55 protein-coding genes, 1 tRNA gene and 1 pseudogene (1 of these 57 running past the window's edge) are annotated in these 56,555 nt (G+C 69.9%); 24 read left to right on the forward strand and 33 right to left on the reverse strand.

Going from position 1 to position 56,555, the window contains the following annotated elements:
* The 5 genes from AB0L65_RS55855 to AB0L65_RS55875 form a co-directional block, all read left to right on the forward strand.
* Window positions 1-183: hypothetical protein (locus AB0L65_RS55855; protein WP_364264654.1), on the forward strand; the 183-nt coding region annotated here is incomplete at its 5' end.
* Between the two features lie 330 nt (window positions 184-513).
* A complete protein-coding gene (locus tag AB0L65_RS55860) occupies window positions 514-2,031 on the forward strand; it encodes an RtcB family protein (RefSeq protein ID WP_364264656.1) in 1,518 nt (505 codons plus the stop codon).
* A gap of 68 nt (window positions 2,032-2,099) precedes the next feature.
* Window positions 2,100-4,775 (forward strand): AAA family ATPase, encoded by a 2,676-nt coding sequence (locus AB0L65_RS55865; RefSeq protein ID WP_364264658.1) that lies wholly within the window; start codon window positions 2,100-2,102, stop codon window positions 4,773-4,775.
* Between the two features lie 72 nt (window positions 4,776-4,847).
* Entirely contained in the window at window positions 4,848-5,660 is an 813-nt protein-coding gene (locus AB0L65_RS55870) for an alpha/beta fold hydrolase (protein WP_364264660.1), read from the forward strand.
* Between the two features lie 44 nt (window positions 5,661-5,704).
* A complete protein-coding gene (locus tag AB0L65_RS55875; RefSeq protein ID WP_364264662.1) occupies window positions 5,705-7,972 on the forward strand; it encodes an AAA family ATPase in 2,268 nt (755 codons plus the stop codon).
* Here the strand turns inward: AB0L65_RS55875 and AB0L65_RS55880 are convergent.
* Both AB0L65_RS55880 and AB0L65_RS55885 read right to left on the reverse strand, forming a co-directional pair.
* Window positions 7,930-8,523 (reverse strand): methyltransferase domain-containing protein, encoded by a 594-nt coding sequence (locus tag AB0L65_RS55880; RefSeq protein ID WP_364264664.1) that lies wholly within the window; start codon window positions 8,521-8,523, stop codon window positions 7,930-7,932. The two genes, AB0L65_RS55875 and AB0L65_RS55880, sit on opposite strands and share 43 nt — an antisense overlap.
* Before the next feature lie 4 nt (window positions 8,524-8,527).
* Window positions 8,528-8,758, reverse strand: coding sequence for a 2TM domain-containing protein (locus AB0L65_RS55885; RefSeq protein ID WP_364264666.1), 231 nt, complete (start codon window positions 8,756-8,758; stop codon window positions 8,528-8,530).
* 210 nt (window positions 8,759-8,968) lie between these two features.
* Between AB0L65_RS55885 and AB0L65_RS55890 the strand changes: the two genes are divergently transcribed.
* Together AB0L65_RS55890 and AB0L65_RS55895 are read left to right on the forward strand one after the other, a co-directional pair.
* Window positions 8,969-10,591: an FAD-dependent oxidoreductase gene (locus tag AB0L65_RS55890; protein WP_364264668.1), complete on the forward strand. Its 1,623-nt coding sequence runs from the start codon at window positions 8,969-8,971 to the stop codon at window positions 10,589-10,591.
* A 64-nt stretch (window positions 10,592-10,655) separates the two neighbouring features.
* The gene (locus AB0L65_RS55895; protein ID WP_364264670.1) at window positions 10,656-11,663 is read left to right on the forward strand and encodes an NAD-dependent epimerase/dehydratase family protein; all 1,008 of its coding nucleotides are present in this window, start codon (window positions 10,656-10,658) and stop codon (window positions 11,661-11,663) included.
* A gap of 6 nt (window positions 11,664-11,669) precedes the next feature.
* On the opposite strand, the gene AB0L65_RS55900 is transcribed toward AB0L65_RS55895, so the two are convergent.
* Entirely contained in the window at window positions 11,670-12,878 is a 1,209-nt protein-coding gene (locus AB0L65_RS55900) for a cytochrome P450 (protein WP_364264672.1), read from the reverse strand.
* A 305-nt stretch (window positions 12,879-13,183) separates the two neighbouring features.
* The gene (locus AB0L65_RS55905; RefSeq protein WP_364264674.1) at window positions 13,184-16,543 is read right to left on the reverse strand and encodes a BTAD domain-containing putative transcriptional regulator; all 3,360 of its coding nucleotides are present in this window, start codon (window positions 16,541-16,543) and stop codon (window positions 13,184-13,186) included.
* Between the two features lie 133 nt (window positions 16,544-16,676).
* On the opposite strand from AB0L65_RS55905, the gene AB0L65_RS55910 reads away from it, so the two are divergent.
* Window positions 16,677-17,873, forward strand: a complete 1,197-nt coding sequence (locus tag AB0L65_RS55910; protein ID WP_364264676.1) for an SGNH/GDSL hydrolase family protein — start codon at window positions 16,677-16,679, stop codon at window positions 17,871-17,873.
* Between the two features lie 116 nt (window positions 17,874-17,989).
* On the opposite strand, the gene AB0L65_RS55915 is transcribed toward AB0L65_RS55910, so the two are convergent.
* The gene (locus AB0L65_RS55915; protein WP_364264678.1) at window positions 17,990-18,826 is read right to left on the reverse strand and encodes an alpha/beta hydrolase; all 837 of its coding nucleotides are present in this window, start codon (window positions 18,824-18,826) and stop codon (window positions 17,990-17,992) included.
* Window positions 18,827-18,984: 158 nt separating this feature from the next.
* A complete protein-coding gene (locus AB0L65_RS55920) occupies window positions 18,985-22,110 on the reverse strand; it encodes an amidohydrolase family protein (RefSeq protein ID WP_364264680.1) in 3,126 nt (1,041 codons plus the stop codon).
* A gap of 639 nt (window positions 22,111-22,749) precedes the next feature.
* Here AB0L65_RS55920 and AB0L65_RS55925 point away from each other — a divergent pair.
* Window positions 22,750-22,860 (forward strand): annotated as a pseudogene (locus AB0L65_RS55925) (IS481 family transposase); the annotation flags it as partial.
* A 111-nt stretch (window positions 22,861-22,971) separates the two neighbouring features.
* Entirely contained in the window at window positions 22,972-23,130 is a 159-nt protein-coding gene (locus tag AB0L65_RS55930) for a hypothetical protein (RefSeq protein ID WP_364264802.1), read from the forward strand.
* 396 nt (window positions 23,131-23,526) lie between these two features.
* On the opposite strand, the gene AB0L65_RS55935 is transcribed toward AB0L65_RS55930, so the two are convergent.
* Together AB0L65_RS55935 and AB0L65_RS55940 are read right to left on the reverse strand one after the other, a co-directional pair.
* Window positions 23,527-24,453, reverse strand: coding sequence for a phosphotransferase (locus AB0L65_RS55935; RefSeq protein ID WP_364264682.1), 927 nt, complete (start codon window positions 24,451-24,453; stop codon window positions 23,527-23,529).
* Between the two features lie 185 nt (window positions 24,454-24,638).
* Window positions 24,639-26,744 carry a prolyl oligopeptidase family serine peptidase gene (locus AB0L65_RS55940; protein WP_364264684.1) on the reverse strand — a complete coding sequence of 702 codons (2,106 nt, stop codon included), beginning with the start codon at window positions 26,742-26,744 and terminating at the stop codon, window positions 24,639-24,641.
* Window positions 26,745-27,273: 529 nt separating this feature from the next.
* Between AB0L65_RS55940 and AB0L65_RS55945 the strand changes: the two genes are divergently transcribed.
* The 3 genes from AB0L65_RS55945 (at window position 27,274) to AB0L65_RS55955 (ending at window position 30,615) form a co-directional block, all read left to right on the forward strand.
* Window positions 27,274-28,287, forward strand: coding sequence for a zinc-binding dehydrogenase (locus tag AB0L65_RS55945; protein WP_364264686.1), 1,014 nt, complete (start codon window positions 27,274-27,276; stop codon window positions 28,285-28,287).
* A 198-nt stretch (window positions 28,288-28,485) separates the two neighbouring features.
* Window positions 28,486-29,334 carry an NAD-dependent epimerase/dehydratase family protein gene (locus AB0L65_RS55950; protein ID WP_364264688.1) on the forward strand — a complete coding sequence of 283 codons (849 nt, stop codon included), beginning with the start codon at window positions 28,486-28,488 and terminating at the stop codon, window positions 29,332-29,334.
* A 66-nt stretch (window positions 29,335-29,400) separates the two neighbouring features.
* Entirely contained in the window at window positions 29,401-30,615 is a 1,215-nt protein-coding gene (locus AB0L65_RS55955; RefSeq protein WP_364264690.1) for a tyrosine-type recombinase/integrase, read from the forward strand.
* Window positions 30,616-30,921: 306 nt separating this feature from the next.
* Here the strand turns inward: AB0L65_RS55955 and AB0L65_RS55960 are convergent, their stop codons facing one another.
* Window positions 30,922-31,248, reverse strand: a complete 327-nt coding sequence (locus AB0L65_RS55960) for a dihydrofolate reductase family protein (RefSeq protein ID WP_364264692.1) — start codon at window positions 31,246-31,248, stop codon at window positions 30,922-30,924.
* An 83-nt stretch (window positions 31,249-31,331) separates the two neighbouring features.
* Here AB0L65_RS55960 and AB0L65_RS55965 point away from each other — a divergent pair, with 83 nt between their 5' ends.
* Window positions 31,332-31,547: a hypothetical protein gene (locus AB0L65_RS55965; protein WP_364264694.1), complete on the forward strand. Its 216-nt coding sequence runs from the start codon at window positions 31,332-31,334 to the stop codon at window positions 31,545-31,547.
* A gap of 123 nt (window positions 31,548-31,670) precedes the next feature.
* Entirely contained in the window at window positions 31,671-32,540 is an 870-nt protein-coding gene (locus AB0L65_RS55970) for a LysR family transcriptional regulator (protein WP_364264696.1), read from the forward strand.
* Window positions 32,541-32,636: 96 nt separating this feature from the next.
* Here AB0L65_RS55970 and AB0L65_RS55975 read toward each other — a convergent pair whose 3' ends face one another.
* Entirely contained in the window at window positions 32,637-32,870 is a 234-nt protein-coding gene (locus AB0L65_RS55975; RefSeq protein WP_364264698.1) for a hypothetical protein, read from the reverse strand.
* Window positions 32,871-32,923: 53 nt separating this feature from the next.
* Between AB0L65_RS55975 and AB0L65_RS55980 the strand changes: the two genes are divergently transcribed.
* The gene (locus AB0L65_RS55980) at window positions 32,924-33,115 is read left to right on the forward strand and encodes a helix-turn-helix domain-containing protein (protein ID WP_364264700.1); all 192 of its coding nucleotides are present in this window, start codon (window positions 32,924-32,926) and stop codon (window positions 33,113-33,115) included.
* A 707-nt stretch (window positions 33,116-33,822) separates the two neighbouring features.
* On the opposite strand, the gene AB0L65_RS55985 is transcribed toward AB0L65_RS55980, so the two are convergent.
* Window positions 33,823-34,029: a hypothetical protein gene (locus tag AB0L65_RS55985; protein ID WP_363973284.1), complete on the reverse strand. Its 207-nt coding sequence runs from the start codon at window positions 34,027-34,029 to the stop codon at window positions 33,823-33,825.
* A 279-nt stretch (window positions 34,030-34,308) separates the two neighbouring features.
* Here AB0L65_RS55985 and AB0L65_RS55990 point away from each other — a divergent pair, with 279 nt between their 5' ends.
* The gene (locus tag AB0L65_RS55990) at window positions 34,309-34,440 is read left to right on the forward strand and encodes a hypothetical protein (protein WP_364264702.1); all 132 of its coding nucleotides are present in this window, start codon (window positions 34,309-34,311) and stop codon (window positions 34,438-34,440) included.
* A 70-nt stretch (window positions 34,441-34,510) separates the two neighbouring features.
* Here the strand turns inward: AB0L65_RS55990 and AB0L65_RS55995 are convergent, their stop codons facing one another.
* Window positions 34,511-35,200 carry a helix-turn-helix transcriptional regulator gene (locus AB0L65_RS55995; RefSeq protein ID WP_364264704.1) on the reverse strand — a complete coding sequence of 230 codons (690 nt, stop codon included), beginning with the start codon at window positions 35,198-35,200 and terminating at the stop codon, window positions 34,511-34,513.
* 180 nt (window positions 35,201-35,380) lie between these two features.
* Between AB0L65_RS55995 and AB0L65_RS56000 the strand changes: the two genes are divergently transcribed.
* The gene (locus AB0L65_RS56000) at window positions 35,381-35,797 is read left to right on the forward strand and encodes a nuclear transport factor 2 family protein (protein ID WP_364264706.1); all 417 of its coding nucleotides are present in this window, start codon (window positions 35,381-35,383) and stop codon (window positions 35,795-35,797) included.
* 220 nt (window positions 35,798-36,017) lie between these two features.
* On the forward strand, window positions 36,018-36,572 hold the full coding sequence (locus tag AB0L65_RS56005; protein WP_364264708.1) for a class I SAM-dependent methyltransferase: 555 nt from the start codon (window positions 36,018-36,020) through the stop codon (window positions 36,570-36,572).
* A 127-nt stretch (window positions 36,573-36,699) separates the two neighbouring features.
* Here the strand turns inward: AB0L65_RS56005 and AB0L65_RS56010 are convergent, their stop codons facing one another.
* From AB0L65_RS56010 to AB0L65_RS56035, 6 genes are all read right to left on the reverse strand, one after another.
* Window positions 36,700-37,146, reverse strand: coding sequence for a hypothetical protein (locus AB0L65_RS56010; protein WP_364264710.1), 447 nt, complete (start codon window positions 37,144-37,146; stop codon window positions 36,700-36,702).
* 192 nt (window positions 37,147-37,338) lie between these two features.
* Window positions 37,339-38,040 (reverse strand): integrase core domain-containing protein, encoded by a 702-nt coding sequence (locus tag AB0L65_RS56015; protein ID WP_364264712.1) that lies wholly within the window; start codon window positions 38,038-38,040, stop codon window positions 37,339-37,341.
* A 244-nt stretch (window positions 38,041-38,284) separates the two neighbouring features.
* Window positions 38,285-38,437 carry a hypothetical protein gene (locus AB0L65_RS56020; protein WP_364264714.1) on the reverse strand — a complete coding sequence of 51 codons (153 nt, stop codon included), beginning with the start codon at window positions 38,435-38,437 and terminating at the stop codon, window positions 38,285-38,287.
* A gap of 88 nt (window positions 38,438-38,525) precedes the next feature.
* Complete coding sequence (locus AB0L65_RS56025; protein ID WP_364264716.1) at window positions 38,526-39,029, reverse strand: hypothetical protein; 504 nt, start codon at window positions 39,027-39,029, stop codon at window positions 38,526-38,528.
* A gap of 9 nt (window positions 39,030-39,038) precedes the next feature.
* A complete protein-coding gene (locus AB0L65_RS56030) occupies window positions 39,039-39,236 on the reverse strand; it encodes a hypothetical protein (protein WP_364264718.1) in 198 nt (65 codons plus the stop codon).
* Between the two features lie 180 nt (window positions 39,237-39,416).
* On the reverse strand, window positions 39,417-39,719 hold the full coding sequence (locus tag AB0L65_RS56035) for a hypothetical protein (RefSeq protein ID WP_364264720.1): 303 nt from the start codon (window positions 39,717-39,719) through the stop codon (window positions 39,417-39,419).
* 579 nt (window positions 39,720-40,298) lie between these two features.
* Between AB0L65_RS56035 and AB0L65_RS56040 the strand changes: the two genes are divergently transcribed.
* Window positions 40,299-40,466: a hypothetical protein gene (locus tag AB0L65_RS56040; RefSeq protein WP_364264722.1), complete on the forward strand. Its 168-nt coding sequence runs from the start codon at window positions 40,299-40,301 to the stop codon at window positions 40,464-40,466.
* A 532-nt stretch (window positions 40,467-40,998) separates the two neighbouring features.
* Here AB0L65_RS56040 and AB0L65_RS56045 read toward each other — a convergent pair.
* The 4 genes from AB0L65_RS56045 to AB0L65_RS56060 form a co-directional block, all read right to left on the reverse strand.
* Window positions 40,999-41,652, reverse strand: coding sequence for a TetR/AcrR family transcriptional regulator (locus tag AB0L65_RS56045; RefSeq protein ID WP_364264724.1), 654 nt, complete (start codon window positions 41,650-41,652; stop codon window positions 40,999-41,001).
* Window positions 41,653-41,838: 186 nt separating this feature from the next.
* Complete coding sequence (locus AB0L65_RS56050; protein WP_364264726.1) at window positions 41,839-42,912, reverse strand: integrase core domain-containing protein; 1,074 nt, start codon at window positions 42,910-42,912, stop codon at window positions 41,839-41,841.
* A gap of 51 nt (window positions 42,913-42,963) precedes the next feature.
* Window positions 42,964-43,653, reverse strand: coding sequence for a recombinase family protein (locus AB0L65_RS56055; protein WP_364264728.1), 690 nt, complete (start codon window positions 43,651-43,653; stop codon window positions 42,964-42,966).
* A 10-nt stretch (window positions 43,654-43,663) separates the two neighbouring features.
* Window positions 43,664-44,305 (reverse strand): TetR/AcrR family transcriptional regulator, encoded by a 642-nt coding sequence (locus AB0L65_RS56060; protein WP_364264730.1) that lies wholly within the window; start codon window positions 44,303-44,305, stop codon window positions 43,664-43,666.
* 199 nt (window positions 44,306-44,504) lie between these two features.
* Here AB0L65_RS56060 and AB0L65_RS56065 point away from each other — a divergent pair, with 199 nt between their 5' ends.
* Both AB0L65_RS56065 and AB0L65_RS56070 read left to right on the forward strand, forming a co-directional pair.
* Window positions 44,505-44,879 carry a nitroreductase family deazaflavin-dependent oxidoreductase gene (locus AB0L65_RS56065; protein ID WP_364264732.1) on the forward strand — a complete coding sequence of 125 codons (375 nt, stop codon included), beginning with the start codon at window positions 44,505-44,507 and terminating at the stop codon, window positions 44,877-44,879.
* A 111-nt stretch (window positions 44,880-44,990) separates the two neighbouring features.
* Window positions 44,991-45,695, forward strand: a complete 705-nt coding sequence (locus AB0L65_RS56070; RefSeq protein ID WP_364264734.1) for a DUF4386 domain-containing protein — start codon at window positions 44,991-44,993, stop codon at window positions 45,693-45,695.
* A 558-nt stretch (window positions 45,696-46,253) separates the two neighbouring features.
* On the opposite strand, the gene AB0L65_RS56075 is transcribed toward AB0L65_RS56070, so the two are convergent.
* Window positions 46,254-47,333 carry a tyrosine-type recombinase/integrase gene (locus AB0L65_RS56075; RefSeq protein ID WP_364264736.1) on the reverse strand — a complete coding sequence of 360 codons (1,080 nt, stop codon included), beginning with the start codon at window positions 47,331-47,333 and terminating at the stop codon, window positions 46,254-46,256.
* 752 nt (window positions 47,334-48,085) lie between these two features.
* On the opposite strand from AB0L65_RS56075, the gene AB0L65_RS56080 reads away from it, so the two are divergent.
* A complete protein-coding gene (locus tag AB0L65_RS56080; protein WP_364264738.1) occupies window positions 48,086-48,859 on the forward strand; it encodes an ADP-dependent glucokinase/phosphofructokinase in 774 nt (257 codons plus the stop codon).
* A gap of 22 nt (window positions 48,860-48,881) precedes the next feature.
* Here the strand turns inward: AB0L65_RS56080 and AB0L65_RS56085 are convergent, their stop codons facing one another.
* From AB0L65_RS56085 to AB0L65_RS56130, 10 genes are all read right to left on the reverse strand, one after another.
* Window positions 48,882-49,340, reverse strand: coding sequence for a rhodanese-like domain-containing protein (locus AB0L65_RS56085; RefSeq protein ID WP_319713232.1), 459 nt, complete (start codon window positions 49,338-49,340; stop codon window positions 48,882-48,884).
* A 117-nt stretch (window positions 49,341-49,457) separates the two neighbouring features.
* On the reverse strand, window positions 49,458-49,946 hold the full coding sequence (locus tag AB0L65_RS56090; RefSeq protein WP_364264740.1) for a hypothetical protein: 489 nt from the start codon (window positions 49,944-49,946) through the stop codon (window positions 49,458-49,460).
* Entirely contained in the window at window positions 49,940-50,530 is a 591-nt protein-coding gene (locus tag AB0L65_RS56095) for a hypothetical protein (RefSeq protein ID WP_350738643.1), read from the reverse strand. Before AB0L65_RS56095 ends, AB0L65_RS56090 begins: the two co-directional genes overlap by 7 nt.
* Before the next feature lie 91 nt (window positions 50,531-50,621).
* Window positions 50,622-50,969, reverse strand: coding sequence for a hypothetical protein (locus AB0L65_RS56100; protein WP_319713235.1), 348 nt, complete (start codon window positions 50,967-50,969; stop codon window positions 50,622-50,624).
* Complete coding sequence (locus AB0L65_RS56105; RefSeq protein ID WP_364264742.1) at window positions 50,966-51,517, reverse strand: hypothetical protein; 552 nt, start codon at window positions 51,515-51,517, stop codon at window positions 50,966-50,968. Before AB0L65_RS56105 ends, AB0L65_RS56100 begins: the two co-directional genes overlap by 4 nt.
* The gene (locus tag AB0L65_RS56110) at window positions 51,514-52,044 is read right to left on the reverse strand and encodes a MauE/DoxX family redox-associated membrane protein (protein WP_364264744.1); all 531 of its coding nucleotides are present in this window, start codon (window positions 52,042-52,044) and stop codon (window positions 51,514-51,516) included. The genes AB0L65_RS56105 and AB0L65_RS56110 overlap by 4 nt, the downstream gene beginning before the upstream one ends.
* Window positions 52,044-52,478 (reverse strand): hypothetical protein, encoded by a 435-nt coding sequence (locus tag AB0L65_RS56115; protein WP_355208305.1) that lies wholly within the window; start codon window positions 52,476-52,478, stop codon window positions 52,044-52,046. The genes AB0L65_RS56110 and AB0L65_RS56115 overlap by 1 nt, the downstream gene beginning before the upstream one ends.
* Before the next feature lie 222 nt (window positions 52,479-52,700).
* Window positions 52,701-54,476, reverse strand: a complete 1,776-nt coding sequence (selB, locus tag AB0L65_RS56120; protein ID WP_364264746.1) for a selenocysteine-specific translation elongation factor — start codon at window positions 54,474-54,476, stop codon at window positions 52,701-52,703.
* Entirely contained in the window at window positions 54,467-55,729 is a 1,263-nt protein-coding gene (gene selA / locus AB0L65_RS56125) for an L-seryl-tRNA(Sec) selenium transferase (protein ID WP_364264748.1), read from the reverse strand. The genes selB and selA overlap by 10 nt, the downstream gene beginning before the upstream one ends.
* A 44-nt stretch (window positions 55,730-55,773) precedes the next feature.
* Window positions 55,774-55,867 (reverse strand) — tRNA-Sec (locus AB0L65_RS56130).
* Window positions 55,868-55,885: 18 nt separating this feature from the next.
* On the opposite strand from AB0L65_RS56130, the gene selD reads away from it, so the two are divergent.
* On the forward strand, window positions 55,886-56,555 hold the 5' portion of the coding sequence (gene selD, locus AB0L65_RS56135) for a selenide, water dikinase SelD (RefSeq protein WP_364264750.1). The gene runs 332 nt beyond the window's last position; 670 of the gene's 1,002 nt are visible here — the first part of the coding sequence; its start codon is at window positions 55,886-55,888; its stop codon lies beyond the right edge, outside the window.

A 56,555-nucleotide genomic window follows, 5' to 3' on the forward strand; every position in this document is an offset into this window, starting at 1 on the left:
TGGGACGGTGACGGTAAGGACAACGTCGGGGTCCGCATGAACGGCACCTTCTACATGCGTACCAGCCCTGTCACCAGCGGCACCGAGACCACCAGCTCCATCGGCTACGGCGACGTCTCCGACCTGCCCATCATCGGCGACTGGGACGGCAACCACATCGACTCCCAGGGCATCGTCCGCTAACGGGTAGCCGGTGATCCGGATCGCGCGCGGGGCGTGCCGCCGACAGGCGGCACGCCCCACCGCCGTGACATTGGCCATCACTGTCTCCCTGGTGGGCGGGCGAAACGCGCTGCTCGTATCCGATCGGGCTGAGGCAGGGGAGGGCGGACAGGAGGCGTAAATCCGTGGTGTGGGCGGCGCGTGCCGTACTACAGTCGGACACGCCTTCACCTCGCGGCTGCTGAACCACGAGGCCCACGGCGGCGGCCCCGGTCCGTCGCCCTCTCCGGCGCGCTTTCGACCGCGCCCGCCCTTGCATCGCTTCTCAGCAGCCCGAAGGACTTCACCATCATGCGCACCCGTCAGGACCGCCGTCTCATGCGCCGAGACGAGCAGTGGCTCACCCTCCCGAACCCTTGGGACGTCCCCGTCGACATCTGCGCCGACGAACGCGTGCCCCTCGAACCGGCCGCCGTCGACGAAGTGCTGTCCGTCCTGGAGACCGCCGACACCCTCGCCGGCCTCGCCGAGGCCGTACGCGGCCACGACGGCCCGCCGCCCCGCCTGATCCGCCTCGTCCTCACCCCCGACTTCCACAAGGGCGCGGGCATCCCGATCGGCACGGTCATCGAGACCGAGGGCGCGCTGCTCCCGCAGGCGGTCGGCAACGACGTCAACTGCGGCATGCGGCTGGAGGTCACCTCACTCACCGTGGAGCAGGTACGGCCGCGCCTGGACGCCCTGGAACGGCGGCTGCGGCACCTGTTCTTCGAGGGCGGCCGCCGCATCGCCCTCACCCCCGCCCAGCGGGAGGCCCTCCTGCGCGACGGGCTCCCTGGGCTCCTGCTCACCGGCGACGCCCCCTGGCAGGGCCACCAGCCGACCGATGCCGAGGACTGCCTGGACCGCATGCACGCTCCGGCGTACCCGACCGGCACCGCCGAGGCGTTCGCCGACTGGATCACCAGTGCGGGCGGCACCGAGGCCGCCAGCCACGACAGCCTCATCGGCAGCATCGGCGGCGGCAACCACTTCGCCGAACTGCAGTACGTGGCACAAGTCCACGATCCCGCCGCCGCGTACGCGTGGGGCCTGACAGCGGGCGCGGTCGTGCTGATGGTGCACAGCGGCTCACTGGCGCTGGGGCACCAGGCCAACGCCACAGCGCTGGACCGGCTGCGTCAGACCTGGCCGCCGGGGTTGTCGCGGCCCCGCAACCAGATCCTGCCGTTCCTGCTGAACGAGCGCACGGCCGCCGCCCGGCGCCGCTACCTGGACGCGTTCGGCAACGCCGCCAACTTCGCCTCAGGCAACCGGTTCTTCCTCGCCCTCACCATGCGGGCCGGGCTCGCCGCCGAATGCGGCCGGATGACGGCGCGGCTGGTCTACGACGCGCCGCACAACCTGTTCTGGCAGGAGGGGGACCGCGTCATCCACCGCAAAGGCGCGACGCCGGCGGGTGGTCACGAGCAGATGACCGGCGGCCCGTACGCGATGTGGGGCGAGCCCGTGATCGTGCCCGGGTCCATGGGAGCGTCCAGTTACCTGCTGCGGGGCCACGGCAACGCCCGCACGCTGGCCAGCGCCTGCCACGGCGCCGGACGGCGCGTCCCGCGCGGCGCCACCGCACGGGCCGGCGACCATGACCTCGACGCGTTCCTGCGGGAGTTCCGCGTGGTCACGCCGCTGGACCACCGCGATCCGACCGTGGCGCGCCGCGCGGACGTGATGGCGGCCTGGCGGCGCGACCTCAAGCAGGAAGCTCCGTGGGCGTACAAGGACATCGGACCCGTGGTGTCGAGCCTGCACGCGGGAGGCGTGGCGGACCCGGTGGCCGAGCTGCGCCCGCTCCTCACCGTCAAGGGCTGACCGCCTTCCCCGCGCACGGTACAGGCACCTCGACGACCCGGTCGCCGACGTCCGGATAGGGTTCGTGCGTGCGCCAGGGTGAGCTCGTCGGACGGGACGCGGAACGATCGCGGCTCGTGGCGCTGCTCGGCGACGAGGCCGGCCCGGTTCTGGTGCTCTGGGGTGAGGCCGGCCTCGGCAAGACGGCGTTGCTGGACGGGCTGGCAGCGGCGGCCGCCGGGTTCCGAGTGGTGCGCGGCGCCGGGGCGGAGGCGGAGCGGGACCTGGCGTATGCCGGGCTGCATCAGCTGATCTCCCCGCTGCTGCCGGACTCGGCCGGTTTGGATCCCGGGCACCGGGCGGCGATCGACGCGGCCTTCACCGGCACCACCGGTGCCGCGCCGCAGGTGATGGCGCTCGGCATCGCCGTACTGGACCTGCTCACGCTCGTGTCGGCGGCCACGCCGCTGCTGCTGGTCGTCGATGACGGGCAATGGCTGGACGCGCCGAGCGCGCAGGTGCTCGCGTTCACCGCGCGGCGTCTCGCGGGTACCGCGGTGCGCGTGGCGATCGCGGTGCGCGCGGAGGTGCCGTCGCCGTTCGACGGGGCCGGGCTGCCGGAGCTGGTCCTGGAGCCGCTGGCCGAGCACGCCGCCGCCGAGTTGCTCGACCTGCGGCAAGCCGGGCTCGACCCGTACCGCCGGAATCTGATCTTGCGGACCGCGGCCGGGAATCCGCTGGCGCTGCTCGAGCTGCCCCGATCCACGTTGCTGGACTCCGGCACGATGACGCTGTCGCGGCGGCTGGAGCAGGTCTACGGCGGGCGGCTGCGCGAGCTGCCCAAGCAGGAACGCGGCGAGCTGCTGCGGGCGGCGCTGGACGGCGCGGGTGCCGGATCGGCCCGCAGAGTCGGTGCGGTCCGGTACCGGATGCGCGGCGTCGGCCGGGCGGTCGAGGCGGGCCTGCTGGCCCCGGACCCGGCCGGCGGGGAGCCGGTGTTCCGGCATCCTCTCGTGCGGTCGGCCGTCGTCCAGGCCGCGACGCCGAACGAGCGCCGCGCCGCCCACGCCGACCTTGCCCGGCTGCACCGCGACAGCCCCGAACGGCGGGCCGTGCACCTGGCCGCCGCCACCGTCGACCCGGACGACGACGTCGCGGCGGCCCTCGAAGTGGCGGCTGTCTCGGCGACCAGGCGCGGCGGCGCCGCGATCGCGATCACCTGGCTGACCCGTGCCGCGGAACTGAGCCGCCGCTCCGCCGACCGGTCCCGGCGGCTGGCCGACGCGGCGTTCGTCGCCGGGCAGGCCGGCCTGCTCGACACGGCGCAGGGCCTCGCCGAGGACGCCGCGGTGGACGGCCCGGCGGCGGTGATCACCGCCGGATTCGTGGCGCTGTACCGCGACGGCGATGTCGCCGCGAATCACCGGCGGATCTCGGCACTGCTCGAATCCGGGATCGACGACGCCCGGCTGACCGAACGCGCGCTGAGCCTGCTGCTGGCGATCAGCCAGTTCGCCGTCGACCCGGTCCGCTGGGCGCGCACCGAGGCGCTGTTCGACCGGTTCGGTGACGGGGTCAGCCCGTCGACGGCGATCGTGCGGGACACGTGGGGTGACGTGGTGAACCGCGGCCACGGTGTGCCGGAGCGGATCGCCGAGGTGCTCGCCGGGCCGGCCGCCGTCGCGCCGTGGCATGCGATGCGACTGATGGTCTCCGCGTTCTACCTGGGAGTGCTGGGCGATCATCGGGCGATGCTGCGGCGCATGGTCGACCGGGAGGCGGAGTCCGGCGCGGTCACCAGCGTGATGACCCTGCTCCAGGTGGTGATGCTCGATCAGATCGCCACCGGTGCGTGGGCGGAGGCCGAGCAGACCGGCCGCCGCGGCCTGGACCTCACCACCGAGCACGGGTACGGGCTGTTCACCCAGGCGTTCCGGGCATTCCTCGGGCTGCTGGCGGCCTACCGTGGCGACCTGGCCCGGGCCCGCGAGCTGCAGGCGGCCGTGGACGCCTGGGGGCGGCCGCGCGGGGTGGGGTTCCTGACCGAGTACGCGGAGGCGATCGGCGCCGCCGCCGCGCTCAGCGAGGGCGAGTACGAGACCGCGTACGCCTACGCTGCCGGGATCACCGCCCCGGGCGGGTTCACCCGGTACTCGCAGCAGGCCACCCGTACCCTGCTCGACCTGGTCGAGGCCGCCACGCACACGGGCCGGCACGCCGCCGCCCGCGCGCACGCCGAAGCCGCCCGGGACGCGGGCCTGTCGGCACTCTCCCCACGCCTGGCGCTGCTCACCGCAGGGGCGCTGGCGATCACCGCGCCGCAGGAGGAGGCCGGTGCGTTGTTCGCCGCCGCGGTCGCACACCCCGCGGGCGCGGCGTTCCCGTTCGAGCTGGCCCGCATCCGGCTGGCGTACGGCGTGTGGCTGCGGCGCGCCCGCGAGCTGGTCCTGGCCCGCCAGACGCTGACCGAGGCGCTCGGCGCGTTCGACCGGCTCGGCGCCGTGACCTGGGCCGAGCGGGCCCGCACCGAACTGCGCGCGGCCGGCAAACCGACCCGCGCCCACCGCGACGCGGTGGCCACGCTGACCCCGCACGAACGGCAGGTCGCCGAGCTGGCCGCCACCGGGCTGAGCAACCGGGAGATCGGGGCGCGGCTGTTCCTGTCTCCCCGCACGGTCGGCGCGCACCTGTACAAGATCTTCCCGAAGCTCGGCATCACCTCCCGCGCGTCTCTGCGCGACGCGCTGCGGATGGACACGACTTAGGTCATCTGACAGATCAGCGGGCACCGCCTGTCCGGCGATATTTGCCGTATCGCCCCCATGAAGGAGCCCGCGATGACCATTACCGCAATCCCTGTCGTCTTCCTCCACGGCCTCTGGCTGCACGCCAGTTCGTGGCAGCCATGGGCCGACCGGTTCGCCGCCCGCGGCTACGCGCCGGTCGTGCCCGGCTGGCCCGGCGAACCCGGCACCGTCGCGGCGGCCCGCCGTGACCCGCTCGCCGTCGCCGGGCTCGGCATCGACGACGTCACCGGCCACTACGCGGCCGTCATCCGTGGCCTGCCGGAGGCGCCGGTGCTCGTCGGCCACTCGTTCGGCGGGCTGTTCGCGCAGAAGCTGCTCGGTCTCGGCCTCGGGCGCGCCGCCGTGGCCATCGACCCGGCGCCGGTCAAGGGGGTCAAGCCACTGCCGTTCGCCCAGCTACGCTCTGCCTTCCCGGTGCTCGGCAACCCGGCCAACCGGCGCCGCTCGGTGTCGCTGACCCCGGCCCAGTTCCGCTACGGCTTCGGGAACGCGATCAGCCGGAACGAGTCCGACGAACTGTTCGGCAGGTGGACCATCCCTTCACCGGGCCGCCCTCTCTTCGAGGCCGCGCTGGCGAACTTCACCCGCACGTCGCCGGCCGCGGTCGAGACCAGCAACGCCGCCCGAGGGCCGCTGCTGTTCATCTCCGGTCAGGAGGATCACACGGTGCCGGACGTGGTCACGCGTGCAGCGTACAAGCTGTATGGCGACTCACCCGCCATCACCGACCTCAAGCAGTTCCCCGGGCGCGGGCACTCGCTCGTCGTGGACAGCGGGTGGCGGCAGGTCGCGGATTACGCCCTGGAATGGCTGACCCGCCACCCGATGGAGGTCGGCCGTTGATCGCGGTCGGCAATCTGATCGACAGTTCGGGGGCGGGAACAGGCATGGCCACGTCGTCGCCTCCTGACGCCGGTGGCGAAGGACGGTCGTCCGCCTCCGGCGGAAACCTGCGGTTGCAGATTCTCGGTCCGTTGCGGCTGTGGCGGGACGGCGTCGAGCTGGCCACCGGGCCTCGGCAGCAGGCCTACCTGCTCGCGCTCCTCCTCGCACGCGCGGGCAAGCCGATCAGCACGAGCGAGTTGATCGATCTGATCTGGGGCGATGACGTCCCGGCCTCGGCGGTCAACATTCTCCAGAAGTACGTGGGCTCGCTCCGGCGGTTGCTCGAACCGGCGTTGCCGGCTCGCACGAACGGCACGTACCTGCAGCGCCGCGCCAACGGTTACCTGTTCGCGGGCGGCGCCGGCATGCTGGATCTCCTCGCCTTCCGGGAGTTCGTCGAGGCGGCCAGGGCCGGCCTCGCGGAGCGGCGCCCCGATGCGGCGCTCGACTCCTACGTACGGGCGCTGGGGCGCTGGCACGGCCCCGCGGGTGACGGGCTCTTCCACGGATCGACCGCGATGTCGATCTTCGCGGCACTGGACGGTGAGTTCTTCGACGCGTGTGCGGCGGCGGCCGAGCTCGCGGTGTCGCGGGGCCGGCCCGCGCGTGTGCTCCAGCCCTTGTACCTGGCCGCCGGGATGGCTCCGTTGCACGAAACCGTGCAGGCCGGGCTCGTCGCCGTCCTGGGCGCCGCCGGTCACCAGTCGGAGGCGCTGAAGGTCTTCCGGACGGTTCGCGCCCGGCTCGCCGAAGAGCTCGGCATCGGTCCCGGTCCGGCGTTGCTGGAGGCGTACCAGCGGGTACTGCGTCAGCCCCTGACCTCGGTCGGTGGGTACGACGCGCACGCGAGGACGGCGAGCATCACACTGCCGGCTACCGCGCCGAAGGATCAGCCCACGCTCGCCGGCCGCGCCGAGGAGACGCACACCGGGCGGCGGCCGGCCTCCACCCTCGGGGAGCCGCCCACCGGCGGTCTGGTCGGCCGGGTCGAGGAGCTCGCGGTGCTGCGGCAGGCGGTGGAATCGGCACGTGCCGGAGGCACGGCGCTCGTCCTCGTCGAGGGCGAGCCGGGAGTGGGCAAGACCCGCCTGCTGGAAGAGATCAGCGCCGAGGCGGACCGGCGCGGCGCGCTGGTCGTGTGGGGGCGCTGTCTCGAGGGAGACGGCGCGCCGTCGATGTGGCTGTGGGTGCAGGCTGTCGGCGCGCTCCTTGAGGAACTGCCCGCCGCGGCGCGGGAGGAGTGGCGGTCAGGCGAGCTCGGCCGGCTCGTGGAGCCGCGCGGCGGCGTGCCGCCGGACAGCGGCGCCCGGTTCCGCCTGTTCGAGCAGGCTATCGCCCTCGTCGGCCAGGTATCGGCGCTGCGGCCGGTGGTGCTTGTCGTCGATGACCTCCAGTGGGCCGACGTCGCCTCGCTGCAGCTGTTCGGGCACCTGGCGGCTCGGCTACCAGGCGGCACGGCGGTCATCGGCGCGCTCCGCGACCGCGCGCCGATGCCGGGGTCGGAGCTGGCGCGGATGCTCGCCGCGGCGAGCCGGCTGCCTCGTCATCGCCGGGTCCGGCTCGGCCCACTCGGCCCGGCCGAGGTGGCGGAGCTCGTCCGCCATGAGACCGGCCGGACGCCCGGGGCCGGGGTCGCCCGCGGCATCCACGCCCGTACCGCCGGCAATCCGTTCTTCGTACGGGAGCTGTCCCGGTTCCTTGCCGACAGCGGTGAACTCACCGAGGATGCCGCGGCGCGGGCCGGAATGCCGTTCACCGTGCGGGATGTCGTGAAAGACCGGATGGCCGGCCTTGACGACGCTGCCCGAGAGGTGCTGCGGATCGCCGCTCTCATCGGCCGGGACGTCGACCTCGCTCTGCTCGCGCGCGCCGCCGGCTTTGACGTGCAGACCTGTCTCGACCGTCTCGAGCCGTTGGAGGACCTCGGCCTGCTCGAGCCCTTTCCCGGCGACCCGTTCTCGTTCCGCTTCCCGCACGACCTGGTCCGCGAGTCGGTCGTCAGGACCATGCCACAGCGGCACGCGCCTCGGCTGCATCTGCGCGTCGCGGACGCACTGGAGCCCACCGCCCAGGACGACGTGCATGTCGCCGAGCGCCTCAGCCATCACCTGTGGGCTGCCGGCCCGCTGGTGGAGCCGGGCCGGACCGCGGGTGCGCGAGGAGGAAACGTGGCCGGCAGAAGGGACGCCCGGCCGCTGATCGGGCTCAGCGGCGGGGTGATGTCAGGTCAACCTCGGCCGCCGGCCTCGCGTAAAGGGCGACGGCAGTAGTAGACCAGAGCAGGCGGGAGATTGGCCCACACCGTCCGGCTGATGACCACCTCCTCGAACCGCGACTGCATGGAGCGCAGCAGGCGCCGGGCCGGTGGCGCCCAGCGCGCATGCACGTAGGCGAACGTGGTGAACGCGCCGTGCGGCGACAGGCTTTCCACCACCGCGGACAACACGTCGCCTTGATGGTCCTCGCTGAATGCCGCCCAAGGAAGGCCGCTGACCACGACATCGGCCTGGTGCAGCCCACGCTGCGCCAGCTCCGTGACGAGGTCGGTCGCGTCCGCACGCACGACGTCGACCGCCGGATAGAGGGAGGCCAGCTGCTGCGCGAATCGTGGATTCACCTCGACGGCTATGTGCCGGCCGCGTCCGGCGAGGCGCCGCTGGATGGCCTCGGTGAACGAGCCGGTACCCGGGCCGAGCTCCACGACGACCGGGGCGCCGGTTCCGGGCACGGCCGCGGTGGCCACCCTGGCCAGTGCCGGGCTGCTCGGCGCGACCGCGCCGACCGTCAGAGGATCGCGTACGAACTCAAGGAAGAACGACATCGCGTCAATCCCGCTGGGACGGGCTGTGCGGGATCCGGCGCGACGGCGAGCAGACCGCCCGGATGTGCCACGCCAGTCCGATGCCCCAGACACCCAGCGAGTACAGCGGCCAGAAGAAGTGTTTCGGGGTGAAGAGCCTCCACACCACGACCTGGGCCAGATTGACCACGACATAGGAAATGACGTGGGCCGCCAAACCCCGCTTCCTTTGCTGTGGACTTCTTCTCGTACTCATTCCGACCAGCTGCCCCGTTTCCCTGCCCGACCTTACGACGGTGCCAGGCTAGATCGGCAAACTTGACGACTACGGAACTGTTCGTGGATCTGTCGTGCAGTACTCGTGAAGTGCCCGGCCCTACGCTGACCCGCGATCGCACCTGCCGAGAGAGGAGGCCGCCGGAATGAGATCCCTGTCCACAAGGGCGCGACCACACGGAGGAACCACGTGAGCGACGGTGCGGCGCAGCACGGGCCGGTCCTGGACGAGGAGCAGTCCCGCCGGCTCGCCGAGTACGGCGAGGTGGAGCACGTCAAGGCCGGCCAGGTTCTGTACGCGTCCGGCGACGACTCCTACGACTTCTTCCTGCTCCTGACGGCGAGCGTGGACATCGTCCGGAACGCGACGGCGATCGAGCCGGAACGCCTGATCTACCACGGTGGCCCCGGCGACCACCTCGGCGAGCTCAACCTGCTGACCGGCCAGTACGTCTACCTGACCGCTCGAGTGGTGACCGCCGGGACACTCGTCCGGATCGGTGCGGCGATGTTGCGCCGGGTCCTCGCCGAGCAGGTCGACATCGCCGACCTGTTGCTCGAGGCGTTCCGGGAACGGCGCGAGTTCATCCGCTCGGTGGCCGGCAATGCCCTGGAGATCGTCGGCCGGCCGGACGCCGCCGAGACACTCGAACTGCGCACCTATGTGACGCAGCTGCTCCTGCCGCATTCCTGGCTCGATGCGACCTCGGACTCCGGGCACTCACTGATGACCTCGGCCGAGCTCGCGGAGGACGAACTTCCGGCGGCGATCGCCGGCGGTTCGGTGCTGCGACGCGCGACACCGGGAACGCTCGCGGAGGTGCTCGGCCTCACCTACCGGGCCGACGGACGTCCCGTTGATCTCGTCGTGGTGGGCGCCGGCCCGGCGGGGCTGGCCGCCGCCGTGTACGGGGCGTCCGAGGGCCTTGTCACCGTACTGCTGGACCGCGACGGGCTCGGCGGACAGGCGGCCAAGAGCGCCAGGATCGAGAACTACCTGGGCTTCCCGCACGGGGTCGGCGGCGCGGATCTCACCCGGCTGGCGATGGTCCAGGCGCTCAAGTTCGGCGTGCGGATCTACTCGCCCTGTGCGGTGGCGGGCCTCGATCTCTCCGACGATCGACGCCCGGCCGTCCTGCTGGAGGACGGCTCGCGCATCGAGTGCCGTGCGGTGATCGCCGCCACCGGGGCGCGCTACCGGCGCCTCGACATCCCGCAATGGGCGACGTTCGAGAAGTCGGGCTGCATCCGGTACGCGGCGACCGAACTGGACGTCCGAGAGTACGAGAATCAGCCGGTGACGGTCGTCGGGGGCGCCAACTCGGCCGGACAGGCAGCCCTGTCCCTTGCCGCCCGCGGCGCGACGGTGGATCTGATCATCCGTGGCGCCGAACTCGGGGCTCGGATGTCGTCCTACCTGGCCGACCGAATCCGGGCGCATTCCCGGATCAAGGTCCACGCCGGCAGCACGGTCCGCGAACTGGCGGGCGACGACGCTCTCGCGTCGATCGTCGTCGAGCGGTCCGGCGGACGCGGAGAGCGGCTGGCCTGCCGCGGGCTGTTCTGCTTCATCGGCGCTGACCCGGTGTCGGGCTGGCTGACCGGCGTGGCCAAGGACGACGACGGCTTCATCCTCACGGACAGCCGGCTGCCTGCCGGATCGTCCGGTACGCCCCTGCCGTTCCAGACGAGCGCACCCCGGGTCTTCGCGGTCGGCGACCTCCGCTCAGGCTCGACGAAACGAGTGGCCACCGCCGTGGGCGACGGTGCGAGCGCGGTCTCATCCGTCCACGCGGCGCTCGCGAGCGACTGACGGTCCAGTTGCGGCGGTCAGCGCCAGCCGGGCGCTTTCCTTTGAGGCCGGTTAATATCGGCTGGTGACGGTTCAAGATCGAAGCGCCTTCATCATCGGAGGCACGGGGCAGATCGGCCGGGCCACGGCCGCCCGGCTCACCGCGGCCGGGTATGCGGTGACCCTTGGGCACCGCCGACTCCGTCCGGACGACGCGGAGCTGGACGGGGTGGTGTCGGTCCAGGTCGACCGGGCCGACACCGAGGCGCTGCTCAAAGCCCTCGACGGCCACGATCTGGTCCTGGACACGGTCGCGTTCACTCCATACCACGGTGCGCAGCTCGCCCAGTTGGCCGGCCGCGTCGGCTCGCTGGTGGTCATCTCGTCGGGAGCGGTCTACGAGGCTCCCGGCCTGCCGGTGCCGATCCCGGAGACGTGGCCGACGGTCGAGCGCGACACCCACGACTATCCGGCGGGGAAGGCGGCGCTGGAGCGCTGCCTGCTGGCGACGCCCGGCCTGCCGGTCAGCATTCTGCGGACAGGCGTGCTGCACGGCCCGTACGGCAAATCGCTGGATCACTGGTCGTTCATCAAGCGGGCGCTGGACAAGCGGCCGCACGTCGTGCTCGCCCAGGACGGGCGGAGCCGCTTCCCCACCACGGCGGTCGCGAACGCCGCCGAGCTGATCTATCTGTGCGCGCAGCACCCGGCGGCCCGGGTCCTCAACATCGCCGATGACCCGCTGACCGTCGCCGAGATCGGCGCCAGGATCTTGGCGGTCATGGGCCACGAGGCGGAGATCGTCACCTTCGCGGGCCCGTCGCGTGCGGACGGCCTGGGTTTCCATCCGTGGAATGTGCCGGAGCCGATCGTGTTCAGTATGGACAGAGCCCGTGCCGAGCTCGGCTACCGCCCTGCCGTCTCCTACGACGACGCGCTGCGCCAGGACATCGAATGGGCCGCCCTCGCCGTGGCCGAGGCCGAGGCGGGCGGCGGAGGCTGGCAGGACGTCTTCCCTGATCTCGTCGATCGCCACGGCCCCGACGTCTGGTTCCCCTATGCGGCCGAGGACGCGTACGTCGCCGGCGCATAGGCGGCACTACCAGGCGACAGGCATCGCGTGCAGCCCGAAGAACGGGGCGTCGTCGGCGAAGGACAACTCCTCGAACCCGGTCGCCAGGTGCAGCGCCGGTATCCGGGTCAGCAGCGTGCCGAAGGCGATCCGCAGCTCGGCGCGGGCGAGGTTGCGGCCGATGCACTGGTGTACCCCGTAGCCGAAGGCAACGTGGTGGTGGGCGGACCGGCGGATGTCGAACGCGTCGGGGTCCTCGAACGCCCGCTCGTCACGATTGGCGGATGCGGCCAGCACCGTCAGGCGATCACCGGCGCGGATCCGCGCTGAGCCGATATCCATGTCGTCGGTCGCGATCCGGTCGAAGCTCACCCAGTCCTGCACCGAGTGGAAGCGCAGCAGCTCCTCGATCGCACCCGGCAGCAGGCTCGGGTCGTCGCGCAGGGCGGCCAGCTGCGCCGGGTGCCGCAGCAGCGTGAGTACGCCTAGCGAGATCGTGTTCGCAGGCGAGTCGTAACCCGCGAGCAGCAGGAGAAAACCGATGTTGATCAGCTCGTCCGTGGTCAGCTCACCGGTGGGCAGGTGTCTGGCGGCCAGCCGCCGGATCATTCCGTTGTGCGGTTCACGCTCTGCGCTGCGGATGAGTTCTCGCAAATAGCCGCGAACGTCCCGGGACGCCTGGGCCGCCACACTCGGATCCATACTCGTCACCGACAGCATCCGCAGCCGTGACTCGAAGAACTCGTGGTCGCCGCCCGGGACGCCGAACAACTCGCAGAGGGCTCGGGACGGAACCCGGCGCGCGTACAAACCGACGAGGTCGGCGGGCGCCCCGGCCTCCAGTAACTCGTCGATCGCCGTATCGGCGATCCGCTGGAGGGCCGGCCGCATGGCGTCCATCGGACGGGCACCGAGCTCCGAGATCAGCAACCGCCGGAACCGGCTGTGTTCCGGCGGATCCATGTCGACGAAGAAGCCGTCGTCGGGGCGATCGTCGTCGGGTCCGCGAGGCCGTTCAGGGCGTCCGGTGTTCGAGCTGATCCTCGGGTCACTGAGGATCTGCCGCGCCTCGGCGTGGCGGGTGACCGCCCAGACCGGTGCGCCGTTGGGCAGGGCGGCGCGGACGACCGGCGCGGTGGCACGCATCCGCTGATACTCGTCCGGCGGTGCGAACGGGCAGGTCCGCTCCATGGGGAAGGTCGGCGTCTCGGTCATTTCCTGCTCGGATGTACTCATTGCGCTTCCCCGTTCGAGCCGGACGCCACCCTGGCGATGTGATCGGAAACGACGAGCCGACACCTCGGCCCGGCTCCGCGGTACCGGCGCTCACCGGGCACCACCACCTCGCACGCGAGCATGAGCCCAACCGGTCCACCACCGACTACCGCGACCTGTGCCATACCTACCTTTGCTGGGAGAATCATCGGCTTGCCGACCACAGTGGCCGGAGCGCGGTCCTGCTTCTCGTGTGTTGGCAGATGCGTCTGTTCAGGTAGTGCCGATGCTAAATCGGGCTGTTCAAAATTGCTAGACATGCGCGCTCATACTGGAAGGTCCCGAAGATTCCCATGCGCCGCCTCGCCGTCAGGGTCGGCCGCGGTCACGGCCGTCTTCGCGTCCAGCTCCCAGCCTTTCGCGTACGCCGCGGCGAACTCTTCTCCGCCCAGCGCGGCCCGACCTCGGCGGGTGAGCTCGCGGACCTGCGGATCGGTGTGGTCGTGCGCGCCCCGCAGCCGGGCGGCGACCCCGAGCAGCACGGCCGACTCGTGCTGCCGCCCGCGCGTCCCGGCGAGCGCGGCCGTGTTCACCGTCACCTGCGACAGGATCGGCAGCTCCCGGGTTGCCAGCGCGGCCGCGTACGCCTCCCGCAGCGCCTTGTCCGCGCCGGGCAGGTCGCCCAGCGCCAGGCAGAGCGCGGCCCGTGCGGTGCCGACCAGCGTCCGGGCGTGGTGCGCGGGGAACGCGGTGCCGCCGAGCAGACCCCGTTCGGCGTCGTCGAGCAGGTCGCCCGCCCTGTCCAGGTCGCCGAGCCGCACCCGCAAGCCGGCCTCCCGCGCGTCGACCAGGACCAGCATCTCCGCCGAGGACGCGTGCAGCGCACGCTCCCGGGCGGAGTCGATCATCGCCATCGCCCGGTCGGTGTCGCCGCGCCGCAGGTGCACGTCGATCCAGCGCAGGTCGCTGTAGAGCTGGTCGCCGAGGCTGAGCGAGCCGAACTCGCCCGCCAGCGTCCGGGCCTCGCGCAGGTCGGCCAGCGCGCCGTCGAGGTCGTCGTACCGTCGCAGCTGGGCGCGCATCGGCAGCGTGGCGGCCTGGCCCCAGCGGTCGCCGGCCTGCCGGAAACAGGTCAGGGCCGCCTTCACGTGGACACGCTTCCGGTCGAGCGCGCCCGCGTTCTCGGCGATCTCGGCCTGGAACATGTGGGCCAGCCCGGACAGCCACACGTCGTCGCCGTCGGCCAGGCGCTGGAAGATCGCGAGCGCGGCCTGCTCGTCCTGCAGGAAGAGCAGGATCGGGCCGAACACGCGGTGGTGGCTCGGCAGCTCCGGATGCGCGAGCAGCCGGTCGGCCAGCTCGCGCATCTCCGCCCGGTCGTCCGCGGCTTCCCCGGCGGTGATCCCCGACAGGATGTCCGCCCGGTTGAGCAGGTAGACGGCTCGGGCGCAGTCGCGCTCGGGCGTCGGCCCGCCGCCGGGCACCGCCAGGGCCTCGCCCAGCCAGTAGGCGGCGTCGAGGTGGCGGCCGGACATCTGCCAGTACCAGGTCAGGGTCAGGGCGAGGGCGGTCGCGCCGGGGGAGTCGTGGGTGGCGCACAGGTGACGCAGGGCGGCGAGCGTGTTGTCGTACTCGGCGCCGATGACCTTCATGGCTGTCAGCTGGCCGGGCCCGCGCAGCTGAGGGTCGTGGCGGGCCATCAGCTCGGTGAAGTGGGCGGCGGCCAGGTCACGGGCCGGCCCGAGATCGCCGGTGTCGGTCAAGCGGTCGGCGCCGTACTCGCGGATGGTTTCGAGCATGCGGTAGCGGCCGGTGCCGGGCGCGAGGTGCAGCAGCGACCGGTCGACGAGGGCGGCGAGCAGTTCGGGGATTTCGGCGGCGGGTACGGCGCTGCCGGCGCAGACGGCGGTGGCCGAGGCGGGTGTGACGCCGCCGGCCAGGATGGAGATCCGTTCCGCGACGGTGCGTTCGTGCTCGTTGAGCAGCTCCCAGCTCCAGGCGATGACCGCGCGCAGGGTGCGATGCCGGGGCGGTGCGGTGCGGCTGCCGGTGGTGAGCAGCCGGAACCGGTCGGAGAGCCCGTCGGCCAGGTCGGGCAGGGACAGCGTCCGCAACCGGGCGGCGGCCAGCTCGAGGGCCAGCGGCATGCCGTCCAGGCCGTGCACCACGCGCATGATGTCGGGCAGCGTGGTCTCGTCGATGTCGAAGCCGGGTCGCACGGCGGCGGCCCGCTCGGTGAACAGGCGCACCGAGGCCGCCCTTCGGGCCTGTTCGACGCTGTCGTCCGGGTCGGGGAGCGCGAGCGGGGCCAGCGGCACGAGCGCCTCGCCGTCGACCGCGAGGGGTTCGCGGCTGGTGGCGAGCACGCGCAGCCCGGGGCAGCGGGGGAGTAGCGCCGCGACCAGGTGAGCCACGGCGTCGATCAGGTGCTCGCAGTTGTCGACCAGCAGCAGGCTCTCCCGGCCGCCGAGCTCGCCGACGAGGACGTCCAGCTCGTTGCCCTCGACTCGCTTGCGGGCGTCGAGCATCGCGCCGCCGCGCAGCCCGGTCCCGGCGAGCACGGCCGTGGCGATCTTCGCTGGTTCGGTGACGGACGCGAGGTCGATGAGCCAGGCGCCGTCGCGGTATTCGTGGCGGTGGCGGCGGGCGGCCTCCAGCGCGAGCCGGGTCTTCCCGGCGCCGCCGGGGCCGAGGACGGTGACCAGGCGTCCGGTGGTGAGCAGGGCGGCGATGCGGGCGAGGTCGTCGTCGCGGCCGATGAAGCTGGTCAGCGGCGCGGGCAGGTTGGCCGGCCGGATCGGGTCGGGTTCGACGGCCGCCTGCGGCCCGGTTACAACTGCGGGGCTCCCGCCTTCGGCGTTCGCGCCCGCGGGGCTCCTGGCCGGAGCGCCTCCAGCCGAGGCTTCTGGCGCCAGGATGGGCCGGTCGGGGCGCAGCAGGCGCAGATGGCGTTCCCGCAGAGCGGTGCCCGGGTCGGCGCCGAGGACGTCGGCCAGGGTCTGGCGGACCCGTTCGTAGACGGCCAGCGCCTCGGCCTGACGTCCCTGGGCGGCGAGCGCGTCCATCAGCAGCGCGGCCGCCCGCTCGTGGACCGTGTGCTCGGCCAGCAACCCGGTCAGCCGGGCAGCGGCCACCTCGGCCCGCCCCAGCGACAACTCGGCGTCGGCGAGGTCGGCGACCGCCTCGATCGACACATGTGCCAGCCGTGTTGCGACCGTGGGCGCGACCGCGGCGATGACCGCGGGTTCGGCGCCAGGATGGTCGCCCCACAACGCCACGGCCTCGGCGAGCGCGGCGCCCGCGGCCTCCGCGTCACCTGCCCGCAGCCTCTCCCGGCCGGCAGCGGCGAGCTGTTCGAAGCGCAGCGCGTCCACGTCGGCCGCGTCCACCGCCAGCCGGTAGCCGCCCGCGACCTGCACGACCACGCCACGGGCCGCGTCGGCCGGGGTGAGGGCGCGGCGCAGCCGGGAGACGAGGGTCTGCAGGGCGGGGGAGGGGCCGGACGGCGGCTCCTCGGCCCAGATCGCGTCGACCAGCACGCCCGGCTCGACCCTGCGGCCGCCGGCGAGCGCCAGCCGTACGAGCAGGCCCTGCAACCGCGCGCCCGGAACGGGCAGGACGGTGTCACCGCGAGACACCTGAAACGCGCCGAGCAGCGTGACGCGAAGCCGTACAACCCCGTCCATTCCCCAATCTTCCCGCGCTCCCCCGCAAGACCCCAAAGCAGGGCAGCCGTGTGAGCGCCGTGTTTGTCCCGTGTCAGAGACCCGCCTCAGTCTTCGCATGCCGTACCACCATCACGACCAACGGAGGCAACAGATGACCATGACGAACGACGCCGGCAGCTGGGTCCGGAGCTGGGGCGCCTCGCCCCAGGCGGCCCACGACGGGCTCGGCTCGCTCGACGACCACCCGCCCCTCGCCGACGTGACCCTGCGCCAGGTGGTGCGCATCAGCGGCGGCGGGCGCCGGGTGCGCATCCGCTTCACCAACGAGTTCGGGACCGCGCCCTTCACCATCGGCGCGGCACAGGTGGGCCTCGCGGCGCCCGGCGGCGGGGTGCGGCCGGGCAGCGAGCGCGTGCTGACCTTCTCCGGCGCGTCGGCCGTCACCGTCCCGGCGGGGGCGCCGATCCTCAGCGATCCGGTCGATCTGCCCCTGCCCGCCCTCGCCAAGCTGTCCATCAGCCTCTACCTGCCGGGGCGCCTGGAGACCTGCACCTGCCACGACCCCGCTCTGGAGACCGGCTGGACGATCCCGGGCGACGCCGTCGCCACCCCCACCCTGCCGGAGAACGCCGGGGTTCTGCCGGTGCGGGCCCTGATCTCCGCCGTCGAGCTGCTTCCCGACGCCCCGGCCAAGGCCATCGTCGTGATGGGCGACTCCCGCACCGACGGCGCCGGCTCGACCCCGGACACCAACCACAGCTGGCCGGAGCTGCTGGCCGAGCGTCTCGCCGAGCGGGGCATGGCCGCCGGCTACGTCTCCAACCAGGGCATCAGCGGCAACCGGATGCTCAACGACGGCATCGGCGTCGCCGCCCTGGCCCGCTTCGACCGTGACGTGCTGGCGACGCCCGGTCTCGGCTACGTGGTGCTCTCCGTGGGCGGCAACGACATCGGCATCTCCTTCGCCCCGCAGGACGGTCCGCTGGCGGATTTCCTGAAGATGTTCCCTGGCGCGCCGGTGACGACGGACGACGTCATCGCGGGCTACCGGCAGCTGATCGCCCGGGCGCACGAACGCGGCGTGAAGGTCTACGCCACCACGATCCCGCCCTACGAGGGCGCGGAGATCTACACACCGGAGGGGGAGAGCGCGCGCCAGACGGTCAACGCATGGATCCGCACCGGCGGAGCCTTCGACGCTGTGCTGGACTTCGACGCCGTCTGGCACGACCCGGAGCGCCCCAGCCGGATCAGGGCGGACTTCCACGCCGGCGACCATCTGCACGGCAATGATGCGGGCTACCGGGCCCTGGCCGACTCCATAGACCTGTCGCTGTTCAGTCGCTGACCACGATCCGGTTCCGCGCGGTCGAGGCCGGCACACCGGTGCCGGTCCTCGACGGTGGACGCGACAATCGTGCTTCGGCCCTCGCCCGAGGAGAGAGGCGGTTCGTGTCCGAGATATCAGCTCTGCCGGGGAAGCCACTCCAGGCCCACTTCGGCGTGGTTGACAATGGTGAAGTGGCTGTCGCCCGCGCAGAGCCGCAGCTCGGCGGTCGGGCAATGGGCCGCCAGCCACGACCCGTGAGTAGCGGGGATGATCCGGTCCGCGGTGCCGTGCAGGAGCAGGACGGGGGCGCTGATGGTGCCGGGATCGCAGCCCCAGGCAAGGGTGTAGGAGACGTCGTCGTCGATCTGGCCGTACGGGCCGGCGGCGAGAGCCGGTTCGCCGACCTTTCCCAGCCACCCCCACGGCCCTTCGAACAAGGCCAGATCGGCCGCGGTGAACTCGCAATCGTAGGCGAAGCCCGACGCCTGCAGCGCCGCCCTCGCCTCGCGGCCCGCCGCCGCCGTCCCCAGCGCGGCCACGCCGGACGGGACCATCCCGGCGAACCAGTCCAGTCCGGCCGCGCCGTACGGGGCGATGCCGGCCAGACTCAGCACCCCCTGGACACGATCACCCAGAACCGCCGCGCATCCCAGAGCATAAGACCCGCCGCCGGAGTACCCCGCGACGGCGAACCGATCGATGCCGAGCGCGTCCGCGACGGTTGCCGCGTCGGCGGCGACCGACGCGATGGTGCGCCCCGGTGCGACGCTGGAGCCACCGTAGCCCGGCCGGTCGAACGACACCCAGCGCAACCCCAGCCTGTCGGCCGCGGCGAAGAGCGGCTCCGGAGGCGCCCCTACGTTGGGCGTACCATGATGCCACAGAACAGGCAGCCGCCCGCTCCCCTTCGAAGCGGTGTCGTAGACGTGCAACGTGCGGCCCGCACCTACCTGGACGTCCAGCTCGATCATCTCATCCTCCTGTCCGCGGTCAACGCTCGCCGCCCTCTGTAGTACAGCAGGACACCCAGGATGATCGGATTGGCCATCAGGTTCGCGCGCAACAAGGTACCGCTGGTGCGAAGCACGCGCGTGTCGACCTCGTCGAGCTGTCACACGAGAACTCGTGCTCAGTGGTCGTGGCAGCAGGCAGTTCGGGCTCCCTCGAGCTGGGCGGGGTCGTTCCACCAGTGGCTCGCCGTGCTCTGGTGGACGGGGACGCGGTCCTTGACCTTGCCGGCAGGCGCGGAGGCCGCGGGTGTCGCCTGGCCGGTGGCGGTGGAGGACGGGTAAGGCGCGAGGAGCTGCTCGACGGTGTGGTGTCTCCCGCCGACGACGACGGCGGTGACGTTGGCGGCGTCCTCGATGCGCGACAGCGGGTCGCCGTCGATGATGGCCAGGTCGGCGTACATGCCCTTGGCGATCCTGCCCAGCGGGAGGCCGAGGTAGGTCCCGGACGTGCTGGTCGCGGCGGTGAGCGTCTCGCGGGGGGTCAGGCCGTACTTGACCATGGCGCGCAGGTTCATGTGCAGGCTGATCCCGAGGTGATCGATCGGCGCGTCGGTGCCGGCGGTGACCACGCCGCCGCCGCGGATCATCGCCGTGAGCTGCGCGACCTGGTTGGCCAGGTTCGTCCGGACCACCTGGACCGCCGCCGGGTCGGCGGTCTGCGCCGTGGTGACCGTCGCCCGGAGCTGCGCCATCCGCCAGTTCGGGTAGAGCCGGCGGACTCGTTCGTCGGTGACCAGCGAGGTGTCCTCCCTGTAGAGGGTCGAGGAGTTGAACAGCGTGGGGGTTCTGGCCATCTTCGAGGCGTTGAACATGGAGATGACGTCCGAGTAGGCGGAGCCGACGTTCGTGACGGTGCGTGAGTAGCCGAACCGGTTGGTGGCGCCGACGTGCTCGGTCTGGTCGCCGCCCATGGCGATCGCCGGATAGTGGTAATGCGAGCTGACCGGCTTGCCCTGGCGGTGGGCCCAGTCGATGACCTCCCTGTGCCAGGCGACCGGCAACCGTACGTAGCACTTCATCATGTCGTAGTCGAGGGCGGCGGCCCGCCGCAGTTCGAGCCGCAGCTGGTCGTGGGAGTACGTCGGGCGCATGAAGTTGTAGTAGATGCGCGCCCCGTCGATGGCCTCGCCGGTGCCGAGGTAGCGCGGTGCGAGCCGGGCGCCGGACTGCACCGACTCGCGCTCCTCGACCATGTGGTACGCAGGCGAGCCAGGGGAGCGCGTCGTGGTGACGCCCAGGGCGAGCCACAGCGGACCCTGCCGCGATCCGTACGCGTAGCCCTGCATTTCACGGTGGTGGTGGATGTCGATCAGGCCGGGCATGACGAACCTGTCCCGGGCGTCGATCCGGGTGCCGGGCCTTCCGTCTCGGTGCGGCTCGACCGCGGTGATGCGCTGGCCTCGTACGATGATGTCGACGTCGCGGACGACGCTGTCGGAGACGCCGTCCCACATGCGGCCGGCGTGAATGACGACCTGATCGGGGCCGGTGTCGTTGCGCCAGGTCAGCCGCATCGGAATCGACCGGGCGGGCTTGCCGTCGAGGCGCACGCTCTTGAGACGTCCCTCGTTCAGGTAGAGGAGGGTGGCCGAGTCGCCTGCCCAGACGGGGGCGTCGGTGACCTCCCGGGTGACCTGACGGGCGCTGCCGGTGGGCCGTCCGGTCTTGTCGACGGGCAGGACCCACAGGAGCGATTCCATGGCGAAGGCGAGCATGGTGCCGTCAGGGGACCAGACGGGGCCGTCGTCACCACGCGTCTGCAGGGATCGGTGCGGCGCGGGGTCGATGTACGTGCCGGCACCCGTGGCCCGGTCGACGAGCAGGATTTTGGACAGTCCCTCGCGGTAGCGTCGTGAGTACGGCACCACCGCGGCCAGCGCAAGGGTTCTGCCGTCGGGCGACCAGGTCGGGCGGCCGGGTTCGAAGGTGGCGTCGAAGACCTTCTGGATGTCGCCGGTGGCGACTTCCACGACCCACAGGGCGCCGTCCTGGTCCAGGTAGGCGATCTCCCTCCCGTCGGGTGACCACCGGACCGACAGGGCGGCGGAGTCGGTCAGCTGGGTCACCTGCCGGTCGGCGCCGGTGCTCAGGTCGCGGACCCAGATATTGAGGGTGCCGGTACGGTCGGTGACGAACGCCAGTTGCCGCCCGTCCGGGGAGAAATCCGGGTCGGCTTTCCACCAGCGGTCACGGAAAAGCGGTTCCGGCGTGCCGCCGTTGCGCATCAGATAGATGTCGTTGAGCGCTCGGAAGGCGACGGCGGACCCGTCCGGGGACACGGCCGGGCTGCCGATTCCGACGACGGGGAACGACCCGGGCTCGTCGAATACGCGGACCTTCTTCTTGTACTTCGGAGTCGTCGTCGTCAGCGCGGCGGTGAAGCCGATGGTGCCGACGGACGCGGAGTTGAGGCGGCGGACCTTGATGGCGCCCGCGGAGGTGTAGTAATAGCGTCCGTCCGGGGCGAACCGGGCACGGAACGGGAACACCTCCTCGCCGGTGACGAGGGCTCCCGTGGTGCCGGCCAGATCATTGGCGCCCGAGTGGAAGAGGTGATAGGCGAGGTCGGTGCCGTTCGGCAGCCAGGACGGCTGGTGAATGACCTGGCCTGTGGGCACCGTGACCGCGGTGCTGCGCGTGCCGGTGGCGACCTCGATGACGTCGATCCTGGTGTCGGCCACGACGAACGCGACCTTGCTCCCGTCGGGTGACCAGGCCGGCTCGTACTCCTCGGCGGAGCCGTCGGTCAGGACGCGGCTCGCCCCGGTGGCGACGTCGAGCAGGTGGATCCCGTAGCTGCCCCCCGCATCGGAGGAGTAGGCGATGGTGCGCCCGTCCGGGCTGTAGCGGGGCTCTCGATGATCGAACGGGCCGGTGGTCAACTGCGTGATCGCGGAACCGTCGGGCCGGATCGTCCACAGGTTGAAGACACCGTCGCGGTACGACTGGAACACGATGGTGGATCCGTCCGGGGACCAGTCGGGCTGGGCGATGTCGTACAGATCGCTGGTGAGCCTGCGGGCGGTGCCCCCGGAGGCGGAGCAGACCCACAGCACCCCGAGCAGGTCGAGGGCGAGCAGGCGGCCGTCGGGCGAGGGCGCGACGCCGAAGTCGGTGCCGGAGGCGACGGATGTCTTACCGGCGTCCCCCGCTACGCCGGCCCTCGCCGGTGGGGCCGGGGCGAGCACGGCGGCGAGGACGGCACCGCCACCCGCCAGGACGGCCCGGCGGGACGGGCGTGACATCGATCCGGAGGTGGAGGTGCTGGGGGGAACCGGCGAGTGAGACATCGGGGCTTTTCACTCCACTATTTACGCACTGGTCAGATAGTCATCGAGCTGACGCCCTTCTTCGGAGAAGGCGTCAGTGGACGGCTGAACGTGATGACGCGCTATTCATGGTCCGAGGCGAAATGCGATATCCGCCTGGGGTTCATCCGGTTGATCATCGCCACAACCGCCTGCCGACGACTCATCGAGCAGAGGCGGGCTGATGTGCTCATTGAGGGCGGTGGGGCCTGCTTGACTAAAGTATGTGCATAGGAATGTACATACGTCGGTCAACAGAATTGGTCAAGAGGGGCCGGTGGGACGGGATCGCGTCGTGGGTCTGCGTCGGACCGGATAGCCGGGCGCGAACTCGATCGGGGCTGCGCGTCTTGGATCGACGACCGCCACTGCAGCGCCTCGGCGGCTCCGCGAGCACGACGTCCGCCGACCGGTCGAGCGGCGTCTCCATCGCGATGCGCGCGATCATCTCCGCGAGCCACGGGGCCGGCCGGATGTGGGCGGCCGTACCCGAACGTCATGTGCGCGTGGTTGCCCACGGAACCGCTGCGGAAGTCAGTCGCGAGCGGGCATTCGCTCCAGACGACCACTGCCACGGCCTACACCCGCACCTACGCCTCCGAAGCCGAACACCGCGCCGCGCCTGCGCCATGGCTGCACCTGTACAACCATCACGGCGGACACACCGCGCTGAAAGGTCAACCACCCGGCGGCGGCTCCCTCCGACCTCACGGAGGTCGAGAGCACCACACACACCATGGGGCTGCGCTTCGGAAGGTGCGGTCGTGCGCTCAGCACCATGGAAGTTCGGGAGTCGCTGTGAACAGCCGCGAATGGCAGATCATCGTACTGCTGGCGATCGGCGGGGGCAGCGCGTACATAGTGCTGCAACATCCGGAGGCCGCGACGCCGCTGGTAACTGGCATCGGCGTGGTCACCGTGCTCCTGGCCCTTCTTGACCGCGGCCAGCAGCGATGACCCGGTTGGCGCTGGGATTGATCACGGCTCGGTCCGCATGGCTGCGCAGGCAGAGAGGAGAGACGGTGCTCGACGACGCCCTGGCCACGTCCCAGGCGGCGGCGTACCTACGCCGCCGCGATGTGGGGACGCGGTCAAGGCCCACCAAGCCTGGTGAGGGAAGCCCCGCCACGCGCAACCCCTACAACGGCGTGGCCGCGCTGCGCGACTTCACCCACGAGCTCCACGCCACGGCTTGGACTCTGTCCCGTTCCCGGAACGGCGTACTCCCAGGGCAGCGCTGTGGGGCAACCATGGGTGCCAATCCGACCCCACGCTGGGCACGGTCATCCACAGCCGAACCCTCGGCGTCCGGCCCTTCGTCTGACCTGCGGTTGCCGATGGACGCGGCCCCTTTCAGCCGTATTCCGGTGGGACCCGTATGTGGGCTGGCAACGCACGCATGCCCGCGTAGGCCTCCGCGAGCCCTTCCTCGTTGGCGGCCGGTCCGCCGGAGCCCCTGAGCACCCCGCGCGCGATGCGGTCGGTGAAGTAGAGGGCGTTGGCCATCCACCGCACCCGCACGAACAGATCCAGATGCTCCAGGTCGCGGGCGATGGACGGATCCACGGTGCGGTAACCGCCGAGGAGGTGGCGCAGGGCCTGCGGTGTGTCACGGGTCAGCACGGCCGCGCACGCCAGGTCGTACAGGAGGGGTGCCTGGAGGACCGCACCCCAATCGATCAGACCGTCCAGGTCGGGTGAGTGCTCACTCAGCCGGAAGCTGTCCGGGCCGGGGTCGCCGTGCACGACGCCGGCGCGCAGCAGCGGCGCGGCCTCCCGTGCCTCCTGCATCACCTCCGTCACCGCCCGCCGCAGGTGCTCGGGCATGTCCAGGTCCCGCAGACACGCCCTCACCCACGGCCATGGCCATCTGTGCTGCTCGCCGAGGTCATCGGCGTCGTCGCCGAGCACGCGGTGCGCCCTGGCCAGGAGGGCGCCCATCCGGCGCAGGTCTTGCGGCGAAGCGGTGTCGGGGGTGCGGCCGGGAACGTACTCCAGCAGCGCCAGCACCCCCTCCTCCAACTCCGCGACCAGCCTGCCGCCGACCAGCGGCACGGGGGCACCGCTGGTCAGGCCACGGCTCTGGGCGCGGGCGGCCACGCGCAGGCCGCTGAGGTACGCGGCGGCGGAGTCGGTGTCGGCCAGCTTGGCGACGTACCGGTCGCCGGTGCGGGAGCTGACGAGCCAGGTGATGGAGTTCCAGCCGCCGTGGAGCGGCTCGGCGTGTTCGAGAGGCAGGTCCCAGGCGGCCAGTGCGGACAGCAGCCGGTCGTGACGCATGACGGTTTCCTGTCGGCGGAGGTGCGGAGGCCATGAACTCCGGGTCGGGGGCGGGCACGAGGTACTCAGCGGCGGCACGGCGGCACCATGCGGTCACTTCGGGGGCGTCACCCGCAGGCCGGGATCGAGCGGCCCGCCGGACGACAGCGACGCGCCATGACGAAGGGCCCGCTGCTCAGTCGTACTCATCGTGACGCCTCGAAAGCGTGCAACAGGAAGGCCAGCACATCAGCGAGCAGGGCATGTTCCTGCTCTCGGGTCGAGCCGGCGCCGTGACCGCCGTGCTCCTCAACACGCAGCAGTACCGGCCGGCCGGAGGCGCTGGCCGCCTGCAGGCGGGCGGCCAGCTTCGCCGGCTGCCACGGCGGCACCCGCGCGTCGCGCCGTCCGGTGGTCAGCAGCACCGCCGGGTACGGCACGCTGTCCTCGACCCGCAGGTAGGCATCGGCGATCAGCAGACCGCGCAGGCCATCCTCAGTGGTGACGCTGCCGAACTCCGGCACGTTGATCGGCCCGTTCTCGCTGAACTCGGTCCGTGTGGCGTTGACCGTCGGCACCTGCATCGCCATGGCAGCCCACAGCTCCGGCCGGCGCACCAGCGCGCCGCCGGTGGGGATGCCGCCGGCGCTGACGCCCTCGCCCGCCAGCCGTCCCTGCCGGGTGTAGCCCAGGGCGATGAGGTGCTCGGCGCAGTCGATGAAGTCCGTGATGGTGGCCTCCTTGCGCAGGCCACGCCCGGCCTCGTGCCACTCCCGGCCATAGGCGCCGCCACCGCGCAGGTGCGCCACGGCGTAGACGCCGCCGCGCTCGTACCAGGCGAGCATCTCGGGACGGAACTCAGGCAGCTCGGACATGCCATGGGAGCCATAGCCGGTGAGCAGGACCGGGTTGTCGCCGTCCAGCTCCAGGTCCTTGTGGTGGATGACGGTGAGCGGGATCTGTGTTCCGTCCCTCGCGGGCACATGCAGGGTGCGGGCGTGCACGTCGCCGAAGTCGACCGGTGAGCGGGGCGCCAGCCCGGTGTCCTCGAGGGTTTCGCCGTCGTAGCGGTAGAGCCGCGGCGCGTCTGTCCAACCGGCCGCCAGCAGCAGGGCCTCGGGCCGTTCCGGGTGGGTGGTCAACTCCCAGATGGCGCCCTCTACCGGCAGCGGGAGGTCGGCGGGCTCGCCGCCTGACAGGGGCGCATGCCGTACCCGATGGACGCCACCGTCGAGATCGCGCACCAGCAGCCGGTCGCCGACGACCCGCACCGCCTCCACCACGCGCTCACCCGCGGGCACGACCACCCGGGCTTGAGACAGATCCGGTACGGCAAACGGAACGGCCAGCACGCGGGAGCGGGGCGCGTCCCGATGGGAGACCAGATAGAGGGTGTCGTGGCTGGTGGCGAAGGCGGTCACACCGTCCGCCACGCCCGCTACCTTCCGCCACGGGCAGGTGGCCGGATCGGCGAGCGCGGCTCGTGGCGCCACATACAGCGAGCAATCGCTCAACTGCTCGCTGGTCCAGGGGCCGAGTGCGCCGCGGGAGACGATCGCCAGCATCCACTCACCGCGCGGCGGCACCACAAGGAAGGGCCGATCCTGCGGGGTCAGCTCGACGTGGGGGTTGAGCCCACGCGCCAGCACCACCTCATCCCGCGCCGGGTCGGTGCCCAGCCGGTGCAGGAAGGAACGGCTGTCCAGGCGGCGCTCCTCCGGCGGAGCGCCCGCCGGAGGAGCCACAAAGCGGTGGAAGACGAACGACCGGCCGTCCTCCAGCCAGCTCAGGAAGGCAAAGCGCGTCGTGGGCGGGATCGTCTCCAGGATGGCACCGGAGCCGACGTCAATGACCTGGATCGTGCTCTCCTCCGACCCGGACGGGAAGACGGCGCAGGCGATGTGGCGGCCGTCGGGGGAGGGCACGTACCAGGCGATGGCGTGGTGCGCCTCGCCGGGCACGGTGTCCGGGTCGAACAGGACCCTGCTCGCTCCCTCGGGCTCACGCACCATCAGCACGAGTACGCTGGCGCCCGGTTCGCGCGCCAGGTAGAAGATCCTGTCACCCGCCGGCGTAAAGTCCGAGTACTGCGGGAGCGCGCCGCCCAGCTCGCGGATCCGGGTCAGCAGCTCCTCCCGGCGGGGCAGAGCGTCCAGCTGCTCGCGGGCATGGCCGGCCTGGCCGTCGAGCCAGCGGTGGAACTCCTCCCCGTCCGCCTCCATCCACCGGTAGGGATCGTCGAGCGTGATGCCGTGGTGAACGTCGCGCACCACGTCCACTCGGGCGATCGGGGGGCCGCTGATGTCGCTCATCCGCATGATCATAGGCGACGCTCGCGAAGCCGGGTGAGCTGGTGACGGTGACCGAGATCGCCGCCGTGCCGTCGCGCTCGGCTATGCCAGTCGATGACGCGGCAGCGGGTCATGCAGCCGGCCACATCCGACCCGGCCTGGCCTGTGCCGCAGGTCGAGTGGCAGCAGGTGGGCCGTTACCGGCTGATCCCTTTGGGACGACTGCCTGAAGAGCTATTTCACGGCGCGCGATTGCCCTGCTACCTGGGTCAACTCCGCTCGGGTGTACTTGGTGACAGCTTCCTTAACGACAGGCCGAATTGCACGTTGTGGAAGTTGGTGGAGTGTCGATCCGCAGCCTTGGGGGTGATGGTGGGCTGAGGCGGTCTTGAACAGGTGTTCGGCGCGGGTGAGGGGTAGGCACCAGTCATCCGGTCCAGGTGGAAGCCGGGAGAAGTCGGATTCAGCTTCTCGCCCACCAGGCCAGGAGCGGTGATCGGGCCGCTGAGTCGCGGCCCGGCCGTCATGCTAGGACGAGGAGTAACGGGGCATGGCACGTAAAGTGATCTACAGGCAGTCCGGAAACCCCGCCGAGGTTCTGTCCGTCGTGGAGGTCGACGCCCCTGGACCGCCTGGAGCGGGCCAGGTACTGGTGCGGGTGCACGCCTTCCCGATCCATATCGGCGACCTCCTCCCGATCCAGGGCCCTTACCTTTCGCAGACCGAGTACCTCACTCCTGGCCTCGAGGCCACCGGCGTCGTCGAGGCGGTTGGGCCCGACACTCCCGTAGCTGCCGGGGTCACCACCGGAGCGCGCGTGTCGTTCTTCCCGCACCCCGGCGCATGGAGCGAATTCGTCCTCGTCCCGGCGGAGTTCGTCGTCCCGGTGAGTGACGATGTTCCCGACAGCATCGCCGCTCAGATGCTGATCAATCCCATCACCGTGATCATGTTGCGGCGCGAGCTCCAAAAGCACGCCGCGGTCGGCTTCAACGGCGTCTTCCTGCAGACCGCCGCCGGCTCCAACGTCGGCCGTCTGCTGTCGGCCGTCGCTCAGTTCCACGCGATCCAGCACATCAACATCGTCCGCAGCGACTCGGGCGCCCAGACGCTGCGCGAGCGTTACCCGGCCGTTCCCGTGGTCTCCACCGCTCGGCCCACGTGGAAGGAAGAGATCCGCGAGCACATCGGGGAACGGCCTGTACCTGCCGCGGTCGACCCCGTGGGCGGCGCGCTGGCCGGAGACCTGCTGCGGTTGCTCTCGCCCGGCGGCACCGTGATCATCTACGGCGTCCTGGCCAAGGAGCCCATCCCCGTCCACGCCGGAGACCTCCTTGGCACGAGCCTCGGGCTGCGGGGCCTGATCGTCACCCGCTGGGCGGAAATCGTCCCCGCCGAGCAGCGCGCCCACGACATGGCCACCGCCGCCCAGCTCATCGCCCGTGGGGCGGCCGAGGCGTTCGACGTGGCAGCCCAGTACGGCATCGACGAGATCACGCAGGCCGTCGAGCACGCGGTCCGACCGGGAAAGACGACCGGCATGGTTCTCGTCACCATCCCCTGACCCCTGCCGCACCTCCCGGGCGCATCCAGTACCAGAGGGCTGCAGGCCCGCACCACGTGGACCTGCTGCGCCCGCTGGAAGCGTTGAGTTGAGTCGGCCGAGTAGCGCCATCCGAAACAGCGCAGGTCACAACTGGCGCGAGGTTTCAAGCAGGTGGGCCGGTCGTACATCAGTTGAAGCTTCGAAAAGGGAGCCAGCGTGAACGTTTTGATCACTGGTGGTACCGGATATATCGGTTCCTCCGTCCTTCAGGTCCTTCGCTCGCGTGGACACCGGGTTCGTGCGGTCGTCCGCAGCGGCGAGTCGGCGAAGACGGCGATCGATGCCGGCGCCGAGGCGGTCGTCGGTGACATGGCCGATGTGGCGTGGCTGACCGGGCAAGTGCGCGGCGTGGACAGCGTGATCCACCTCGCCACGCTCGGCCCCGAAGGTGACGATTCCGTGATCACCGCTGTCCTGGCGGCATTCGAGGGCACCGACAAGCCGTTCGTCTACACCGGTGGGATCTGGACCTGGGGCGACAACCCAGACATCAGGGAGGAGACCGATCAAAGGTCTATCGCTCTCACCGCGTGGCGCGTTGAGCGGCAGCGCCGGGTTCTCGAGTCGGGTCTCAAGGCCTCGGTGGTCTCGCCGTCGGTGGTGTACGGTCACGGCAAGGGCATTCCGGCCGAGATGTTCACTCACGGACCTCGGACCGAGGATGGAGCGTTGCGGCTCATCGGCTCTGGAGAACAGCACTGGTCCACGGTCCACGTGGACGACCTTGCCGAGCTCTACGTCGACGTGCTCGAACGCGCTCCCGGTGGGGAGCTCTACATCGCGACCTCGGGCGTCAACCCCACTGTGCGGGAGATGGCACAGGCGGCGGTCGGCCCCGAGGGCACCCTGGCGCCGGAGTCCGCCGACGAGACCCGCGCGCGACTGGGCGAACTGCTCGCCGACGCACTCCTGCTCGATCAGCAGGCGCAGGGTACGCGGGCCATGCAGCAGTTCGGGTGGAGCCCGAGCCGGCCCACCGTGCTCGAGGAACTGGCCGCAAACTGAACACGCCCGAGATGGCACGACCCTTTGCCTCGTACATCCGCGCGGTCTGGCCGGGACCGCCCCGCAGTGTCCCCTGGGCAGAGTCCCCGCTCGCAGCGAAGCTTCGAGCCTGGGCCAGCACGGCTGGCCCAGCTCGGCCGCGCCCACCCGCTCGCCCGCCATCTCGGTGACTTCCTCACCGACCTGGCCAACGCCGGCGCCTCCACCCACACCCGGCGCGCCTACCGCGGCGACCTGATCGCCTTCGCCGCCCACCACGGCGAAGAACTCTGCAAGCTGACTGCCGCTCCGGTTCGCGCGTTCCTGGCCGAGGTCGCCGACCTGTCGCCGGCCAGTCGTAAGCGCAAGCGCGCCGCCGTCGCCTCGTTCGCCAAGTGGGCTGTCCGGCACGACCTGCTGCAGGCCAACCCGATGGACCGGATCGACACCGTCAAGGTGCCCAAGAACCTGCCGCGCCCGGCCGCGGCCGCTGACGTGGCCAAGGTGCTGGCGGTGATCTGCTCGCGGCGGCCACGCAAGGAGGCGCCGCTGGACCGGCTCCGGGATCGGGTGCTGTTCGAGACCGCCTACGTGTGCGGCGCCCGCGCCTCGGAGGTCTGCGGCCTGTACGTGGAGGACCTCGACCTGCGCCTGGACGACGAACACGTCCGCCTCCACGGCAAGGGCGGCAGCGTACATACCGTCCTGCTGGACGACCGTGGCTATGTCACCCTGCTCAAGCTCTACCTCGCCCACGCTGGTTACACCGCCGGGCCATTGTTCCGCGCCTCCATCAACGGCCGCGGCGGTCCGCTGTCCTACGACGCCGCCCACCACCGCTGGCAGAGCTACTGCGCGCAGGCCAGGGTCGAGGTCGACATCCACCAGCTGCGGCATGCCCACGCTACCGAGCTCATCAACGCCGGCGTCTCGATCGAGGCCGTGCGCCGCCGCCTCGGCCACGCTTCTGCCGAAACCACGCAGCTGTACGCGCTGCTGGACGACAAGGTCGCCGACGCCGAGATCCGCGCCGCACGCCGACGCCGGAATCGGGCAATGAGCCAAGGAAGCTTCGCGACCAGGAGCAGCCTCAGCTCACTGCAATCAAGATCCTTCTCAGCGCCAACGGCTGTCCGCCGGTTCCTCGACCCCGTAGGCCACTGGATGCGCCGTCATCCCGCCGGGATGCCCGAGCCTGACGCCGAGGTGGAGGAAGGCGGCGGCCGCCTGGTGCCCGCCTGGCTCCCCGGCCGAGACGCCGAGTGGCGGGCATGGCGAGCCTTGTTCCCTCGGTCGGCTTGAGGTAGCGGGTCTCGTGCTCGACCCCGGCGTAGATGCCGACGACACCCCACGTCTCGTGTGAGTGCACGTTGGTCCGCTGGCCCACGTCCCAGACCACGGACGCCATCGACCAGCTGTCGTCGGGGGCGATGTACATCGGGTACGTCAGGTGACGCGCGGCCGAGGCTCGCGTCAGCTCCGGCGGCAGCCGGTACCCCTCGGCCAGGAGCGCCGACATCAGCTCGCCGACCCGCGCCGTGATCTCGTGCTCGTCGCCGGTGCTGTCCACCACGAGTGCGACGTCGTCGATGAACGTCTGGAGGCGGTTCATGACACTCTCCGGTACTTGAGGTGGGTGACGCCGGGCGCCTCGACGGCCCGTACCTGCTCAAGCCGTACGTCCCCGAGATTCTCCAGGAGGCGGGAACCACCACCGAGCAGCACCGGGACGACGTGCAGTTCGAGCACGTCCAGCAGCCCCGCGGCCAGGTACTGCCGGACGACCTGGCCGCCGCCCCACACCATGACGTCCTTGCCGTCGGCGGCCTTCTTCGCCTGGTCGAGTGCCGACTCGATCCCGTCGGTGACGAAGTGGTAGGTGGTCCCGCCCTCCATCTCCACCGGGCCGCGCGGGTGATGGGTCACGACGAACACGTCGTAGTGGTACGGCGGGTTGTCGCCCCACCAGCCCTTCCACTGCTCGTCGACCCAGGGGCCGCCACCGATGGGGGCCGAACATGTTCCTGCCCATCACCGCGGCGCCGATGTTCTCGATCGACTGCTCGAACACCGGCGTGCTCGGGTTCACCTCGCCGCCCTCCTCGCCGTGGGCCCGGCGGAAGGCGGCCAGCGTGGCCACCCAGTCGTGCAGCCGCTCGCCGCCCTCGCCGAGCGGATTCTCCACGCTCTGGTTCGGGCCGGCGACGTACCCGTCCAGCGAGATCGAGATGTGACACCTCAGCTTGCTCATCTGTGTCTCCTCAGTCGGCTTGTCCGCGTTCACCAACGAGCATGGTGCGGCAAACAGATGACGTCTAATGGCAATATTTCGGGACATCCATCGATATTCTCGATACATGCTGAACCTGGTCCACCTCAGGGTTCTGGCCGCGGTGGCGCACCTCGGGTCCGTGACCGAAGCGGCGAAACACCTGCACTACTCGCAGTCGTCGGTGAGCCACCACCTGGCCCGCCTGGAAGCGGCCACCGGCGTCCGGCTCATCCAGCGCGTCGGCCGCGGCATCCGCCTGACCCCGGAAGGCCGCCTGCTGGCCGGCCGCGCCGCCGAGATCCTCGGCCGCGTCGACGCCGCGGCCAACGAACTGGCCGCCCAGGCCAGCCTCCAATCGGGCCGCGTCCGCCTGGCCGCCAACGCCTCGCCCCTGAGCACGATCGTCCCCAAGGCGGCCGTCGCCCTGGAACAGGCGTACCCGGGACTCGAACTCATCCTGATCGACCGCCACCCCGTCGAAGCCCTGCAGATGCTGCGCCAGGGCGAGATCGACGTCGCCCTGATCTTCCGCTACGACAACGCCCCGGTCGAGGAGGAGGACGAGGGCTTCCGCCTGGTCCACGTCGGCGACGACCCCACCTACCTCATCAGCCGCCAACCGGGCGACAGCCTCACCAACCACCGCGGCTCCCCCTGGATCGGCGGCTGTGAACGATGCCAGAACGAACTGATCAACATGTGCCGCCGCGAAGGCTTCACCCCGCGCATCGCCTCGCTCAGTGACGACATGGTCGTCGTCCAGGCCCTCGTCGCCGCCGGCAAAGGCGTCACCACCCTGCCGGGACTCGCCCTCCAGGCCCACCGCCGGCCCGACATCCACGCCACCGAGCTGACCGGCTTCACCCGCCGCCTCTACGCCGTCACCTACGGCGACCCACCCGACCCACCGGCCACCGTCGCCCTGATCCAGGCCATCCAGGACTCCACCCGGTAAGGGTTCGGGCGCCGACGTCGCGGTCAGCGCCAGGCAAGTGCTCGCCGTGCTGAACCGATCACGTTGTGGGCGTCAGCGCCGTACACTGCGGACTCTTTAAGCGTCGCCGCGCGGCCGGTGGTCGACGGTGAGGATGGCGATGCCGCAGCGCTCGGCGCGCGGCAGCATCCGCCCGGGCTGTTCCTCGCGCGGCGCGATCGTCAGGCGCCAGGCGGTGCGGGCCTGCCAGGTCCGGGCCTGGTCGGCGGCCAGGCTCCGGTAGTGGGCCTGGCGGCGACGGGCGCCGCGCCCCTTCTCGGGCGCGGCGACGGGGTTCTCGTCGTGGTTCACGCGTCGTCCTGCTGGTCGACGTCGTCGGCCGGGGCGGGGTCGCCCGGCGGCAGTTGCCAGGCAAGAAGAAGACCGGCCGCCCCCGCGCCGTCGGCCCGGCCGAGCTGGCCACGCTGCGCCGCCTTGTCGCCGACGGCGTCAGCATCACCGAAGCCGCCCGCACCTTGAAGATCGGCCGCTCCACCGCCTACGAAGCCCTGGCCGAGACCCATCAGCCTCAAATGCGGACAAGGTCAAGCCCTTGATCATCGGCGTTTGGGGCCGGTGACACGCTCGTTAACGGCACCCCGCCTACCGCGACGCCGCATTGAACGCGCGTCAACACGGCTGCGCCAGCGTCGGCAGCCTCGACTACGCGATCCACACCGATGATTCGACAGCAGCGACCGGTGTTCTGCGCCCAGCCCCGTGAGGGGGCATGGTCGATGCGTCACCACCCCTATGGGGCCACGGACGCCTGGGAACTGCACGTGCTCGCGCCCAGACGCCCATGCCCCCACACGCAAGACCGGCTCCCCCTCCAGCAGCCGGCCGCACACAACATGCCTACCAGTAATTGAATGATCACGCCTTGTTATTCAGCTCCGAAGGTGGCCTACGAGCAGCCCGCCCGGATCATGGACGTCAGCGCTGCTACTTCTCACCGACATTTCTCGACCGCGCGGGCCTGAGCGCTGTCGAAACTGACCCGCAAACGCTGCTACTAGACACCGACGAAATCAAGGCGCCCTGCGGCGCGATAACGCTGGATCGAGCGTTTCCGCAGGTCGCGTCGCTCACTAAGTGTCCTTATGCCAACCGGCTGCCCCTTCCAGCCGTCGTACTTGGGCTGTGGGCCAGATTGGCGTCGCGCGCCGGCGAGGCCAAGCCGCTGTCGACACCGAAGGATGACCCGTGAGCGTCGGCCATGTCGGTGTCGCTGGGGGACGAGCCTCTTTTAACGTGGTGTTGATCAGTCGCGAGGCTGCCGCTTGGCCAAGCCCCGTACCCCAATGACGGCGACAACCAGGGCGACGATGACCACCACCGGGCCGATGACCGCCCAAGCGGTGACGCCGCTCATCACGCTGCCGCCCAGAACGCCCAGCCCCTGCAGCGTCCACACCGCTCCCAGCAGGGCGAACAGCACACCGCCGACGAGCAGGATCCATGCTTTCACTGCTGATCTCGTCTCTTTTCGGGAAGGGGTCACCGCTCAGTGTGCGCACCCTGCAGGCGAAGAGGCAAGCCCGCCATCGACTCACAGGCCACTATGTTCGGCCACAGGCAAACGTGTCCGGCCACGGCCAGACACGCTCCGCAATCGTCATCTTGGGTTCTTGGTCCATTCTCGCAGGTCAGAGCGCTATGATCTTGTCAGGCACGTAAGGCACGGTGCCGAGCCGGGCAGCCATAAGCGATCGCCGCCACCCGCGACCAGCTTTCCGCGCTACTTACCTTGAGCAAACGGGTACGGGGCGCCGGGAACCCCCAGGCCCTCGTCGTACGGCATAACTTCGCCGTGTGGACGGGGAAGGCGGGGGACGCGGCGGCCGCCCGCGACCAGCTCGCCCCAATACTCCAGCCGTAGATCGTTATTGGTGTGACTGGTGTGGCTGAAGAGACGAAGCGAACCACCGCTGATCATGGTGATTGTGACGTCAACTCAAGATCCTGCGGTGGTCGCGTGCCCCAGCGTGGACACCGGTCGTGTCGAACAAATCCCCGGCGTCGGCACCGGCCAGCAGCAGCGCCAGATGGAACCGGCTGCGCGCCCCGTACTTCTCCATCAGGTCCGCGACCGTGTAGGTGATGGTGCGCCGGCTCAGGCCCAGCTGCTCGGCCGCCGTCTGGTCGGTGCAGCCCTCGGCGAGCAGCGTCAGCACGGCGCGTTCCCTGGCCGATAGCCCCGCCGGCCACCGCACCGGCTCGGCTGCCTGCCCCCACAGCCGCTGGTACATCTCGACCAGGGCGCGCACCAGCGGCTTGGCGGTGATCTGCCAGACCCCCTTCAGCGGATCCTCCGGGTCGATGGGCGTCATGACGACCGCCCGGTCGATGATGACCATCTTGGCCGGCAGGGCCGGCAGGATCCGATGTTCGGCGCCGGTGGCGATCAGGCGCGCGTCATGGCCCGACGGGGCCGACCCCAGCCAGCGCGTCCGCACATCCGGCGGCATCGGGAGCGTCCCCAGCAGCGGGCGCCGGGACGACGCGGGAACCATGACCAGCCGCTCGCTGCGTTCGACGGAGACGATCTCGGCGAACCGGGCCACCACGGCATCGGCCCCGAACAGCGGGCACACACCGCGCCCGACCCGCAGCGACTTCAGCCACGCCGCCTCAGACATCGCCGGCCACCCCCTGACATCCCACCCCGTGAATCCGCATCCTGCCCCAGAAAACCGAGCGGCGGCAACGCGGGGCGGACACCGTTGCGACTTTGCGCAAGAACGGGGCAGGAGTGATGCGCGCCCCCCGCCGCGGCCCCGCATGGTTCCTTTCATCCACCAGTCCCGAAAGGACACCTCATGAACTACGACCTGCGGACCCTGGCCGACCGGGCCGAACTGCACGACCTGATGCTGCATTTGGGCCGGGCCCTGGACGAGCACCGCTTCGACGACCTGAACACCGTTCTGACGCAGGACGCCACCGGCACGACCCGCAACGGGACCGGGTCCGGCCGCGACGTCCTCATCGCACAGATCGAGGCCGGCAACAAGGACTACGCCCGCCTGCTCCACCGGATCAGCAGCGTGCTGATCGAGGTCGACGGCGACACCGCGACGATCCGCGCCTACATCACCGCCCTGTCCGGCCACGCCGACAGTCTCGTGCCGGCCTCCCGGCGCTACGGGCTGGCCCGCAACAAGGCCGTCCGGACGCCCGACGGTTGGCGGATCAGCGAGCTGAACGTCGAACCGGTGTTCGTGGTGGAGCAATAGCTCTGGGGCCTACGACCTGTCGGACACCCATCGCCGCTGGTAGTGGCATTGTTTGGCGCGGTGCTGGTGGCGTCGTCGCCAGATCGACCAGCGGTGGTGGTGTCCTGGCGGGTAGAACCGCGCGAGCGGGGCGATAGCGGCCAGGCGCGCGATCTCGTTGCGGGTCAGTGGGATGAGGTCGGCGTCTTCGGGCAGGTCGGGCTGCTCGGCTGCGGTTGAGGTGATCGAGCGCGACGACGGCCTGATCATCGCCAACGACGCGTCGCGGTACTTCGCCGAGCCTGAGCATTGGTCGGACCTGGAGCGCTGGGGCTGGGAGCAGGCCGCAGGCCGAATCCTGGACGTGGGGTGCGGCGGTGGGCGGCACGCCGTCCCATGGTTGGCCCTCGGCCACGAGGTTGTCGGGTTGGAGCCGTCGCCCGAGGCGGTGCGCGTCTCGCGTGAACGAGGGGTCGAGGCGATCATCGGCTCGGTGCCGTCCCTGCCCGAAGGGCTCGGACAGTTCGACACGATCGCCCTCTTTGGCAACAACCTTGCCCTGCTGGGCGGCCCGGCGCAGGCGCCCGAGGTCCTGGCGGCACTTCCCGCGGTGACCCGCCCCGGCGCACAGCTGATCGGGTCGGGCATGGACCCCGGCGACGGCGGCACCGCCCATGCCGACTTCCAGGCCTGGAACCTCCGCCGCGGGCGGGCCCGCGGACAGCTGCGTATCCGGGTACGGGACGGCGCGACGACGACGCCGTGGTTCGATTACTGGCTCGCGACGCCGGACTAACTCGCGGCCGCCGTCGCCGAGTCGACGTGGACCCTGGAGGCCCTGGAGCGCGACCCTGCGGGCCCCGGCTACATCGGGGTCGTGGTCATATCCGGCCGGAAATTCCCGCTGAGCCTTGAGGCACTGGTCAGCGGGGCTCGTCCCTGGTGGTCCAGCCATGTTTGGTGATGAGTTTGGACAGCGCGTTGCGCAGCTGGTTGATGCGTTCTTGGGCGTCGGGGGCCTGTATGCCGATGGTGAGGGTGGAGTCGGTGGCGTGGTAGGTGGTGTGGCATCCCTCGGCGACGACACGAGCCGCGGCGTGGATCCGGCCCCGGAGACGGATGAGCTTGCGCTGGTCGGCTACGCGGTCCAGGCCGTCGATGGTGAGGTAGCGCAGAAAGGGGCCGGGAACGGTGAGTGGTCCGTCGGGTAGCCCGGTCTCGAGCGCTTCACGGATTTTCTCTCGGTCGGAGCTGCGCATCGGGCGGCGGCCGAGCCAGTTGGGCCAGCCGTCTTGGCGTTGAGGAACGGTGTAGCCAGGCGCGGCATCCGCTGGGGATGAGGCGGCGGACTGGTGGTCGGCATTGTCCATGGCGTGGCGTTGTCAGATGTCGTGTTCGATCACTGCGCGCGGTGGCGGGATGTGTTCGGAGGCGAGGCCTCTCCGATCGAGACCGGTGTGAGGGCATGAGGGGCCGTGCGCGGTGAAGGCCGCTCCCGTCTCCGCTCTCATGAGCGGGAAGAACTTCCTGCCTGTGCCTGCCGAGAATTCCGTCCACGCAGCTCAGGCTGCATGTGAGTACTCATGCAGGACCCCGCCGAGCCGGTCTCGCCGGCGTATGTTCAGGTCGTCGATTCGCTTCGGATCGGTGATCGGCTCCGCGACGGCGCGTAATGGAGCAGCTTGGGCCAGAGCTTGATGGGCCCGGTGCTCGTTGTAGAACCGTTCGTACTCGAGCAGGGCGTGCCGCAGGTGGCGTTCGTTCCAGATCAGGCAGCGGTCCAGCAACTCGCGGCGGCACGACTGCACCCACCGCTCCATGACCGCGTTCATGCGCGGCATCCGGATCCCGGTGAGCACGGTCTCGATGCCGGCCTCGGACAAGCTCTCGCCCATGAGGGCCGGGAACTTGGCATCCCGGTCTCGGATCAGGTAGCGCGCCCGGCAGCCCGCATCTTCCAGATCCATCAACAGATTCTTGATCACCTGGATGACCCAGCTCGCGTTCGGGTGAGCGGTGGTGCCGAGCACGCGGACGCGCCTGGTGGCGTGCTCGATGACGGCCAGGATGTACTGACGTTGCCCATCGAGGGTGACGGTCTCGATGAAATCGCAGGCCAACAGGGTGTCGGCCTGCGAGCGCAGGAAGTCGGCCCACGTGGTCAACGCCCTCTCGGGTGCCGGATCAAGGCCTTCCTGCTTAAGGATCTCCCAGACCGTCGACGCAGCCACCTTTATGCCGAGCGTGATGAGCTCGCCATGCACTCGCCGATATCCCCACGATGGATTCTCGCGAACCAGTCGCAGGATGAGGACACGAATGGCCACACCGTGGGCGGGCGACCTCGCCTGTTCGGCCGACAGGTACGGACATGACGCCGCTTCATCAGATCGCGATGCCAGCGCAGAACGGTATCCGGGCGGACGAGGAGCCGCAGTCGGCGCAGGACTTCACGAGGCAGTGGTACCAGGAGCGCGGCGAGAAAGGCCCGGTCCTCAGCAGCGAATCTCACCTGGCGTCGGCGCCGAGTTGCCGTTGAAGAACGGTGATTTGGTGGCGCAGGGCGAGAATCTCGATGTTCTTGTCCCGATCGCCCAAGGGCAGCAACCGCAGCGCGGTGAAGGCGTTCGTGGCGGCGAGATAGGCCAGGCGAAGCAGCACAGCCGATCATCATGCCGCTTGACCTGCACGGATGGAATATTCGGCAGGCGCAGTGCGACTGCTCGGTGGTTGCTCGTACGCGTTCGATCTACCGTGGAAGTCGGGTCTCACTGCGGCAGATCTCGCCCCAAACGGCTCTGACGCGCTTTACGGGATGGGGGGCGGCGACTTCGATCCCAAGCGCGGCCAGCTCACCGTGAATGCGCCGGTAGCCCCATGAGGTGTTCTCCCGCGCCAGCCGCAATACCAGCAATCGCATGGTCCGGACGGTACGTGGGCGTCCACGCCTCCGAAGCGCGTCGGCCGCGGCGTGGTGGCGCCGCAGCAGATCGCGGTGCCAGCGCAGGATGGTGTCCGGGCGGACCAGCAGCACAAGGCGCCGGAGCTTGTCCATCGGCAAGCGGTGAAGCAGCCCAGCGAGGAGGAACCGATCTGCCGGCGTGAACGCGGGCTTGGCCACCTGCCGCCGGAGCACCGTCAACTGGTGCCGTAACACCAAGATTTCGATCTCCTTGTCACGATCAGTGCGGGGTAGCAGTCGCAGGAACGAGACGGCGGTCCTCATCGTGAGGTAGGCCAAGAGCAGCAACACGACCGGCCATCATGCCGTGCGGGCGCGCGGCGAGAGCACAAGAGAACACATCACCCCCACGACCTGGACGGATGAATATTCGGCACCCGCAAGGTCCCCGATCCCTGCGTCTCCGCCGACCGCCTGGGTCTTCTTGGCCGCACCGGCGGCCTCAATGGACTCGATCGGCTCCTCCATCGTGCAGCCCAAGATGTGCAGCAACGCCATCAGGATCTTCAGACTTACGGGCTTTCGGAACGACGGGCCAGGCCCAGATCCTCCCGCCTCTAGGCCCAGATCCTCCCGTCTCTAGGCCTAGATTCCTCACGATCCCCAGAACCTCATATCCGAGGCATTGCGGCAGCGGAAGCCGGGAACCTCGATCTCGGTACGGGTGGGCGCGACCCTTCAGTTGCCGGTGGCGATGAAGGCGAAGGATCGGTCGGTCTTCTTGCCGCTGCTGTCGCCGGTGATGACGCGGAACATCTGGGGGCTGATGTACACAACCACGCTGTTGTCACGCGTGTCCCCGCCTGTGGAGTTGGAGGTGTTGGGGTAGACCTGCGTCGTGACCACCGACGGGGCCTCACTGAACGGCTGGTTGAATGTGACGGAGTAGGTGCCCTCCACGATGTGTTCCACCGTGAAGCCGCTGCCGGTCGCGATGGCACCGCTGGCCTGGACTAATCCCCGTACGTGGTGATCTGCCATGATCTCGTTCCTTTCCGTTCGACTGATTGGTCGGGCGAGGAGTTGACCTGTTACGCAGATGCGGCGGGAGACGCCGTGATCGGCCGTTGGCCGCGCCGTTCTGTGAACAGCTCGCCCGCGCAGACACTGACCTAACGCGTACAGCTACAAAGTTTCGCTACTCTGTAGCCTTACATATAAGGTCATGGTTGCGGTGGCTTCTGTCAAGGGTTTCCGGTGCGAGATTTCGCCACAGATTTCGCCACGCCCCGCTCGCGGTGGGGCCCCGGTGGCCACCTGCTGGTAATGGAACAGAATGCTGGTGGCGGCCCGGCACCGGGTGTTCGCGGTCAACCCTCTGCAGGCCTCGGAATACTGCAGACGGCATGCGGTCTCCGGTGCCAGGAGCGACGTTCGGCGACGCCCTGTGCCGGCCGGCATGGTGCGCACCGACTCTCACCAACCGCGCACCGTGGCCAGTGACAGTGACCCAGCTCAGGCGGTCAGGGGGTCACCCGCGCGCACAAGACGCTGGTCTGGGAACGCGCCCGGGCAGGTCCAGCGGCTGCGACACGCGCTGTGGGGTGCTTCCCCGCCGCCTTGACCGCATTCGTCGACCTGGGTGCCCCCGAGGCACTGCAGCTGCTGGCCAAAGCGACCGACCCGGCCTCCAAGGCCGCGCCCATCCAGGCCGCACCGCGCACCGAGCACTGGGCCAGCCCGCTGTGGTCACCACCGCCCACACCGCAGCCTCTGTGCGAGCTTTGATCACCCGTCCTGACCACCCTGAACCAGCAAGTGACCGCCCTGCAGCAGGAGGTCGAGGCGCATTTTGGGCAGCACCCGGCCGCCGAGATGGGAGGCCGCACTGGGGTTTAACCGCGAGTATTAGCGCAAGGCCGTGACTACGTACTGGCGGGGACACGCGCTGGTAGGTAAGTGCGGCGATGGGGTGCTAAACCCCCCGGTGGCCTTGGCGATGACTTCAGCACCGGGTTTGACGTACCGCATGGCGGCGCGGGGGTATTTGTCGCGGGTCTTGCCCATGATGAGCTGGAGGGGGACCCCGGCTTCGCCGAAGTGGGCGGCAACGCTGTGGCGTAGCTGGTGCAGGTCGAGTCCGGCGTATTTGTCGAGGAGGGACGCGGGCGAGGTCGTTATCATGGGTGACTCTTGGCGGTCAGTCATGTGTGGCAAGTAAGGCTCGCGCGAACTTGCGCGATGGGTCGCCCGTGAGGCGGAGCCGGTGGACGTGCTCGCCGAGATCGGCACCATCCTCGGATGGGCCATCATCGGCGAGTCACATGCCACGCTCGTCGAGTCCCTGCGGGAGGTCGAGGTGAGTGGCCATGAGGGTGTCGACGAGAGTGTTGAGCGGGGGCCAGGGTACGGTGGGCCGGGCGGCGCGAAGAGTGAGCAGGCCGTGGAGGGCGCCCCATAGGCACAGAGTGGCCAGATAAGGGTCGGGGGTCCTGGCCAGGCCGGCGTCGGCGCACGCCTTGAACACGTTCTGTGTGATCTCGATGGCCGCCAGACCCGGGCGTTCGTCGTCGGGCAGTGGGCGGGTCACGGGGGGTGCGTGCGGCACGGTGAACATCACCTGATAGGCGTCGGGGTGGTCTTCGGCGAACTGGCAGTAGGCGTCGGCGACGGCATGGAGTTGACGGTCAGGTTCGGCGTGTGCGGCGACGGCGTCGTCCAGGTGGCGGGCCAGGACGGCGAAGTGTTCCTGGTAGACGGCGAGCAGGAGGGACATCTTGTCGGGGAAGTGCAGATAGACGCTAGTCGCGGCGATGCCGACCTCGCGTGCGACCGCGCGCAGTGACAGGCTTTCGTGGGTGGCGCCTTGCTCTAGGAGCCTGTTGGTGGCTTCGATCAGATCCTGGCGGAGCCGGTCGCCCTGGCCGCGCGGGTTGGGGGTGTGCCGTGGGGTCTGATGTCGGGGTGATGTCATGTGTCCTCCGGTGCGGAGCTGGTTGGCCGGACCTGGACGTGCAGAGCTCTTGACAAGCCCGACTTGACCTATTGGACTACATAATAGCGCTAAGCGATAGCCGTACAAGTAGTGCCAGGCTGGCAGGGCAGCGTGTGGGGTGCGAAAACCAGGATGCGACCTCTGGCCTGCGGTTATCCGCCCCGTCTATGCGGCCCGCCGGTACTGGTTGATCAGACCGTCGAGCACCTGTCGGCGTTGCAGGCGGACCTGATCGAGATCGCTGGGTGCAGCCGGGGCATCTGATGGTTGAGGCGGTCTACGGTCTAGTGAGCGATGGGGACGGTGCCGGTTGTCATGCCGCTCGTATGTCCGCAGGACGCGGCGGAGATGGTTTTCACCGTAGATCAGCAGCCGATCCGTGCATTCCCTTCGAACGGCGCCGACCCAACGCTCGGCTATCGCGTTGGCTCGCGGCGCACGAACGGGCGTCATGATGACGCGGGCGCCGAGTGAGGTGAATACCTCGTCAAAGACCGCGGTGAATTTCGCGTCTCGGTCGCGAATGAGGAATGTGATCCCCTCGGCCCGCTCTCCCAGGTTCACGACCAGGTTGCGGGCCTGCTGAGCGACCCAGGTTCCGGTCGGATGCGCCGTGACGCCCGCGACGTGAACCACGCGGGTGGCGTGCTCGATGAAGAACAGAACGTAGAGCCGCTTGAGAAAGATGGTGTCGACGTGGAACGAATCACACACCCAGATGCCCTCGGCCTGCGCTTTGAGGAACTGACTCCAACTCGGACCGCTGCGACGTGGCGCGGAATCGAGTCCGGCTCTTTTGAGGATGTCGCGCACGGTGCTGGGCGGTATCCGAAGGCCGGCTCCAGCCAGTTCACCGCTGATGCGCTGATAGCCCCACGAGGGATTCTCCCGGGCCAGGCGCAACACCGCCTCCCGGACGTCCGCACGGGTAGAGGGACGGCCCGGGCGCTTGGACCGGTAGGTCCACCGGCGCGCCACCAGGGCACGGTGCCAGCGCAGCAACATCGCGGGAGTGACGAAGAGGACATCCCACGACGAGCGAGGAAGCAGCCGCGACAAGGCCGCGAGCACAACCCGATCCCCCGGATGGAGATCGGGCCGGTTCACCTGGCAGCGCAAAACGGCAACCTGATGACGAAGCACCATGATCTCCGCTGCCTTGGCCCGATCACCGCGACCCAGCAGGACCAGGAACCGAAAGACACGCCCGAGGAAGAGGTAGAGGGAAGACCACAACACCGTCAGCAGGATGCCCGAGACCTCATCATGCTCGAACCACGAACCCCCGCGTCAACTTCGGCGGCTGAGTTTCCGCACCCCACACCTCCAGCGACTTCTCCCGGATGTACTCCCGCTCGGACTCGGCCATCCCGGCGAAGAACGCGAACAGCGCGGCCCCGTGCCCGCTCGGGTCGTACACACCCTGCAACGGGCCGGTGAGCAGCTCCAGCTGGATATCGGCCCGCCGGCGATGGTCAACAGCTCGGCCGCGCCTCGCCCCAGGCGCTTCATCTCATGCACCGTGAAGATCACCCGCTGATGCGGAACCGCCGTCTTGATGGTGCGGGCGAAGTCCATCGCCTTGGTGAACTCCGGCCGCGCCTTCACCCGCGTACTGATCTTCTCCGAGAAGATCGGCTCACACCCCGCCTGGCACAGGGCGTCCAACTGGCTCTGCAGCTCCTGCTGCGCGGTACTGCACCGAGCGTACCCGATCCGGGTGGGCCTGGCCCCGGCAGCGATGTCGGCATCGGCGGACTGCCGCTCTGGGCCCGCGGCCCATGGCCGGCCGGGACCGCGATCGACGGGCGTCCGCACCTCCAGCTCCGCCCGCAATTGCGGCACCAGCATGAAGCGCGGGGTGTGGTACTTCGGCGCGACCTTCCCGCCTCGCGTCCGGCAGGCGCTCCCCGCCGGCGCCTGGCGGGTCGGACATTCGAAGGCCTCCACCGCGACCGCCGGATCGGCAAGATCGCTCATGTCGCACAACCTACCGCGCGCACGAACCCGAGCGGGGGGCCCTCCGGCGAGCTTCGAGCGCATCCAAGATCAGGTCCAGGCCGTAGCTGAACTCGCTGGTGTAGTCGTAGCCCGGCCGCAGGGCGTGGTCGCGGATCATCTCGGTGAGGTACGGCAACTCCTCCGCCGGCAGATGCCGGAGGATGCCGCCGGCCACTTCCTCGACATCGTCCGGCGTCGTCACCGGCAGGTTCGCCTCCTGCAAGACGAACCCGGAGACGTAGCTGTCGATGAGCGAGACGGCGTGCGCGGCCATCGGCAGCGTGAACCCCGCCTCCCGGAGGACGCCCAGGACGGCGTCGTGGTGACGCAGCGTCGCCGGTCCCGGATCGCGACGGGAGTCCATGAGGCCGAGAGCCCAGCTGTGCTGCGACAGGACCATGCGTGCGGAGAAGGCACGCGGCCGGATCGCATCGCGCCAATCGTCGCATTCGGCACCGGGTAGCTTGATCGCCGCGAACACCATGTCGACCACGCCGTCGAGGATCGCGTCTTTGTTCGGCACGTGGTGGTAGAGCGACATCGCCTCCACGCCCAGTTCCTGCGCCACCCGGCGCATCGTGATCGCCTCCACGCCGCCGCGATCCGCGACCCGGATCGCGGCTTCCAGCACGAGGCCTCTGCTGAGCGGTTGTGGTGGTGGTGACACGACGGCTCCGGGGTGTGGGCGGGTTGACAGCCTTACGAGCGTAAGCCAACCTTACACCAGTAAGTAGCCTTACTGGTGTAAGGCCATCCAGGTTCGCGTCAGCCAGGGTTCAGCCAACACCTGACCGTGACGCGCCCCGCCGGGGCGAGAGAGGGAGATTTCGATGCCGATGCCGAAGTGGTGGGGGCACGTGAACAAGCGGGTGTTCAACCCCCGCGCGATAACCGGCGGGAGATGGCCGGTGCTGATTCACATCGGTCGCATTTCTGGCACTACGTACCGCACGCCGCTCGATGCGCATCCCGTCGACGGCGGCTACCTGTTCGTTCTGGTGTATGGATCGCGCTCCGATTGGGTGCAGAACGTCCTGGCGGCCAGAGGTGCGCGGCTCCGGGTCGACGGGAGAGAGGTAGAACTCACGGCCCCACGTCTTGTCGGGAAGGACGAGGCGTTCCAGGCCCTCCCCAATGAGGTGGCACGCCCACCGAAGTTGCTCCGCATCACCGAGTTCCTCCGCATGGACCTGCTCGCAGGCTGACCCCTGGCCGCCGCCCAGGCAGTCCCGTCTTGCGCGTCGGGGAGCCTGAACCGGCTCGCCGATCCGGCGCCGACACACTCCGCCACCGACGACAATTACAGGACAAGCATCGTGCATATAAACAGGCGGGCAACCGCAATTGCGGGCGCACTGGTCATCGTAGGCATGATCGCCGGCGCGCTGAGCATCGTTCCCGCTCTCGAGGAGCCACGCTATCTCGCTCTCATTTCCGCACACGAGAGCCAGGTCATCGTCGGCGCAGTTGCTCAGTCCATCATGATCCCCGCCTATGTCGGGTTCGCACTGTACCTCTATCCGACATTGAGGGCGGAGAACGAAGCGCTCAGTCAGGGTTTCCTTGGGTTCAGGCTGATCGCAGCGACGTTCCACTTCATGGGCGTGATTCTCCTGCCCTTGTTTCTTGTACTGGGCCATGGATTCACCCAAGCCAGCGCTTCGGACGCATCCAGCCTCGAGGTCTTGGGCGAGCTGCTGCGGACGGCGCGCGACTTGGTCAATCACGTCGCATTGATCATCTCGCTGAGCCTCGGAGATCTCCTGTTGTTCCGCATTCTATGGCGGTCGAGATCTGTCCCTCGATGGCTATCCGGGTGGGGATTTCTGGGAATCGGAGCAGCTATATCGGCGAGCTTCTTGGTGCTGCTTCGCCTAATTGACGTAGTCACGCCGCTCTACCTGGCCATGAATGCGCCGCTGGGCCTGCAGAGCTTTGTCTTCGCCGTGTGGCTGATGATAAGAGGCTTCGCTACTAATACATCAACCACGGCCCACCAGCACGGCGTCCGGCGCGGCTGACGCGCAGGCCGCCCCACCTTGTTGCGACAGCCTGCGGAGTCCGCCACTCGTGAGACGTTGACCCAGGGAGCATCTCATCCCATAGCACGTGAGGCACTCCGGGCTTGCCGCCCATCAGAGCGCCATCGTTCCGCCGCCCGCCCCGCCGGCCCTGCACCTGCCGAAAATCACGTCCATGCACGTCAGGCAGACCATGCATCGCATCCGAGGTTTGCCGCGAGCCATCCTGCCTGAGGACGCAAATGACCAGGCGATGGTTGCTCGGTGGTTGCTCGCTCACGTTCGATCCGCCGCAAAGTTCGAGCTCACCACGCAAGCCTGGCCCCAGACAGCCGCGCCGAGATGGGGGACAAATGGCACAAAGCGCCGATGGTCAAGACCGCATGGTTGCTCGGTGGTTGCTCGCGTGTACGCGATACAGCACGGCACGCGTCGGCACAGACTCATAATCCGTGGGTCGTGGGTTCAAGTCCCACCCGCCCTACTCACCAACCTGCGGCGTTACGCGGATCCGTAGCCGCGTCATCTGATCGTGAGTCACGGTGAGCCACATGTGAGTCACGTCCCAGCCCGCTCCTTGCCGATCTTCCGGTTGGTCGCCCGCACCGCCTTCAGCACCAGCCGCGCGGTCGCCTTGGCGCTGTCGTGATACAGCTGCGGCAGCACCGAGACGTAGGTGTCGACGGTCAGCACAATGCTGGCATGCCCCAGCGTGCCCTGCACCACCTTCAACTCCGTGCCCGACTCCAGCGCCAACGTCGCAGCTCCGTGCCGCAGGTCGTGTAGCCGTACCGGCGGCAGCCCGCTCGCGGTCACCAGCTTGTGGAAGCGGTGCGTGAGGTAGCTCGGCTGCACCGGCGCTCCGCTGTCCAGGGTGAAGATCGGGCTGATCGGTGACCACCGCTCCCCCGGCAGCCGACGCTGCACACGCTCGTGCCGCCGCAGCAGCCGGACCTTCTCCGGATCGAGTGCCAACGTTCGCCGACTGGCCGCGCTCTTCGGCTCGCACAAGACCAGCCCCTCGTCGGTGTGCACCAGCTGATGGGCGATGGTGAGCTCGCGCCGCTCCAGATCGACGTCCACCCACCGCAACCCGGCCACCTCCCCGCGCCGCAGCCCACGCAAGGCCACCAGCCACCACAGCACAAACAACGAGTCCTCCCGCGCGAACCGCAGGAAGGCAGCCAGCTGCTCGACCGTCCACACCGCCACCGGCAGACGCTCTCCCGCGCGCCGCCAGACCGCCTCCCGACGAGCCGTCCACACCACCGGATGCATCCGCACCGGCGATGGCAACCGGACGCCCTGCGCCGGATTGCCCGCGATCAGGTCCTCACGCACCGCGTGGTTCAGCGCCGCCCGCAACGTCGCCCGGATCCGCTCCAAAGTCGATGCGCTGATCGGCTCGCCGTACCGATTCCGCCGCCGCCCCAGCGCCACGAACATCCGCGTCACGTCCCGCCGCGACAACTCCACCAGCCTAATTCTGCCCAGATACGGGACCAGATGCAGCCGTACGTGATCCCGGTAGGCCCGGTGCGTGGTCGGCCGCAACCGCGACTCCACCACCGACAACCAGTACCGCAACCACTGCCCCACCGTGCACCCAGCAGAGAGCGGCCCATCCGCCTCCGCCATCAGCAGTTCACCGCCCGCACACCGCGCCGCCTCCGCGCTTGCGAACCCACCACGCCGAACCCGCTCCCGCCGACCCGACGCCCCCACAGCCTGGACCGCGAAATACCAGCTCCCATGCCCCGCGTCGGCCAACCGGCGACAGCGACCACCCAGCCGCCTACCACTCGCCCCATCGCTACACCCGCACCGCTTGTAAACCACGCAGCTCCCGCGTTCGTTCTCCACCATCGTTTCGCCTCCTGCGTCGCCAAAGAAGCAACGTACGAGCGGGGCAACAACAGAACCAAGCATGAGGAAGAACTAGTCAAGAAGAGGACCCTTGGAGCAGTCATCAAGACTGTCACTTCAGCTTCAGGTGGTTGAAGATCGTCCTCGATCGCAAGCAGGCGCTCTTACCTGCTCCATCCTGAATAGGCGATGCGGCGACGACCGCGCGGCTTGGAGCGGCAGGCTTTGATCAACGCATGCCTGCGCCTCGCAGCGATTGCCGACGCCGAAGAACGCACCCGCCGCACCGTCTCCAACTTGGCCGCCGCTTCCGGAACCCGACCGACGACGTGCACGCCGCCGGCGCCAAGCCGGCCGGTGTCAGTTCCCTGTAGGCCTGCAGCGGCAAGCGCACGCGCTGCCAGACGCACAGGCCGCTTGAGACGACATGAAGGCCGCCACGCGATGGCCGTTCTCATGCCACAATGCCACATCTGCTGACCAGGTAAAACTCGTACCAGGACACCCTTTATCCGCACCTGATCGTGCAGTACGACCAGGGCATGCGGGTTCGGGCAGGTGACATCCACATCCGTGCGCCGTTTCCGAACAGATTGATCTACGTCAACGACCCGGACAACGAGTCCATGCTGCTGAGTGATGAGCTGGGCTCGTTGCTCGGCGACGCACGGGTCTTCCTGATCTCGGGCTTCAACGCGATACGGGACCGGCGAACACTCGACCGGCGTCTTTCCGCGCTGAGAAGCCACATGCGGCAACTGCCGGCCGAGGCGGTCGTCTACTACGAGGATGCCGGCTTCCACGAGCCGGGCCTCAGCCAACGGGTCCGCGACGCGCTTCTGGAAGTCATCGACGTTTACGGGCTGAACGAAGACGAGATGCAGTCGCACCTGGGCTACGCCGTCAACCTGCTTTCCGTGACGGAGGTGGCACGTGCCCTCGAATCGCTGCAGGCCCTGATTCCCGTGGAGACCCTGGTGGTGCACACCAAGTACTGGTCGGCGGCATTCGGGGAGCGAGCCGGTGAGTACGCGGAGCCACTGAACGAGGGCATCGTGATCGCCAGCACCCGCTACTACCACGGCGATGAGTACATGAACCACCAGTACGAACTCATGCAGAACCGGCCGAGGCGAACGGAGGCGGTGGAGTTCGCCGCAGCTCTGGAACGCCGAATGGGCGAGGTTGTTCGTTGCCTGCCCGGCATCGAGCTTGACGTCGCCGCGCCCACGACCATCGGGCTCGGCGACGCGTTCGTCGGCGGTTTCCTCGCCGCGCTCTCCCGGGCGCGCCCGTGATCCACGTGCGGGGCGTTGGCGATCACCTACCCGCGTGCTCGGCGGACGTCAGCCTCGCGTCGATGCCGGGTTCGCCCGGACCTCGCGGCCGGGCAGGGGCGGCGAGCCGGCTGACCTGGAGCCCGGCGGCGGTCCACGCCTGGAAGCCGCCGATCACGTCGGTGGCGTTCGCCAGCCCGATCTGCCTGAGGGACGAGGCGGCGAGGCTGGAGGAGTATCCCTCGTCGCACAGGATGATCCAGCGGATGTCCGCCGAAATGGCCTCGGGGATCCGGGCGTCGCAGCGCGGATCGAGCCGCCACTCCAGATGGTTGCGTTCGATCACGATGGCGCCGGGCACCTCGCCGCCGCTGCGGCGCTGGAATTCCGGCCGGGTGTCCACGATGAGGCCTGTGCCACGGCTCGCCGCGGCGCAGGCCTCGGCAGGAGATAGGCGGCGCAGCCCGGTACGCGCCCGAGCCAGTAGCGTGTCGATGCTCACGAGACTCCAGGGGTGGGATCTGGGCGGAGACGGTCGCCATCCGCGTGATGGACGGCATCAGCGAGGACCTCAGGCGCGAGGGCGTCACCCTCGTTCCCCGAGAGCCCTCGAGGGATGTCAGATCTTGACGATGATCTCCGCGCGGCCCTTCTCCGACGTGGCCGTGATCTTCCAGCAGCCGCGTGAGGGGAAGCGGACGCCCATCGGCAGCGGCCCCGGCAGTCCTTCCGACGTGGGGCTGAGCGTGGCTTCTCCCTTGGCGCTCGTCCCGACCGCCGTGACCGTCACGGACGGCGGCTTGTCGCTGGATGTCCATAGCGGGCGTTTGGCGTAGAACCCGTTGCCGGCCGGTTCCACAGAAGCGCCCCAGGTGGCGTCGTCCGGCGCGATGAACCAGATATCGGATTCGCCCACGGCCCGTTCGATGCCGTCGTCCAGGAGCTCCCGCGGAACCTCCTTCGCCGCGCGGATGGTGTCGTCACACACCGCCGGTGCCTCTCTTTCGGCGTCGGGCCGGGCCGCGGCACCGCACCCGCCGCCGCACAGAACGGCGACGGCCACGGATGCCGCGACCCGGATGATCGACCGGAAACTTCGTGTCACCATGTCCAGGCCGTCCACAGGGGCAGGGCCAGCATGACGACGATTCCGAGCATCTGCGCACCTCGAACGTTGGTCCACATGCGCTGACTGCGCATGAGCCCCGTGCTGGTCGGGTCGCCGAGGCTGACGGAAAGGATCAGCGGTATCGCGAAGGCCAGGCCGTAGACCGCGCCCAGCCATGGAGGCGCCGCTCCCGTCAGGGCCGCAAGCAGCAGGACCCACGACGTGAACGAGACCCGGTAGGTCGTACCGATGATGCCCGTGTCCCCGCCCCACAGCAACGGTGTCACCCACCAGGTGTCCGTCGTGTGCGCCAGTTCCTTGGCCGTCTGACGACGCAGGCCCAAGGACATGCGTCCCCGCGCGGCCGCGACGATGTCGACCACCAGCCCGGCCACACTCGCGACGCCCAGGATGACGGTGACCGCGAAGGTGGAAAGCACACCGGAGACCAGCTGACCCAACTGCGACAGGACGAACACCGTCAGAGTCGCGGTCGAGACATGCGCGGCGGTGAGGATGAGGATGAACGACCGGGCTCGTTGCCGGCCGAGTTCAGAATCCCCTTGCACGAAGGGGCGGATCACTCCGATGAATGACTGGCCTCAAGGACTGTACAGCTGGGCGAAGCCCGCCACAGCCGCGAGGGAGAGAACCCAGTAGGTCAGCATGCCGGGGTCAGTAGTACCAGATGGAGCAGTAGTACGAGCCGGACCAGCACGAGGAGGACGTGGTGCACTCGCCGCAGTACACCGTGCGGTTGCTGCCGTCCTTGCAGGTCCAGTAGGTGCGGTTGTATCCGGACGGGCAGTACCAGCGGGGCCGGTCCACCGGGTACGGGCACCACCGGCTCGTCGCCAGCGCGCAGCACGGCGAGCCGAGCGGGTCGGCCTTGGCCTCCTTCGGCTGGAGGAGGGTGGCCAACCCGGCGATGATGGCGCCGGCGGCCGTGTAGATTCCGGCGCGGCGTAGCGGGTCCTTGAGCGTGCGGATGGTCTCCGGCTCGGCGTTCTGCATGGTGGTCATGCCACTCCTGCTTGTCTCTCAGGGACGGTGACGATTTCTGGCGCGGCCAGGAGCGCTTCGAGTTGCCGGAACGACGGGATGGTCTGGGCGGACACGGCCCTCCCGTCCTGGAACACGACGGCCGAGGGCGCCACCATGATGTCGAGCGCGGTGGCGATCTTGGCTTCCTCGTCGACGATGACCCGGTCGGCGGGCATCCTCGCCGCGACCAGCCACGTCTCGGCGTCCTCGTGCGAACGTGCTTCGATGACGAGCCGCACGCCGTGCGGCACCTCGCCGCGGAGCCGTTTGGCGATGGTCTGGCAGGTGGAGCACATCGTTGACAGGATCAGCACGATCAGGCGCTCGTGCCCGTCGAACTCGGCCGGCAGCCCGGCCGCGGACGGCGGCGTCGCCAGTCCCTCGGGAAGGGCGATCGCCTCGGGGGTGTCGTTCAGCCCCAGTTCGGAGCGCACCACTTCGAGTGTGCGGTACTGGTCGACCAGCGCCAGGACGCAGATCAACACGACGATGGTGAGAATGCACACGGCTATGGTGAGTGCGATCACGAAATGTCCTTGTTGACGACAGCCCGGGTGAACACGCGGTTCTCCCGGGCGAGGGGGAAGCCTCGCAGCCCGGCCAGGACGGCGAGGCCCAGTGCCAGGGCTGCCAGAGTCCACAATCCCTGCTCGGCGCGCAGCCCGCTCTGGTCCACCAGCACCAGCACGGCCAGGGCGCCCCACAGGGGCAGGTACGCGATCTGCCTGACGCCCAGCGGCCGCGAAGAACGGCCCAGGCAGGCGCACCCGATGTTCTTGCCGCCGAGCAGCGCGATGGCGCCCGCGCCCGCGAAGGAAAGCCCGAGAACGCCCACCATGAAAGCGGTGAGCATGGGCCATGGCATTGCTGCCAGCATCATCGCGGTCGCGATTTCCAGTAACGGCACGGCGTACGCCAGTACACCTTTCCCGGGAACCGCAAGAGCGGCCAGGGTAAGGCGGAAGTCGCGTGGTTCGGCGAGTTTTCGGGTTCCGGCGTAGAGGAGGAGAGTGGCCGCGGCGAACCGGACCAGGAGGGAGAGAAGTTCCGGCATCAGTCGGTGCTGGGCGATCTGACGTCGAGCACCTGAGCGTCCGGCAGTGTCGTGCCCATGAGCGCGACGAGGACGGAGCTCTGTCCCGCGGCGCTGAGCTGCTGTGAAGGGGCGGCCTTGACGCCGTTGAGGCTCACGACGCCCTTGCTGTCGCGGCTCGGCGTACCCGTGGTCCATGCGCACAGGGGCAGGGCCACGAGCCCCAGCTCGGAGACCCGGTCGGTGACGGTGACGAGGTCCCCGACGCGCGGCAGCACGCCCTCGGGAAACCCGGTGTAGGAGACGCTCTTGAAGGTACGGCCGTCGCGCTCGGCCACGGCGGTGACCGTGCCGGACGCGATTTCGGTCACTCTGGCGGTCTCTTCGACCGTCGTGGCCGACGCGAGCGCCTCGCTCGCCAGAGCCCCGGCGGCCACTGTGGAGACCGTCGCCACGGTGCCGGTTCTGAGAAGGTTTCGTCTGGACAGGAAACGTCGCTGCTCACCTGACATAAGGCCTCCGCCGTAAACGAAACATCACCGGGCATTTCACGGGATATCCGGAAATTTGGGTACGCCGCCCGGCGCGCGAATTCAGTGTGAGCCGCCTTGATCATGGCTGTCAATATGGTGTCCAAAAAGTCTGACAGCCGACCGAAAGCCCCGTTCCCGGCGCCCTCAGCGCGGGCGATCGTCCGTACGTGCCGGAGGCTTCGCCGAGCCGTGACGGGCCTGAAAGATCCGCAGGTCGTCGCTGATGCGCCGGGTGACGCCTCGCGCGTCGAGGTGCTCGAGGAGGGCGAGGGCGACGCGGCGGCTGGTCGCCAGGGCGAGCCGCGCGTCCCTGACGGTGAACGGCGAGGCGAGCCGCGCCAGCGTGTCAGCGGCCCGGTCCAGCGCATCGGGCAGGAGCACGACGTTCTTCCCGACCGAGGTCAGGGCGCCGGAGCGGATCGCCGCTGCCAGCGCCTTGCCGGTGAGGCCGAGCTCGGCGAGCCGCTCGGGTGTCGGGGCGTCGAACGGCTGCTCGCCGAGGTGGGCGGTCACTTCGGCCACCGCCTTGACGACGGGCGCGGGCAAGGTGCCGCCGGCCGACACCACGCGGCCCGACCGGATGGCCAGCGGCGGCGCGACCAGCGCTTCCGCGAGCCTGCGGTCCGGCAGCCCGAGCACCTGCGCGGCGGCCTCCAGCGTGATCCCCGGATCGAGCGGGGGCCGGCGCGCGACGTGGTCGGCGAGGCGGCGCCGCAGGGCCGACCAGTGCTCGGGGTCGGCGAACCAGTCACCGGTCACGGGCTCGCCGATCGGCGGGCAGCCCATCGCGGCCAGCTCGGCCCCCGACAGCACGCCATGCCAGCGCAACAGGGCGACGAAGTCGGGCAGGCCGGCCTCGCCGAGCTCGGCGGCCCGCGCGGCGGCGGCCCCCCGGCGCCGCAGCGGAGCCGGGCGCACGTCCAGCACGTGCACGCCGGCGATGATCTCGCGCAGTCCCGGTTCGCGGAGCAAGGCGCGATCGCCCGTCCTGAGCGGCAGGGCCCGGTCGAACGTGAGCCGGGCCGTGCCGGCCCCCAGCGCCCGGACGTGGACGGGCACGGCCGCCGATCCGACATGCAGGGTGGCCGCACCGCGCCGGCCCGCGTCCGGCGCCAGCCGGACGTCGGCGACCTGAGTCCGCAGCCAGGCGTCAGGCGTCACCAGCGCCATGCCGCGGGACAGGTCCGCACGGTCGACGCCGCGGAGGTTCACGGCGACCCGCGCGGTCGCGTGGACCACGTCCGTCTCCTGGTTGAGCGTCTGCAGCCCGCGGACTCTGACCCGGTGGCCGTCGACCTCCAGTTCGTCGCCGGTGCGGAGAGTCCCCTGAGTGAGAGTGCCGGTGACGACGGTCCCCGCGCCCTTGACGGTGAACACCCGGTCGATCCACAGCCGGACCGCCCCCTCGACGTCCGGGCCGGGAAGCCCGGCGACGAGTTCGGCCAGGGCCCCCTCCAGTTCGGGAAGGCCCTCGCCGGTCAGCCCGCTCACTGTCACGATCTCGGCCCCCGCCAGCCCGGTGCCGTCGAGGCGCTCCCGTGCCTGCCGTACCGCGGGCGTGGGGTCGGCCAGGTCGCAGCGGGTGACGACGACGAGGCCGTGCCGCACGCCCAGGGCGTCGAGCGCGGCCAGGTGCTCGGCGGACTGAGCCTGCCAGCCGCCGTCGGCGGCGACGACGAACATCACCGCCGGGACCGGCCCCACCCCGGCCAGCATGTTGGTGACGAACCGCTCATGCCCCGGTACATCGACGAACGCGATCCGCTCACCCCCGGGCAGCGTCCTCCAGGCGAACCCGAGGTCGATCGTCATGCCGCGGCGCCGTTCCTCCGCCCAGCGGTCGGACTCCATCCCTGTCAGCGCCCTGACCAGCGTCGACTTCCCATGGTCGATGTGGCCGGCGGTGGCGATCACATGCACGCGCGCTCCACGGCCGCGGCGATGATCTCGTCCTGGCCGGGGTCGACCGTGCGCAGGTCGAGGATCAGCCGCCCGCCGGTGACCCGGCCCACCACAGGGGGGTGGCCGGTGCGCAGCCGCACGGCGAGTTTCCCGTCCACGGCGACGCCCGCGCTGGGCAGTTCCACTCCCGGAGCGCCACCACCGCCGACCCTGGCGACGGTCTCGACCGCTTCCGCGCGGTCGCCCAGGCGCGCGGCCAGCCGCCGCGCGCGCTCGGCGAGCTCTTCGGCGGGTACGTGCAGCGCGACCTGCACCGGCGGGCGCGGGCCGCGCAGCGTGGCCTCCAGCGCGGCGAGGGTGAGCTTGTCCACCCGCAGCGCCCGGGCGAGGGGGTGGCGGCGCAGCCGGTCCACCAGTGCCGCGTCGCCCAGCAGCAGACCCGCCTGCGGGCCGCCCAGCAGCTTGTCGCCGCTGGCAGTGACCAGCGCGGCTCCCGCGCGCAGGGTGCCGGCGGCGTCCGGCTCGCCGGGCAGCAGCGGCTCTGCTCGCAGGAGCCCCGAGCCGATGTCGGCGACCACCGGCGGGCCTGCCGTGGCCAGCTCCGCGACGGACACCTCCGAGGTGAAGCCCTCGATGCGGAAGTTGGACGGGTGCACCTTGAGGATGAAGCCGGTCTCCGGACCGCAGGCGTCCAGATAGTCCCGCAGGGACGTCCGGTTGGTGGCGCCGACCTCGCGTAACCTGGCGCCGGTCGACTGGAGGAGCTCGGGGATGCGGAAGCCGTCGCCGATCTCCACCAGCTCGCCGCGGCTGATGACGATCTCCTTGCCCTGGGCCAGGGCGGTCGCGGTCAGCACGAGCGCCGCCGCGTTGTTGTTGACCACATGGACCGCCGCCGCCTCCGGGACCGCCGCCGCCAGCGCCGCCAGCGCCGTGCGGCCCCGTCGCGCCCGCCCGCCCTCGGCCAGGTCGAACTCCACGTCGGCGTAGTCGGCGGCGGCCCCGATCGCCGCCACCGCGGCACGGGACAACGGCGCCCGGCCCAGGTTGGTGTGCACGATCACGCCGGTGGCGTTGATGACGGAGCCGATGCCACTGGCCGTCGCCGGCAGCAGCGTCAGCACCGCGTCAACCGCCTCGTCCGGCTTGAGGACGCTCTCGCGAACACGCTGCTGCGCCGTCCGCACCGCGGCCTTGACCAGGTCGCGACCGAGTGCCTCCTGGGCGGCGACGAGCCGCGGGTCGGACAGCATGCTGTCGGTTCGCGGCACGCGACTGCGTAGATCCACTGACGGCTTCCCCCGCTGCTCGATGAGCGGAGGCGGACGGGAATCGAACCCGCCGCGCTGAGATCCTCAACGCCACTGGTTTTGAAGACCAGGAGGGCCACCAGGCACCTAAACGCCTCCAGAGGTGATCATAGTTTCATGACAGAGTTCAGACTGACGCAGTACGGCACCGGCGGTGGTTGTAGCTGCAAGATACCCCCCAACGAGCTGGAGACGCTGGTGGCAGGGTTCGCCCGCACCGGCTCCGGCGGATCCCCGGCGGGGGACTTACTCGTGGGCATCGACCACGGGGACGACGCGGCCGTGGTCCAGGTGCCGGGTGACGCGTACGCCATGGTGGCGACAACCGACTTCTTCCCTCCTGTCGTCGACGACGCTTACGACTTCGGCCGGATCGCCGCCACCAACGCGCTGTCCGACGTGTACGCCGTCGGCGGCGAGCCGGTCATGGCGCTCAACCTGCTCGGCTGGCCTCGCGGGGTCCTGCCCCTCGAACTGGCCCGCGAGGTGCTGCGCGGCGGCTTCGCCGTCACCCAGGCCGCCGACTGCCATCTCGCGGGAGGTCACAGCATCGACGACCCGCACCCCAAGTACGGTCTCGCCGTCACCGGCCGCGCCCACCCCGACCGCCTGCTGCGCGTGGACGCCGGCGCGCCGGGTGTCCCGCTCACCCTCACGAAGCCGCTCGGCGTCGGAGTGCTGAACACCCGGCACAAGGCCACCGGTGAGGTGTTCGCCGAGGCGGTCGCCGTGATGACGACGCTCAACCGTGACGCCGCCCGCGCGGCCGTGGCGTCGGGGGCGCGCT

Source organism: Nonomuraea sp. NPDC052116 (genome assembly GCF_040680035.1).
GTDB lineage: Bacteria > Actinomycetota > Actinomycetes > Streptosporangiales > Streptosporangiaceae > Nonomuraea > Nonomuraea angiospora_A.

What these genes read in the sequence shown, in the direction of transcription:
- AB0L65_RS55935 (WP_364264682.1), bottom strand. Translation starts at nt 24,453, where the DNA reads ATGCGTCACGACCGGCTGCTGTCCGCACTGGCCGCCTGGGACCTGCCT.
- AB0L65_RS55885 (WP_364264666.1), bottom strand. Translation starts at nt 8,758, where the DNA reads ATGAGTACGAGAAGAAGTCCACAGCAAAGGAAGCGGGGTTTGGCGGCC.
- AB0L65_RS55870 (WP_364264660.1), top strand. Translation starts at nt 4,848, where the DNA reads ATGACCATTACCGCAATCCCTGTCGTCTTCCTCCACGGCCTCTGGCTG.
- AB0L65_RS55920 (WP_364264680.1), bottom strand. Translation starts at nt 22,110, where the DNA reads ATGTCACGCCCGTCCCGCCGGGCCGTCCTGGCGGGTGGCGGTGCCGTC.
- AB0L65_RS55900 (WP_364264672.1), bottom strand. Translation starts at nt 12,878, where the DNA reads ATGAGTACATCCGAGCAGGAAATGACCGAGACGCCGACCTTCCCCATG.
- AB0L65_RS56030 (WP_364264718.1), bottom strand. Translation starts at nt 39,236, where the DNA reads ATGGCGTTGCTGCACATCTTGGGCTGCACGATGGAGGAGCCGATCGAG.
- AB0L65_RS56090 (WP_364264740.1), bottom strand. Translation starts at nt 49,946, where the DNA reads ATGGTGACACGAAGTTTCCGGTCGATCATCCGGGTCGCGGCATCCGTG.
- AB0L65_RS56100 (WP_319713235.1), bottom strand. Translation starts at nt 50,969, where the DNA reads ATGACCACCATGCAGAACGCCGAGCCGGAGACCATCCGCACGCTCAAG.
- AB0L65_RS55965 (WP_364264694.1), top strand. Translation starts at nt 31,332, where the DNA reads ATGTTCCTGCCCATCACCGCGGCGCCGATGTTCTCGATCGACTGCTCG.
- AB0L65_RS56065 (WP_364264732.1), top strand. Translation starts at nt 44,505, where the DNA reads ATGCCGATGCCGAAGTGGTGGGGGCACGTGAACAAGCGGGTGTTCAAC.
- AB0L65_RS56075 (WP_364264736.1), bottom strand. Translation starts at nt 47,333, where the DNA reads ATGGCGGAGGCGGATGGGCCGCTCTCTGCTGGGTGCACGGTGGGGCAG.
- AB0L65_RS56000 (WP_364264706.1), top strand. Translation starts at nt 35,381, where the DNA reads ATGAACTACGACCTGCGGACCCTGGCCGACCGGGCCGAACTGCACGAC.
- AB0L65_RS55940 (WP_364264684.1), bottom strand. Translation starts at nt 26,744, where the DNA reads ATGAGCGACATCAGCGGCCCCCCGATCGCCCGAGTGGACGTGGTGCGC.
- AB0L65_RS55995 (WP_364264704.1), bottom strand. Translation starts at nt 35,200, where the DNA reads ATGTCTGAGGCGGCGTGGCTGAAGTCGCTGCGGGTCGGGCGCGGTGTG.
- AB0L65_RS55970 (WP_364264696.1), top strand. Translation starts at nt 31,671, where the DNA reads ATGCTGAACCTGGTCCACCTCAGGGTTCTGGCCGCGGTGGCGCACCTC.
- AB0L65_RS56110 (WP_364264744.1), bottom strand. Translation starts at nt 52,044, where the DNA reads ATGCCGGAACTTCTCTCCCTCCTGGTCCGGTTCGCCGCGGCCACTCTC.
- AB0L65_RS55910 (WP_364264676.1), top strand. Translation starts at nt 16,677, where the DNA reads ATGACCATGACGAACGACGCCGGCAGCTGGGTCCGGAGCTGGGGCGCC.
- AB0L65_RS55880 (WP_364264664.1), bottom strand. Translation starts at nt 8,523, where the DNA reads ATGTCGTTCTTCCTTGAGTTCGTACGCGATCCTCTGACGGTCGGCGCG.
- AB0L65_RS56045 (WP_364264724.1), bottom strand. Translation starts at nt 41,652, where the DNA reads ATGACATCACCCCGACATCAGACCCCACGGCACACCCCCAACCCGCGC.
- AB0L65_RS55905 (WP_364264674.1), bottom strand. Translation starts at nt 16,543, where the DNA reads ATGGACGGGGTTGTACGGCTTCGCGTCACGCTGCTCGGCGCGTTTCAG.
- AB0L65_RS56035 (WP_364264720.1), bottom strand. Translation starts at nt 39,719, where the DNA reads ATGGCAGATCACCACGTACGGGGATTAGTCCAGGCCAGCGGTGCCATC.
- AB0L65_RS55875 (WP_364264662.1), top strand. Translation starts at nt 5,705, where the DNA reads ATGGCCACGTCGTCGCCTCCTGACGCCGGTGGCGAAGGACGGTCGTCC.
- AB0L65_RS56010 (WP_364264710.1), bottom strand. Translation starts at nt 37,146, where the DNA reads ATGGACAATGCCGACCACCAGTCCGCCGCCTCATCCCCAGCGGATGCC.
- AB0L65_RS55945 (WP_364264686.1), top strand. Translation starts at nt 27,274, where the DNA reads ATGGCACGTAAAGTGATCTACAGGCAGTCCGGAAACCCCGCCGAGGTT.
- AB0L65_RS56055 (WP_364264728.1), bottom strand. Translation starts at nt 43,653, where the DNA reads ATGAGCGATCTTGCCGATCCGGCGGTCGCGGTGGAGGCCTTCGAATGT.
- AB0L65_RS55860 (WP_364264656.1), top strand. Translation starts at nt 514, where the DNA reads ATGCGCACCCGTCAGGACCGCCGTCTCATGCGCCGAGACGAGCAGTGG.
- AB0L65_RS55915 (WP_364264678.1), bottom strand. Translation starts at nt 18,826, where the DNA reads ATGATCGAGCTGGACGTCCAGGTAGGTGCGGGCCGCACGTTGCACGTC.